At 38.6% G+C, this 57,671-nt stretch carries 51 protein-coding genes, 1 tRNA gene and 5 pseudogenes (2 of these 57 cut by a window edge); 49 read left to right on the forward strand and 8 right to left on the reverse strand.

Features of this window, described 5'->3' with window-relative positions; genetic code table 11:
* Positions 1-215, forward strand: the 3' portion of a protein-coding gene (eis, locus tag FJU10_RS06425; RefSeq protein ID WP_140965410.1) for an enhanced intracellular survival protein Eis. Its footprint begins 949 nt before the window's first position; only the last 215 of its 1,164 coding nucleotides appear in the window; its start codon lies off the left edge, out of view; it ends in the stop codon at positions 213-215.
* 76 nt (positions 216-291) lie between these two features.
* Here the strand turns inward: eis and FJU10_RS06430 are convergent.
* Positions 292-363, reverse strand: a tRNA-Arg gene (locus FJU10_RS06430).
* Between the two features lie 69 nt (positions 364-432).
* Between FJU10_RS06430 and FJU10_RS06435 the strand changes: the two genes are divergently transcribed.
* From FJU10_RS06435 to FJU10_RS06455, 5 genes are all read left to right on the forward strand, one after another.
* On the forward strand, positions 433-1,365 hold the full coding sequence (locus FJU10_RS06435) for a haloacid dehalogenase-like hydrolase (protein WP_140965411.1): 933 nt from the start codon (positions 433-435) through the stop codon (positions 1,363-1,365).
* Between the two features lie 96 nt (positions 1,366-1,461).
* Positions 1,462-2,157 (forward strand): ThuA domain-containing protein, encoded by a 696-nt coding sequence (locus tag FJU10_RS06440; RefSeq protein ID WP_140965412.1) that lies wholly within the window; start codon positions 1,462-1,464, stop codon positions 2,155-2,157.
* Positions 2,158-2,264: 107 nt separating this feature from the next.
* Positions 2,265-3,389 (forward strand): hypothetical protein, encoded by a 1,125-nt coding sequence (locus FJU10_RS06445; RefSeq protein WP_140965413.1) that lies wholly within the window; start codon positions 2,265-2,267, stop codon positions 3,387-3,389.
* A gap of 278 nt (positions 3,390-3,667) precedes the next feature.
* On the forward strand, positions 3,668-3,868 hold the full coding sequence (locus FJU10_RS06450) for a cold-shock protein (protein WP_003126918.1): 201 nt from the start codon (positions 3,668-3,670) through the stop codon (positions 3,866-3,868).
* A gap of 106 nt (positions 3,869-3,974) precedes the next feature.
* Positions 3,975-4,607, forward strand: a complete 633-nt coding sequence (locus FJU10_RS06455) for an HD domain-containing protein (protein WP_140965414.1) — start codon at positions 3,975-3,977, stop codon at positions 4,605-4,607.
* A gap of 98 nt (positions 4,608-4,705) precedes the next feature.
* On the opposite strand, the gene FJU10_RS06460 is transcribed toward FJU10_RS06455, so the two are convergent.
* Positions 4,706-5,476 carry an SDR family oxidoreductase gene (locus FJU10_RS06460; RefSeq protein WP_081118747.1) on the reverse strand — a complete coding sequence of 257 codons (771 nt, stop codon included), beginning with the start codon at positions 5,474-5,476 and terminating at the stop codon, positions 4,706-4,708.
* A gap of 213 nt (positions 5,477-5,689) precedes the next feature.
* Here FJU10_RS06460 and FJU10_RS06465 point away from each other — a divergent pair, with 213 nt between their 5' ends.
* The 5 genes from FJU10_RS06465 (at position 5,690) to FJU10_RS06485 (ending at position 13,376) form a co-directional block, all read left to right on the forward strand.
* Positions 5,690-8,446, forward strand: coding sequence for a helicase C-terminal domain-containing protein (locus FJU10_RS06465; RefSeq protein ID WP_140965415.1), 2,757 nt, complete (start codon positions 5,690-5,692; stop codon positions 8,444-8,446).
* 48 nt (positions 8,447-8,494) lie between these two features.
* On the forward strand, positions 8,495-8,995 hold the full coding sequence (locus FJU10_RS06470) for a DUF5590 domain-containing protein (RefSeq protein ID WP_140965416.1): 501 nt from the start codon (positions 8,495-8,497) through the stop codon (positions 8,993-8,995).
* A 50-nt stretch (positions 8,996-9,045) separates the two neighbouring features.
* On the forward strand, positions 9,046-10,239 hold the full coding sequence (locus FJU10_RS06475) for a pyridoxal phosphate-dependent aminotransferase (protein WP_140965417.1): 1,194 nt from the start codon (positions 9,046-9,048) through the stop codon (positions 10,237-10,239).
* Between the two features lie 43 nt (positions 10,240-10,282).
* Positions 10,283-11,581, forward strand: a complete 1,299-nt coding sequence (gene asnS / locus FJU10_RS06480) for an asparagine--tRNA ligase (RefSeq protein ID WP_140965418.1) — start codon at positions 10,283-10,285, stop codon at positions 11,579-11,581.
* A 559-nt stretch (positions 11,582-12,140) separates the two neighbouring features.
* Positions 12,141-13,376, forward strand: coding sequence for a hypothetical protein (locus FJU10_RS06485; RefSeq protein WP_189372248.1), 1,236 nt, complete (start codon positions 12,141-12,143; stop codon positions 13,374-13,376).
* 227 nt (positions 13,377-13,603) lie between these two features.
* Here the strand turns inward: FJU10_RS06485 and FJU10_RS06490 are convergent.
* Positions 13,604-14,984, reverse strand: a pseudogene (locus FJU10_RS06490) (IS3 family transposase).
* Between the two features lie 76 nt (positions 14,985-15,060).
* Positions 15,061-16,788, reverse strand: a complete 1,728-nt coding sequence (locus FJU10_RS06495; protein ID WP_140965420.1) for a hypothetical protein — start codon at positions 16,786-16,788, stop codon at positions 15,061-15,063.
* Between the two features lie 292 nt (positions 16,789-17,080).
* Here FJU10_RS06495 and FJU10_RS06500 point away from each other — a divergent pair, with 292 nt between their 5' ends.
* The 16 genes and pseudogenes from FJU10_RS06500 (at position 17,081) to FJU10_RS06570 (ending at position 32,575) form a co-directional block, all read left to right on the forward strand.
* Entirely contained in the window at positions 17,081-17,641 is a 561-nt protein-coding gene (locus FJU10_RS06500; RefSeq protein ID WP_140965421.1) for a CDP-glycerol glycerophosphotransferase family protein, read from the forward strand.
* 19 nt (positions 17,642-17,660) lie between these two features.
* Positions 17,661-18,161 carry a CDP-glycerol glycerophosphotransferase family protein gene (locus tag FJU10_RS06505; RefSeq protein ID WP_189372250.1) on the forward strand — a complete coding sequence of 167 codons (501 nt, stop codon included), beginning with the start codon at positions 17,661-17,663 and terminating at the stop codon, positions 18,159-18,161.
* Positions 18,151-18,903, forward strand: coding sequence for a WecB/TagA/CpsF family glycosyltransferase (locus FJU10_RS06510; protein WP_140965423.1), 753 nt, complete (start codon positions 18,151-18,153; stop codon positions 18,901-18,903). Before FJU10_RS06505 ends, FJU10_RS06510 begins: the two co-directional genes overlap by 11 nt.
* The gene (locus FJU10_RS06515; protein ID WP_140965424.1) at positions 18,887-19,954 is read left to right on the forward strand and encodes an acyltransferase; all 1,068 of its coding nucleotides are present in this window, start codon (positions 18,887-18,889) and stop codon (positions 19,952-19,954) included. The genes FJU10_RS06510 and FJU10_RS06515 overlap by 17 nt, the downstream gene beginning before the upstream one ends.
* 34 nt (positions 19,955-19,988) lie before the next feature.
* Complete coding sequence (locus FJU10_RS06520; RefSeq protein ID WP_189372252.1) at positions 19,989-21,893, forward strand: glycosyltransferase family 2 protein; 1,905 nt, start codon at positions 19,989-19,991, stop codon at positions 21,891-21,893.
* Entirely contained in the window at positions 21,893-24,673 is a 2,781-nt protein-coding gene (locus tag FJU10_RS06525; RefSeq protein WP_140965426.1) for a CDP-glycerol glycerophosphotransferase family protein, read from the forward strand. Before FJU10_RS06520 ends, FJU10_RS06525 begins: the two co-directional genes overlap by 1 nt.
* A gap of 73 nt (positions 24,674-24,746) precedes the next feature.
* Positions 24,747-25,601, forward strand: a pseudogene (locus FJU10_RS06530) (CDP-glycerol glycerophosphotransferase family protein); the annotation flags it as partial.
* A 122-nt stretch (positions 25,602-25,723) separates the two neighbouring features.
* A complete protein-coding gene (locus FJU10_RS19670; protein ID WP_262984555.1) occupies positions 25,724-25,864 on the forward strand; it encodes a hypothetical protein in 141 nt (46 codons plus the stop codon).
* 125 nt (positions 25,865-25,989) lie between these two features.
* Positions 25,990-27,333: an endolytic transglycosylase MltG gene (gene mltG / locus FJU10_RS06535; protein ID WP_140965427.1), complete on the forward strand. Its 1,344-nt coding sequence runs from the start codon at positions 25,990-25,992 to the stop codon at positions 27,331-27,333.
* 115 nt (positions 27,334-27,448) lie between these two features.
* A complete protein-coding gene (gene greA, locus FJU10_RS06540) occupies positions 27,449-27,928 on the forward strand; it encodes a transcription elongation factor GreA (RefSeq protein ID WP_005229556.1) in 480 nt (159 codons plus the stop codon).
* A 152-nt stretch (positions 27,929-28,080) separates the two neighbouring features.
* Positions 28,081-28,812, forward strand: coding sequence for a cell wall-active antibiotics response protein LiaF (gene liaF / locus FJU10_RS06545; protein WP_010749367.1), 732 nt, complete (start codon positions 28,081-28,083; stop codon positions 28,810-28,812).
* A complete protein-coding gene (locus FJU10_RS06550; RefSeq protein WP_077452577.1) occupies positions 28,809-29,876 on the forward strand; it encodes a sensor histidine kinase in 1,068 nt (355 codons plus the stop codon). The genes liaF and FJU10_RS06550 overlap by 4 nt, the downstream gene beginning before the upstream one ends.
* Before the next feature lie 3 nt (positions 29,877-29,879).
* The gene (locus tag FJU10_RS06555; protein ID WP_077452576.1) at positions 29,880-30,509 is read left to right on the forward strand and encodes a response regulator transcription factor; all 630 of its coding nucleotides are present in this window, start codon (positions 29,880-29,882) and stop codon (positions 30,507-30,509) included.
* Positions 30,510-30,595: 86 nt separating this feature from the next.
* On the forward strand, positions 30,596-31,261 hold the full coding sequence (locus tag FJU10_RS06560) for a potassium channel family protein (protein WP_005229566.1): 666 nt from the start codon (positions 30,596-30,598) through the stop codon (positions 31,259-31,261).
* An 11-nt stretch (positions 31,262-31,272) separates the two neighbouring features.
* A complete protein-coding gene (locus FJU10_RS06565) occupies positions 31,273-31,572 on the forward strand; it encodes a HesB/YadR/YfhF family protein (RefSeq protein ID WP_081119174.1) in 300 nt (99 codons plus the stop codon).
* Between the two features lie 58 nt (positions 31,573-31,630).
* A complete protein-coding gene (locus FJU10_RS06570; protein ID WP_170924078.1) occupies positions 31,631-32,575 on the forward strand; it encodes a glycosyltransferase family 2 protein in 945 nt (314 codons plus the stop codon).
* Between the two features lie 64 nt (positions 32,576-32,639).
* Here the strand turns inward: FJU10_RS06570 and FJU10_RS06575 are convergent, their stop codons facing one another.
* Together FJU10_RS06575 and FJU10_RS06580 are read right to left on the reverse strand one after the other, a co-directional pair.
* Positions 32,640-33,635 (reverse strand): phosphoglycerate dehydrogenase, encoded by a 996-nt coding sequence (locus tag FJU10_RS06575; RefSeq protein WP_140965550.1) that lies wholly within the window; start codon positions 33,633-33,635, stop codon positions 32,640-32,642.
* Positions 33,636-33,661: 26 nt separating this feature from the next.
* Positions 33,662-34,471, reverse strand: coding sequence for a DUF1189 domain-containing protein (locus tag FJU10_RS06580; protein ID WP_140965428.1), 810 nt, complete (start codon positions 34,469-34,471; stop codon positions 33,662-33,664).
* 132 nt (positions 34,472-34,603) lie between these two features.
* Between FJU10_RS06580 and FJU10_RS06585 the strand changes: the two genes are divergently transcribed.
* The 14 genes and pseudogenes from FJU10_RS06585 to FJU10_RS06650 all read left to right on the forward strand — a co-directional run bounded on the left by FJU10_RS06585 (position 34,604) and on the right by FJU10_RS06650 (position 49,167).
* The gene (locus FJU10_RS06585; protein ID WP_034878673.1) at positions 34,604-35,047 is read left to right on the forward strand and encodes a GtrA family protein; all 444 of its coding nucleotides are present in this window, start codon (positions 34,604-34,606) and stop codon (positions 35,045-35,047) included.
* Between the two features lie 76 nt (positions 35,048-35,123).
* Positions 35,124-35,729 (forward strand): superoxide dismutase, encoded by a 606-nt coding sequence (locus FJU10_RS06590; RefSeq protein ID WP_140965429.1) that lies wholly within the window; start codon positions 35,124-35,126, stop codon positions 35,727-35,729.
* Positions 35,730-35,873: 144 nt separating this feature from the next.
* Positions 35,874-36,074, forward strand: coding sequence for a cold-shock protein (locus FJU10_RS06595; RefSeq protein WP_005229578.1), 201 nt, complete (start codon positions 35,874-35,876; stop codon positions 36,072-36,074).
* Positions 36,075-36,183: 109 nt separating this feature from the next.
* Positions 36,184-36,585 carry a glycerol-3-phosphate cytidylyltransferase gene (gene tagD, locus FJU10_RS06600; protein ID WP_086292789.1) on the forward strand — a complete coding sequence of 134 codons (402 nt, stop codon included), beginning with the start codon at positions 36,184-36,186 and terminating at the stop codon, positions 36,583-36,585.
* Positions 36,586-36,753: 168 nt separating this feature from the next.
* Positions 36,754-37,809 (forward strand): ABC transporter ATP-binding protein, encoded by a 1,056-nt coding sequence (locus FJU10_RS06605; protein WP_140965430.1) that lies wholly within the window; start codon positions 36,754-36,756, stop codon positions 37,807-37,809.
* A gap of 45 nt (positions 37,810-37,854) precedes the next feature.
* Positions 37,855-38,663, forward strand: a pseudogene (locus FJU10_RS06610) (ABC transporter permease).
* A 173-nt stretch (positions 38,664-38,836) separates the two neighbouring features.
* A pseudogene (locus FJU10_RS06615) lies at positions 38,837-39,864 on the forward strand (LCP family protein).
* A gap of 312 nt (positions 39,865-40,176) precedes the next feature.
* A complete protein-coding gene (locus FJU10_RS06620) occupies positions 40,177-42,297 on the forward strand; it encodes a peptidoglycan D,D-transpeptidase FtsI family protein (RefSeq protein WP_140965431.1) in 2,121 nt (706 codons plus the stop codon).
* A gap of 190 nt (positions 42,298-42,487) precedes the next feature.
* The gene (locus tag FJU10_RS06625; RefSeq protein ID WP_015510017.1) at positions 42,488-42,769 is read left to right on the forward strand and encodes a hypothetical protein; all 282 of its coding nucleotides are present in this window, start codon (positions 42,488-42,490) and stop codon (positions 42,767-42,769) included.
* 3 nt (positions 42,770-42,772) lie between these two features.
* Positions 42,773-44,808, forward strand: a pseudogene (locus FJU10_RS06630) (cation:proton antiporter).
* 202 nt (positions 44,809-45,010) lie between these two features.
* The gene (locus FJU10_RS06635; protein ID WP_140965433.1) at positions 45,011-46,918 is read left to right on the forward strand and encodes an ABC-F family ATP-binding cassette domain-containing protein; all 1,908 of its coding nucleotides are present in this window, start codon (positions 45,011-45,013) and stop codon (positions 46,916-46,918) included.
* A gap of 17 nt (positions 46,919-46,935) precedes the next feature.
* Positions 46,936-47,883 (forward strand): thymidylate synthase, encoded by a 948-nt coding sequence (locus tag FJU10_RS06640; RefSeq protein WP_140965434.1) that lies wholly within the window; start codon positions 46,936-46,938, stop codon positions 47,881-47,883.
* A gap of 43 nt (positions 47,884-47,926) precedes the next feature.
* A complete protein-coding gene (locus FJU10_RS06645; RefSeq protein ID WP_140965436.1) occupies positions 47,927-48,673 on the forward strand; it encodes a hypothetical protein in 747 nt (248 codons plus the stop codon).
* A 5-nt stretch (positions 48,674-48,678) separates the two neighbouring features.
* Positions 48,679-49,167 carry a dihydrofolate reductase gene (locus FJU10_RS06650; protein WP_140965437.1) on the forward strand — a complete coding sequence of 163 codons (489 nt, stop codon included), beginning with the start codon at positions 48,679-48,681 and terminating at the stop codon, positions 49,165-49,167.
* A 61-nt stretch (positions 49,168-49,228) separates the two neighbouring features.
* On the opposite strand, the gene trhA is transcribed toward FJU10_RS06650, so the two are convergent.
* Positions 49,229-49,882, reverse strand: a complete 654-nt coding sequence (gene trhA / locus FJU10_RS06655; RefSeq protein ID WP_077452562.1) for a PAQR family membrane homeostasis protein TrhA — start codon at positions 49,880-49,882, stop codon at positions 49,229-49,231.
* 127 nt (positions 49,883-50,009) lie between these two features.
* On the opposite strand from trhA, the gene FJU10_RS06660 reads away from it, so the two are divergent.
* The 7 genes from FJU10_RS06660 to lepB all read left to right on the forward strand — a co-directional run bounded on the left by FJU10_RS06660 (position 50,010) and on the right by lepB (position 55,518).
* Positions 50,010-50,852 carry a DegV family protein gene (locus tag FJU10_RS06660; RefSeq protein ID WP_185932336.1) on the forward strand — a complete coding sequence of 281 codons (843 nt, stop codon included), beginning with the start codon at positions 50,010-50,012 and terminating at the stop codon, positions 50,850-50,852.
* Between the two features lie 210 nt (positions 50,853-51,062).
* Positions 51,063-52,049: an SGNH/GDSL hydrolase family protein gene (locus FJU10_RS06665; RefSeq protein ID WP_077452561.1), complete on the forward strand. Its 987-nt coding sequence runs from the start codon at positions 51,063-51,065 to the stop codon at positions 52,047-52,049.
* On the forward strand, positions 52,046-52,696 hold the full coding sequence (locus tag FJU10_RS06670; protein ID WP_077452560.1) for a YpmS family protein: 651 nt from the start codon (positions 52,046-52,048) through the stop codon (positions 52,694-52,696). Before FJU10_RS06665 ends, FJU10_RS06670 begins: the two co-directional genes overlap by 4 nt.
* Complete coding sequence (msrA, locus tag FJU10_RS06675; protein WP_081119157.1) at positions 52,696-53,217, forward strand: peptide-methionine (S)-S-oxide reductase MsrA; 522 nt, start codon at positions 52,696-52,698, stop codon at positions 53,215-53,217. Before FJU10_RS06670 ends, msrA begins: the two co-directional genes overlap by 1 nt.
* Positions 53,210-53,431, forward strand: coding sequence for a YozE family protein (locus FJU10_RS06680; RefSeq protein ID WP_081119156.1), 222 nt, complete (start codon positions 53,210-53,212; stop codon positions 53,429-53,431). The genes msrA and FJU10_RS06680 overlap by 8 nt, the downstream gene beginning before the upstream one ends.
* Before the next feature lie 75 nt (positions 53,432-53,506).
* A complete protein-coding gene (locus FJU10_RS06685) occupies positions 53,507-54,937 on the forward strand; it encodes a S41 family peptidase (RefSeq protein ID WP_140965440.1) in 1,431 nt (476 codons plus the stop codon).
* Between the two features lie 32 nt (positions 54,938-54,969).
* A complete protein-coding gene (lepB, locus tag FJU10_RS06690) occupies positions 54,970-55,518 on the forward strand; it encodes a signal peptidase I (protein WP_086292763.1) in 549 nt (182 codons plus the stop codon).
* Positions 55,519-55,652: 134 nt separating this feature from the next.
* Here the strand turns inward: lepB and FJU10_RS06695 are convergent, their stop codons facing one another.
* Positions 55,653-57,137 (reverse strand): helix-turn-helix domain-containing protein, encoded by a 1,485-nt coding sequence (locus FJU10_RS06695; RefSeq protein WP_140965442.1) that lies wholly within the window; start codon positions 57,135-57,137, stop codon positions 55,653-55,655.
* 333 nt (positions 57,138-57,470) lie between these two features.
* On the opposite strand from FJU10_RS06695, the gene FJU10_RS06700 reads away from it, so the two are divergent.
* A protein-coding gene (locus FJU10_RS06700) for a SpaA isopeptide-forming pilin-related protein (protein ID WP_140965444.1) crosses the window boundary here: on the forward strand, positions 57,471-57,671 show its 5' portion. The gene runs 3,375 nt beyond the window's last position; the window shows 201 of its 3,576 coding nt (coding positions 1-201); the start codon lies at positions 57,471-57,473; the stop codon falls past the right edge of the window.

The following is a 57,671-nucleotide window of genomic DNA, read 5'->3' on the forward strand; positions in this document are numbered from 1 at the left end:
CAATCGAAAACGCTCAGCATCAGGTCACGAAAACGACGGCTACCAAGCTGCCAAAAGCAACCTTGTCGATTCAGCGTTTTGTGCAGCTGTTCATGCAGGCACAATCCCTCGATTCTCTGGTCTTTTTCCAGCAAATGGAAACGGAGAAGGAAGCTGCAGTGATGATTCAGGAAAACTTACCAGACGGAAAGCCGATTCTGGAAGATTATTTCTAAGCCAATCGACACAGACGCATTTACTTTCCAACAAAAAAAGATTCCTTAAAAATAAGGAATCTTTTTCTTCAAAAAACGTTCCCTGCCGGAATCGAACCAGCAACTAATCCTTAGGAGGGACTTGTTATATCCATTTAACTAAGGGAACACAATAGCTATATTTTACCTGTTATTCGTGTTTCTCGCAAGATGAGAAGGAAAAGAAAGGAAGAAAAACATGGTCAAACGATTGATAAGTGCAAACTATAGTGAAATCAAAGAAATGTCGGCGCAAGAATTAAAGCAATCCATTAAAGCGAGCGAAGGACGAGTGATCGTCTGTGAAACGGTGGTTCAAACCATGCCGCAAGCTGGCGATATCACCAACGCAGAAGTCGTGGCAGCTTTTGGGGCTGACTTGATTTTGTTGAATGGCTTTGATTGTTATCGTCCAGCTATTTTTGGGATGCCTGGTATCACATTGGAGCAGCTGCTTGATCCTACACAACCGATTGAAAACCCGATTCCTCAACTAAAACAACTGATTGGACGACCTGTCGGCATCAATCTTGAGCCGATCCCAGCTACGACGGAGATGATGAGTGAAAAGATCAGCATCAGTCAAGGCCGAACAAGTTCGGTTGACACCATCAAAAAAGCCCAAGAACTCGGGGTGGACTTTCTCTGCTTTACAGGCAATCCTGGAACAGGTGTGACCAACCGAGAAATCGCTAAAGCAGTAAAAATGGCAAAAAAACATTTCTCTGGGTTGATCATCGCTGGAAAAATGCACAGTGCCGGCTCAGATGAACCTGTGGTTGATCGAGAAGCCATCATTTCTTACGCTGAAGCTGGGGCAGATATTTTGTTACTGCCTTCCGTTGGCTCGATTCAAGGCTTTCTAGAAAAGGATCTGATTGAAGCTGTTCAAATTGCCAAACAATATGACTTATTGACGATGTCAGCGATCGGAACGAGTCAAGAGAGTGCGCGTCCGGAAACGTTGCGACAATTAGCCATTATCAACAAAACTTGTGGGGTCGACCTGCAGCATATCGGTGATGCCGGTTATGGCGGCATGGCACCGACTGAAAATATTTTTGAAACATCGGTTGCAATTAGAGGTATGCGCCATACGATCAATCGTGTCGGGCGTTCAATCAACCGTTAAATCAGAAAAAATTACTAGCGAAGGAAAACGGAGAATCGTTCTGCTTCGCTTTTTGCGTTTTTTTCGCTAAGTTAGAAAGAAAGGAGGGAACACAAAATGAAACAAGCATTGATCATTTACGGAGGTTGGGAAGGACACGCCCCAAAAGAGACCAGTCAGTTTTACCAAACGTTGCTGGAGTCAGAAGGATATCAGGTGACACTCGCCTCAGATTTTGAACCTCTCTATCATAAAGAAGAATTAAAAAGGCTGGATCTGTTGATCATGAATTGGACGCGAGGAGAATTGCCTGATGAGCCGCTGCAAAATGTCACTCAGGCTGTAGCAGAAGGATTGGGATTAGCAGGGGTTCATGGCGGTTTTGCCTCGGCTTTTCAAGCCAGTAAAGGCTGGTTGTTTATGACTGGTGGCTGTTTTTTGGCACATCCTGGCGGCTTGAAAACGACCTATAGCATCGATCTTACGACAGATCACTATATTACGGCAAATACGCAATCGATCCCTCAGTTGACGACGGAGCAATACTATTGCCTGGTTGATCCAGCCGTCACTGTGTTAGCTACCTCAACATTTGCCGCTAAAGATCATCCGAATGCAGCTAACCAAGAAGTCATACTGCCAATGATGTGGATCAAAAAGTGGGGCAAGGGCAGAGTCTTTTTCCAATCCGTTGGACACAGTCTAAAAGAGCTGAAAGAGCCGACCATTCAGACTTGGACCAAACGAGGCTTTCTATGGGCCACCAGAAATACATTGACAGATCCGCTGAAAAATAGCCAGTATAGTGAGTAATCAGAAAAACGAATGAGGAAATAAACGCATGCAATCGTTTTACTTTATGGAAGAAAATAAGCATGGTACACTTTATTTGTATTTGATTAAGCAGGAGGTAATGTGGAATGGGAAAATTTGGAAAAAATTTTTTATCGCAGGTAATATCTGACAGAATCAAAGGACCATTTGTCACGATCATGCTCAATACGCATGTCGGCCACCAGAATGTCGAAAAGGATCAAATCAAATTTAAGAACTTAGCCAAAGATGCGAAGCGCCGCTTTGAAAAAAAATACCCAGATCATTCTTGGGATCTTTTTCAAACGAAAATTGATGAACTGCTTGCAGATCAATCATTTTGGCGCAACAGTACAACAAGTGTGGCGGTGATTATCACCCCAGAAGAGGTACTGGTCCATCGGTTAAGTATTCGTGTGGATGATCAATATTACGTAGGGGAAACTCCTTATGTATTAGCTGTCATCAAAAACGCACAATTTAATTACCCATTTTATCTCTTAGCGTTGAATCGCGATTCAATGCAAGTCTATCAAGTTGAAAACAATCAAGTGCGTGAAGTCGAGTTGCCAGAAGAGGCACCGACAACGATCGAAAAAGCGCTGGGGGAAGAAATCACTGGCGGCGGCAACTTTAATTACAGTGCCCAAGGTGGCCCTAACTCAGGAGGAGAAGGCGTCGCTTATCATGGCTTTAGTGCCAAAGACGAAGAGGTCGAGATCGATCACGTCAACTACTACCAAGCAGTTGATGCATTTTTCAAAAATGATTTTTCAAACGAAGAGCATTTACCAATGTATCTTTTTGCGTTGCCAGAAAATCAAACGCTGTTTAAAAAAGTGGCAAAAACCAACTTTTTCAAAGCAGATCCAAGTATTTCTTCTTCACCAGCGTCGTTATCTTTGAAAGAGATCCAAACGTGTACGCAAAAGCTGATTGCGGAGTTGACACAAAAAGAAGTTGAGGAATACGGCAAGCTGTTGGATCGAAAATTTATTGACCAATTGGTTGATATCGTGCCTGCAGCCAAAGAAGGCCGGATCGCCAATTTGTTTGTGGCTACCTCAAATCTCGCCGATGGTTTTGGAGAAGATCCTGATACAGAGTATGATCGTCGCCAAGTGTTAAATACGCTGGCAATCGATGTTTTAGAAAACGGCGGTGAGGTATCTATCTTGGAACAAAAAGATGCCCCTGGAGAAAAAAGTTTGACGGCGATTTTGCGTTACTAAACACAGTTGCGTCGTTCATAAATAAATCGTTTCCATAAAAGAGAAGGCTGTTGCAGATCTTTAATGCAGCAGTCTTTTTGCGAATCATAAAAAATTTAAGGCGTTTTCATTTTTTTTGATTTTCTATTAGTCATAATGAAGATAATGTGCTATAATACAAAGTGTAGTTTTTGTTACGGTAAATTATGGTAGCTTGTTTCATCTTAAACATCTTCCACATTTTCACCTTATACAAGTAATTGCAAAATATGTGTATAAACACAAGGAGGATTTTTATTATGGAAACAGGTACAGTGAAATGGTTTAACTCAGACAAAGGTTTTGGATTCATCACTGCAGAAAACGGTAACGATGTATTCGTTCATTTCTCAGCTATCCAAGGCGAAGGCTTCAAAACTTTAGAAGAAGGTCAAGCAGTGACTTTCGATATCGAAGACGGACAACGTGGCCCTCAAGCGACTAACGTTAACAAAGCATAATTAGTGAATGCCTTTTAAGAGCAGCTTAGCTGCTCTTTTTTTGTGCGCGAGATATTTGCTTGCAGACAAAGGAGTTGTTATACTCTTAAAAAAAGGAGGCACATTTATGGGATTGAATGAATTTATTCTCGGATTGGCTAATTTGGAAAAGATCCAACGAGCGCCGGGTTTTTTTAAGTTTACTGAGCACAGTGTAGCTGCTCATTCATTTCGAGTAACGATGATTGCCCAGACCTTAGCCGATATCGAAGAACAAGCGGGAAATCAAGTCGATTGGCAAATTCTTTATGAAAAAGCCTTGAACCATGATTACACGGAACGTTTCATCGGCGACATCAAAACGCCAGTCAAATATGCAAACAAAGAATTGCGGGCGATGTTATCAACCGTTGAAGAAAAAATGACCGATGCCTTCATCGAAGAAGAAATCCCCCAAAGCTTTCAAGCGACGTATCGCAGACGCTTGGCGGATGGCAAAGACAACAGCCTTGAAGGACAGCTTTTGGCAATTGCGGATAAGATCGATCTTTTGTATGAATCTTTTGAAGAGATCTCAAAAAGCAACCCCGACAAAGTGTTCAAAGAAATGTTTCGTGAAGCGGTTTTGACGGTCAAAGCGTTTCTGCATCGTCCGTGTGTCACTTATTTCTTTGAAGCCATTTTTCCAGAGTTACTAAATGCAGATTTTTATGGCAAGACTGCCTTTCTAGAAGAAATCGCGGCTTTGGTGGAAAAATAACCAAAACGAAAAAACGAAAAATCAAGAAATGATCCATCTCAAGGGCTTCAATGAAACAAGTGAGGGTATCAGGTTTGATTTTTCGTTTTTTTGTTGGATTAAAGTAAAGATTCCGCTCCATCAATATAGACTTCCGTTCCAGAAATATTGCCCGCAGCCTCTGAAGAAAGAAAAAGCACAAGGTTGGCGACTTGTTCTGGCACGCCTGTTTCTTGCTTTAATGGTCGAGAACGTTCTGGATATTTGACGGGGATCTCAACGCGAGCAACTTCTTCTTCAATTTCTGTGTTGGCATCGATATTCGTTGCGATCGCCCCAGGACAGATAGCATTGACCCGAATATTATAACCGGAAAGTTCCAGCGCAGCCATTTTTGTAAAGGCAACTTGTCCTGCCTTAGATGTACTATAAGCTGTCGCACCAAAATTGCTGAAGATGCGGTTTCCATTGACTGAACTCGTAATGACAATGCTGCCACCGTTTGTTTTCATAAAGGGAATGGCCGCTTTGACGGTAATAAAGGTACTGCGTAAATTTGTGTTGATCGTCTGATCCCATTCTGCCACCGTCAGCTCTTCGATCGGTGTCCAGGTACCGTTGATGCCGGCATTGACATGGAGTACATCAAGTCCACCTAGTTCTTCCACAAGACCACTCATTGCTTCTTGCAGCTTATCCGCTTCGGTGACGTCAACCGCTCGATAATGGGCTTGTGCGTCATAGTCAGCAAGAAACTCCTGCAGCTCCTCTTCGTTGCGATCAATCAACCCAACAAGAGCACCATGGGCTAGAAATTGTTCTGCCACCGCTTTTCCAATTCCTGAAGCAGCCCCCGTTACAATCACTCGTTTGTTTTTGAAATCATTCATTTTTTTCGCCTCCTTATAGTAAATTATAAAAAAGATCCCTTTTTTTGTCGAAAAAAAGCGATCAGCGACCAGCACCAAACTCTTTCAGATGGGACACGCGAACGGTTAGCTTTCTAGTTTTACCTCCTGAGACCCCTTGTATCTAGTGGGAAAACAGATGTAATCGCCATTGATTTTGTAGTATAATGCAGACAGTGTGCAAGGAGGAATACAATGAAACCCATATACGCTGTGGTGGATCTTGAAACAACAGGAACCGATTCGACGGTTGATCGAATTATTCAATTTGGCTGTGTCCTAGTCCAAGATGGCAAGATCATCAATCGTTTTGCCGCAGATATCAACCCTGACCGCAGAATTTCTAAGCAAATTCAACGATTGACACACATCACAAACCAACAAGTAAGCAAAGCGCCATATTTCGAAGACGTAGCTGATACGATCTATAACTTACTCAGCAACACGATTTTTGTGGCGCATAATATTTATTTTGATTATCATTTTTTAAGCAATGAATTTGTGCGTTGCGGGCTGCCACCTTTATCACTTCCCGGAATCGATACGGTGGAATTGGCACAAGTGTTTTTACCAACAGAAAGCAGCTTTCGTTTAGGTGACCTAGCAGACAGCATTGGCTTTCGTCATGATAACCCGCATCAAGCAGATAGTGATGCAGAAGTGACCGCAGCTTTATTTTTGTATATCGAAGCGATCATGCGAGAACTGCCCCGAACGACCCTTAAACAAATTGCGCTTTTAAGCGGTCAAATGGGCATGCAAACGAGTGACTATATCCATGGGATCTTAAAAGAAAAAGGCCCAGAGTTGGCAGAAGATTTCGAAGTGATCGACGGTATCGTCTTGCGGAAAAAGACCGTTCCGCTTTTTGAAGCTACGCATTTTCAAGAAACGTATCCGAAAGTTAAAACGGAAAAAGAACAGCGCTTTGGGCAGCACTTAGTCTATCGGAAACAACAAGCACGCTTGATGAATGCAGTGTATACGCATTACACCCAGCCAGAGAAAAATCTGATCATTGAAGCCGAAACAGGCATGGGGAAAACCATCGGTTACTTGTTTCCAGCCGCCTATCTAGTGACACCAGAAAATCCATTGATCGTTAGTACCTCATCAATTCTATTGCAAAATCAAATCATCAACAAAGACATTCCTTTGGTAAACCAAGTACTGCAGCAACCTTTGCAAGCGGTCTTGGTCAAAAGCCATCGTCATTACATTGATTTGCAGCGTTTTAAAGCGACCCTTGATCAACCGGTAGAGCAAAAGCAATATGCGCAATACCAAATGGGGATCTTAGTTTGGCTAACTAAAACAGAGACGGGAGATTTCGATGAATTGAACTTGGTTCGACTTGATCATCCCTTATTTACCGACATCCGCCATCGCGGCGTTGCCTTTTTAGCCAAAGATCAACCCTTCTATGAACAAGATTTTGTCCGACATTTATATCAGCGGATAGCGCAAAGCAATGTTTTGATCGTCAACCATGCCTTTTTGATGCAGGAAAACCGGCGAGTGCAGCCGCTTTTGCCAGCGAGTGATTACTTATTGATCGATGAAGCCCAACAGTTGCCGCAGCAAGCAGAAGGCTTTAGTCAACATGTCTTTGACTCTGCTCACTTCAAGCGGCAGTTTTTACAGCTAAATGAAGAAGGACTATTTGAAGAAATTGCCCAAATCATTACCGAGGATGATTTTTTACAACGGATGTTCTCGTTGTACCGAAACGCGTTGTCGATCTTGGTCGAAACACAAGAACAGTATTTTCGCAGTTTGTCGATCGATGCGCCAGAGCTACAAGTCGTGCACCATGACGACCTCTACGATGGCACGTTAGCACAAGACAAGCTGCATCAGAAATTGATCCTTTACTATCAAGAAATCAATGAGATCCAACAACAGCTGCGTCAGCGATTCGAGTTGACCAATGATCGGTGGTATGCAAGACAACGAATCGTGATTGCCCGTTTATTGGATTTCTTTAGTCAAATGGAAACCCAGGAACAAACGGTGACCGCATGGTTGACTTGGTGGCATCCTCGTTACGTTCATTGGTTAAAAAAGCATCCCCAGTCAGGAAATGCTGTGATTGAGTTAGCTGATCTAGAAGGGCATTCGATTGTGGAAAGCACGTGGTATCAACGCTATCAGCACATCATTTATCTAGGGGGGACATTGAAGATCCCGGGAAATAAAGAATATTTTGCCCATCAGATCGGCTTGACCGATGTGCCAGTCAAAACGATTCCCGCTTTTTATGACTACAGCAAACAAACTCGACTCTATGTAGTTAAAAAAGGTCTCTCGATCCAACAAGCATCAGCTGCTGAATACGCGGATTATTTAGTCGAAGCGTTAGTCCCAATTTTGTTTGACAATCCGCAACCAGCGCTTGTGTTGTTTACGGCGCATGAAACTTTGAAAAATGTCTATGATCGATTGAATAAAAAAGCCCTGCATTATGGCAGAGAAATCGTTGCTCAAGGAACTGGCGGAACCCGTGAGAAAATCTTAAAGAAATTTTTATTAGCGGAAAATGGCATCTTATTAGGGACTAGCAGTTTTTGGGAAGGGGTCGACCTACCAGGTCAGGCCTTGAAGATCGCTGTGGTGACTCGCTTGCCTTTTGAGAATCCTAAGCAACCAATGGTCCAAGCACGGCATGCCTTCTTGGAAGCAGAAGGCATCGATTCTTTCAAAGAAGATGCCTTACCTAAAGCGATTCTACGGCTACGCCAAGCGTTGGGGCGCTTGATCCGTTCTGAAGAGGATACAGGCGTGATGGTCGTCCTTGATCGACGCTTGTTATCAACAAAGTATGGCAAACGGATGGTCAAAGGTCTACCCAAAAACTTGCCTCTGATTGAAGCCAGCCCAACCGAAATTGCCGAAGATATTCAACATTTTTTTGCGCAAGAGGAAAAAGCGGCGGTTGATTTTGAAAAATGAGTCAAACATCTGATATAATGAGTTTTATTTAAGATTGGAGTACGAAGTGTGAAAACAAAAGACAAAGAACATCGGCGAGTAATTATTTTGCTGAGTGCGATCACGGTTTTACTGGTCGTTATTCTCTTCGCTTCTATTTTCTATCTCCGTTCTTCTCGTCCAATGCGACAAGCAAGAAACGAAGCGATCGAAATAGCAGAAAGATACACTGATTTAGCAGAGGTCGAACAATTTTATTGGTTCACCCGTGAGGAGACATCTTTTAGCATTGTTGGAAAAGATACGAATAACAATGAGATCGTCGTGATCATTCCTAAAAGCGGCGAAAAGGTTTCCGTTTATGATCAAGGGGATGGATTGACGGAAGCACAGGCCAAGGCCTTCGTTCGCGACAACCATCAAGGGCAGCAAATCCAAAAAGCAGCATTGGGTATTTTTAAAGGCGAGCCCGCTTGGGAAGTCATGACTAAAGACGACCAAGGTCGCTTGAACTATTATTTGATTGGTTTCAAAGATGGAGAAGAAATCAAAGCGGTCACTGAACTATAGAAAGCCGCTTATGATAGACAGAAATTTGGATCGTAGGAAGGATGATAAACATGGTACTTTCAAAAAGAGCAGAAAAATTAGAACCCTCCGCTACGTTAGCGGCATCTGCTAAGGCAAAAGCATTAGCAGACCAAGGTGTAGACGTATTAAGTCTAACCGTCGGTGAGCCCGACTTTATTACCCCGAAGAACATTCGCCAAGCAGCGATTGCAGCGATTGAGAGTGGCAAAGCTAGTTTTTACACAGCAACTGCTGGGATTCCAGAGCTAAAACAGGCGATTCTTGCTTATATGAAAGAGTTTTATGGTGCTGACTATGATTCAAACCAAGTGATCGTGACAGATGGCGCAAAATTTGCCCTTTATACGCTGTTTCAAGCACTCCTTGATGAAGAGGATGAAGTACTCATTCCAGTACCTTACTGGGTCAGCTATGCGGAACAAGTCCGTTTAGCGCAAGGGACACCTGTGTTTGTTGAAGCCAAACAAGCAGCTGATTTTAAAGTTTCTGTTGCTCAATTAGAAGCTGCTTGTACAGAGAAAACGAAAGCCATCATTTTAAACTCGCCTGCCAACCCAACAGGGACGATTTACTCAAAAGAAGAGTTAACGGCAATCGGCAACTGGGCAGTGGAAAATAATATTTGGATCATTGCCGATGATATCTATGGTCGTTTGGTTTATAACGGCAATACCTTTACATCGATCGCTAGCCTATCAGAAGAGATCCGCAAGCAAACCATCGTGATCAACGGCGTTTCTAAAACCTATTCTATGACTGGGTGGCGGATCGGATTTGCTGTCGGCGATGCAAAAATCATCAAAGCGATGGTCGATATCGCTTCCCAAGCTACCAGCAACCCGCCGGCTGCTAGCCAATACGCAGCAGTTGAGGCACTGACTGGTAATCAAGAATCGATCGAAGTGATGCGTCAGGCCTTTGAAGAACGCTTGAATAAACTATATCCGTTAATTGCCGCTATTCCTGGTTTTAAAGTGACGAAACCCCAAGGCGCGTTTTACTTGTTCCCAAATGTCAAAGAAGCCATGACAATGTGCGGTTATCAAACCATTGATGCCTTCGTAGAAGCTTTACTAATGGAAGCCCACGTGGCAGTAGTGACTGGTGCTGGTTTTGGCACACCGGATTATTTACGGATCAGCTATGCAACTGATTGGGACACGTTAGCGGAAGCTACCAAACGAATCCATGATTTTGTTGAAAAGAAACGCCAAAAAGCTTAAAATGCTCTATGGTGCCTTTATTAATTAGATAGGAGAGAATCAAGTGGAATCTATTCAAATTTTAGATGCAAAAAAACACGTTGGCGAAACCGTTCAAATCGGAGCATGGGTTGCTAACAAACGCTCTAGTGGGAAGATCGCCTTCTTACAACTTCGCGACGGAACAGCGTATTTCCAAGGAATCGTTGTAAAAAGTGAAGTAGGGGAAGAAGTATTCCAATTAGCGAAAAATCTAAATCAGGAAACTGCCGTACTGGTCACTGGGGAAATCAGAGAAGACAGCCGCTCAAAATTTGGCTATGAAATTGGCATTTCTGGTTTAGAAGTTGTCGGTGAAAGCCACGATTACCCAATTACACCAAAAGAACACGGAACAGATTTCTTGATGGACCATCGTCACTTATGGTTGCGTTCTTCAAAACAACATGCCATCATGCAAATCCGAAACGAAATCATCCGGGCAACGTATGAATTCTTCAACAAAAATGGCTTCATCAAAATCGATCCACCAATCCTAACCGGATCAGCACCAGAAGGAACGACTGATTTATTCGAAACCAACTATTTCGATCAAAAAGCATATTTGTCTCAGTCTGGTCAATTGTACATGGAAGCTGCTGCTATGGCGTTTGGCAAAGTCTTTTCTTTTGGACCAACCTTCCGTGCTGAAAAATCTAAGACACGTCGTCACTTGATTGAATTTTGGATGATTGAACCAGAAATGGCCTTTATGCATCAAGAAGAAAGTTTGGAAGTCCAAGAGCAGTACGTGGCATTCTTAGTGCAAAATGTGCTCGATAACTGTGACTATGCACTTGACGTCTTAGGCCGTGACCGTGAAGTCTTGAAAAAATACACCAAATTACCATTCCCACGAATCTCTTACGATGATGCAGTGGAATTATTACAAAAGCACGGCTTTGATGATATTCAATGGGGCGATGACTTTGGCTCACCACATGAGACCTTTATTGCCAATTCATTCGATCAGCCCGTCTTTATCTTAAACTATCCAAAAGCCATCAAACCTTTCTATATGAAGCCACATCCAACGAGAGAAGATGTCGTGATCTGTGCCGATATGATTGCACCAGAAGGCTATGGCGAGATCATAGGCGGTTCTGAACGTGCCATCGATCATGAATACCTGCTAGAACAAATCCGCGCCCACGGCTTGGACGAAAACGAGTACTCATGGTATTTAGACCTACGCAAGTACGGTTCAGTCCCTCACACCGGCTTTGGTCTTGGATTAGAACGGACCGTTACCTGGTTATCAGGAATCGAGCACGTAAGAGAATCCATTCCGTTTCCACGGTTGTTGAATCGGATTTATCCGTAGGGAAAATTTGAAATTATAAACTAGTGCTTTATACAATAGCACTAGTTTTCTTTTGGAGGTTTAAGTTAAAAAACATTCTATTGTTATTAAAATAGAATGTTTAGGAGGGATTTATTATATTTATTAATAAAAGAACTTTGACTCAAGTAGCACTAATAATTATAGCAAGTGCATTATTAGTTTTCCCACAGTACTATTTAAAGGGATTTATAATAGGTTCGGACATGCTATTTCATTACAACCGCTTTTATGATGCCAGTGAGCAAATAAAGAATAACAATCTTCAATATTTTATCTCAATATATGGCTTCCAACAGTCTGGACGTATTGTAAATAGCTTATATGGTCCTGCTTTTGCATACCTTCAAGGTTTACTAGTTTTAGTATCTAAGTCTTGGTTCCAGTACCAAATAATTTCGAATTTTGTACTGTACGTAGTCTCGGGAGTATCAATGTTCATTTTGCTGAAAAAATGATTGCAAACACCTGGTTTTGTTTTGGTTTTGGCCTCTTTTTCATGACTACCTATGCTATACAATATTGGACAAATGAGCAAGGAATGTCAGCATGGGCAGCAGCTGTTTTCCCATTGTGTTTAATACCATTAATTAACCAGATAAATAAAAATAAGTATTGTGTTTTTGGAGTTGCTGTTTCAATAGCTGTTATGTTTCAAATTCATATTCTATCAACATTGTTTTTGATTTTTATTTATTTTACGTTTTTCCTATATGTATTTATTAAATCTAAAAATAAAAAGTGTTTATTAATCAGTTTGACTAAATCAGTTTTGTTGTTTCTTATACTAACGACCAACGTATGGTTGAATATGATCTATATTTATTCTTCAAATAAATTAGTACCGCCATTTGTTAATCAGAATATGGAAAACAATACTATAACTGCGGGGAGTTCTTATTGGTTTAGTACACCACTTATTTTGCCTTTATTATTAGCTATTTATATTAGTGGAGTAATAATAAAAAGAAATAAGCTATCACCGTTGCTAATACTGTTTACAATCAATACAATCATATTCGTTCTTTTGTCTACAAATTTTTTACCTTGGAAATTTTTATCTCATCTTAATAATCCTATGCTGGGATTAATACAGTTCCCCTTTAGATTCTTCGTACCTGGCAGTATATTGCTGATCATAAGTTTTGCTCTTTTAATAGAAACTATACCAGATCGAAGGATTGCAAAACCAATTTTTTTAGTTTTATTATTAGGAATGAGCTTTATTCAAACGATTTATGAAAATACTGAACATATGATTAACTGGAGGATAAATGAGGCTCCGATAAGTGGTAGAGCTCATACTTACTTATTAATACAAGATAAAAACGATGTGAAGAAAAGTGTTTTTTATAGAGAGAAAAAGAAATTACTCGACATATATCAGAAATCAACACCAGATTATTTGCCTGTTTATGGCGATGGAACTGGTAGTAAGTATAATGCTTATGGCGATGAGGTAATCTTGCAAAATAGTAAGTACCACAAAGAGGTTAAAAATAAGAAACTTCAAATAACTTGGCAAGGAAAAACAAACAATTGGGTTACTTTGCCAGTAATAAAATATAAGCCCTCAGTATTTATTTTAAATGGTAAACGATTGTCAGATTCGGATATTAATACAAGTATGATAGGTGGAGTCGCTTTAAAAGAAGAAGAAGGGGAGAATAATCTGATTGTTTCTTATAAAGAACCATGGTTCTTCTTACCTTCACTTGTAATTAGTTTTCTGGGATGGACATGGGTTTTCCTTGCATGGATAAAGTCTTTTTACTAAACCAAACAAATAAATAGATCAGTAAAATTACCAAAAAATATATAAAAAATAATCGATCAACTAAGGTCCCTTAAAAAAGAACTTTGGTGATTGGTTATCTTTTTAAATGCATTGGGTTTACAATTTTAATACTAAGAAAAAAGGATTGCCTTATGTAGTGACCCCAAAAAATTAGACTTTTATGGAGTGGAGAAATCCACTCCTTTTTTGTACGATAAAAATAACTGTTAGATAGCTGTTTTTACAGCTTCTCGAAACTGAACCGGACTTCGCCAATTTAATTTCTTTTTGATGCGTTTATGGTTGTAATAATAGATATATTGGTCAATTTTTGTTTTCAATTCATCTAAACTCCAATAGACTTCTCCGTGAAAAATCTCGTGCTTTAATAAACCAAAGAAGTTTTCCATAGGTGAGTTATCTAAACAATTCCCTTTACGAGACATACTCTGGAAGATTTTATGCTGCTTCAATTTATTCTTATAAGCATTCATTTGATAGGCCCATCCTTGATCTGAATGGAAGGTTCTACGAAATGGGCAATCATTTGTTATCTGGATTGCTTCTTCTAATTCTGCCATTATGGCTAGTGCGTTTGGTTTTTCAGAAATCCGATAAGATTGAATTTCACTATTTTAGAGATCCACGAAAGGAGCTAAATACAGCTTTTCTGACGAACGACACCTGTGGTATCAGTTGTAATTTTTTGGTGACAGATATTTGCATAAAACCGACGATGAATACGATTTTTGGCGACAGTGCCAACCTTCCCACGATAAGAATTGTACCGTCGAGATTTTCGAGTGTAAGACTTTCCCTCGACACCTAGTTTTTTTATCAGACGTTGAATCTTCTTTTTATTGATATGAATCCCTTGATTTCCTAATTCTTTTTTTAGTCGCAGACAGCCATAGTCTTTATGCTCTTTGCGAATTTCAAGCATTTTTTCTTCAATTTCTTGGTCTGGGTTTGGTCTGTCAAACCGTTTCTGCCAATATATATAGGTTGCTTTAGGAAATTTCAATGTTTCAAAAAGCTCATCTAGTTTGAATGATCCTCGGAGGCTGGCGATGATTCGTGCGATTGATTCTTGCGTCTTTGCTGGGCTTCCTGTTTTCGCAGCATCCTCAACTCTTTTAAAAAGGCATTCTCAATTTGAAGGGATCGGACTTGCTTTTCTAATGCCTTGATATGATCGCGTTCTTCAGTTGTTGTATTTTCTTTTTTGTTTTCTTTTTTTCTAGTCAAAGTAAGTGGTCGCCCTTTCTCTTTTGAGAGCCCCTCAATACCTGCTTCTCTGAAATTACGCATCCAATTGGCAATAAGAGCAGGGTTGTTCATTTCTAAAGTGCTGGCAACTTCTCGATAGGACATCTCACTTGTTTGATATAACTCTAGCGTATTTAACTTAAATTGAACAGAATATTTCTGATTTTGATGCTTTCTCAATAGACCATCCTCTCCGTATTCACGATAGGTATTCACCCAATTACTTACTTGAGACTTGCTTGAAATATCGTATTTATTGGCAAGATGCCGATAGCCGCCCACGCCACTAAGATATTCTTTAACGATTTTTAGTTTTAATTCAAAAGGATATTTTGCCATACAAATAACGACCCCCAAAAGTTAGATTTTTTGATCTACTTTTGGGGGGTCGCTTCATAATTGAGTGAAAAGAGACTCATTTCTTTCTTATCTTTTTCATTATCATATGAATTAATAAGACCAAAATAGTAAATATTTTGATATACCATGAAACATAGAAAAGTTTGCCTGGACGATAACTTACTTCTACTTTATTTTTTTGTTGAGGATTTTTAATGATAAGACTGCCAATATCTGAGGTTGTATATTCATTTTTACTTAGAATCTTCCCATTTAGTTTAACCTCACTATTTTTATAGATTATCACAGGCAAAGTAAGTTCTTTTTCTTTATAGTCATTCCCATTCCACGCTAACTCGAGGGTAGCATTTTCAGTGATTCTATGAGTTACATCAATAGGAGTATTAAGAATTTCCTTTGAATATGTGGCGTATCCCGATTTGAGATTAGGGCCAACGGGTAAATAGTCGGGCGTCGGCTTTTGACTAACCTTAAAGGCATCAGAAAGGTTATCAGAATTAGTTAGTAGTTTTCTAATTTGATGTGGATCTTGCACTAATTGTTCAGCAACATTTGTGTCAGCAGAGAGTGGATCATTGGAATTCCATAGTTTGGCTTGGTTATCTATCATTTTTGTTCCATTTGTTAAATTCAGAAGTGCGAAGGTTGTCAATAATATCAATATATTTTTTTGTGCAGATTTAGATTTAAATTCTAATAGTATTCTTTTCAAAGAAAGGCCAAATGCAAGAATCAATAACAAACTGGGAACTCCCATAAATCTTCTTAAAAATTGAATTCTAAGTAAGGCTGGGAAAAGCTCGGTTAAATGATTCCAAGGAAAATAACTGGAAGAAAATAGTAAGAACATGCTACCAACAACATTTAAGAATCGTTCAATAATTGAAAGACTCTTCCAGTAACTGAACATATATACTATTTGAAATATAAAAAGAGTTGATAATATTAAACCAAAATTTCTAAAATTCATTGAGTTCGTAGATAGATATGCAGTTGTTGAATAAAGTTCTTTGGGTATAAAAGGGTATGCAAGATTATTTCCCATTAAATCAATGTATGCAAAAAACGTATTTGCACTTAGTCCTATCGCAATTAATACAGCCGAAAAAGCTTGTAAGATAACTCTTTTTTTGTTGACTGAATAATAAAAACAGTAAATAAAAAAAGGAGCTAATAAAATCGTTGCTAATGCTGCGGTGAATAGATGAACAGAAATAAGTAAAGCCATAACTAACCCTAAAAAAACGGGATTAATTGGGTTGGCTCTATTTTTTACCATCCTTACTGCAGGAATAAGTGCGAGAGGAAGTAGACAATAACCTATACCAGAGAAACCTTGATGTGTTATCCAATAAATGACAGACGGTGAACCCATATAAAAGATAGCACAAATAAGGGCTATTTTATTTTTTAATCCTGTGTACTGAGACAATTTGTACATGTTTAATCCAGCAAAAAATAGACATAAAAAGTTCATTACTAACTCAAATCTATACCAATTTTTTGTAAGTAAAAGAATCAATCCACTAAAATAAGCAAAATCAGCTCCATACATTGCATTTATGACTCTGCCAGACTGGTTAAAGGAGTAGATTGATTGAAAATAATTAAAAGTTCCATGTTCTATTTGCATGGCAGTTTCATAAAATCTGTTCATGTGAAATAACCAATCAGCAGAGAAAATCAGAGAGCGTTGGAAAAGTTGAGGTGTTAATAAAAATAGCGAAAGTAAGGCTATTAACCCATAAGGATAAAAAACTTTTATATTTGAACGTGTCAACATTGTTAAAGAACCTACCTTTTTTAATATATTATACAGAAGGTATGGTGTAATTCCCAGCTATTAATATATTTTTGTTGGATAGTTATAATAATCTCGAATTAATGCATATTAAGCATGCTTTGTGCTAAACATATAACATCTATATGACTGTTTTGTTAAAAATATTTTCTTTTTACCACGAATAATGTAAAATGAGTACTAGTTTGAAAAGGAGCTGGGTAGAATCGAATATTTGAAGTTTATTTTAAAGTCTCTTTATTTATTAATTATTTCGTTCCTTTCAAAGATAAAGGTGAATCATGATCTACGTATTTATTACTTATATAGTTTTACTGAAACAAGTGATTATGTATTAGATAAATTGATAGAGGCGTTTCCAAATGAGATCGTCATTATTTATACTAAAGCAACTAAAAAAAAGATTTCTCGCTTTGAAAATAAGAATTGTTCATTGGTGCGCTTAAATTCTCTCTCCTTTTTTAAAAAGAACATCCCAGCGCATATAAAAAATTCTAAACTAATTTTATGTGATAATTATTTTGCGTTTCTGGGAAGTATCTCCTTTTCTGAGCAAACAAAAATCGTACAGTTATGGCATGCCAATGGTGCAATTAAAAAATTTGGATTAGAAGCAGAGTATGCAAAAAAAACATTATCTATTAATAAAACTCGATACCAGTCTGTTTATAATAAGTTTACTCATTTTGTGCTGAGTTCTGAAAAAATGGCAACCATTTTCTCGAAGAGTTTCAATATTGAGTTTACGTCTCTTTTTTTTGGCTACCCAAAAACCGATATTTATTTTGATAAATGTTTAAGAGAAAAAACAAAAAATATTAGGAAAACAGATTAAAAAAAATAAAAGGCTATTATTGTATGTTCCTACCTATCGAGAAGATAAGGCAAGTTTTGAGTTTAATTTGGATGAAATATTAAAAGAACTAGATGATGAGTGGTTAATTTTTGTCCATCTACATCCACACGACACTAAGTTTAACGAAAAATTTGCTAATTATAGTGGACAAATAATGTTTTCTACTTGGAAATTGAGCGAATTATTATTTATAACTGATTGCCTTGTAACTGACTATTCTTCTGTTCCATTTGAGTACACACTAGCCAATCCTAATGGTAAAGTCATTTATTATTGTTATGATTTTGACACATATAACAAAAAAGTAGGAATTCAAGCAGATTTTCTGGAATGGGCAAAAGAGGATGTCGTATATAGTCAAGAAGAATTAATTAACCTGATAAAAACAGCTACATTTAAAAGTTCTTCTACAAAAATAAATTCCCTATGGAATGAACATGCTAAAGGAAATTCCGTAAAACTATTAAAGGATTGGATTGAAGCTCAACATGGAAACTGAAAAAATATTAAATATTCCAGTTGATAATATATCTTGTCAAGATATAGTCACTCAACTACCTGACTATTTAATGAAAAAGCAAAAAATGACTATCACAAGCGTAAATCCTCAAATTATTTTAGGAGCGCAGAAGTATCCAATGATATTGAACTATATTGAGAAAAGCACTCATCGTATTCCGGATGGAATAGGTATAGTTTTGGTTTCGAAATTAACTAAGGGGAAAATACGAAGGCGTGTAGCTGGCTATGATTTAATGATACAACTTCTTCAGTTTGCCAATGATTATTCTAAAAAAATCTTTATTTATGGGGCTGAAAAGACAGTACTTTCAGATGCTGTAAAACGAATAGAGCTTGATTATCCAAATGTTGAGATCTGTGGAGCTGTTGATGGTTTTACTGAATTAACTAACAAGGAACTTATTGAAAAAATCAACAAGCAGAATTGCGATATCTTATTTGTAGGAATGGGTTTTCCAAAGCAAGAACTATGGCTAGCTGAGAATATAGCGTCTTTAAATCCAACTGTATATCAAGATGTTGGTGGAAGCATAGATGTAATTAGTGGACATGTTAAAAGAGCACCAGACTTATTCATAAAATTAAATTTAGAATGGTTGTATAGATCGTTCTATAATCCTAAACGTATCTATAGAATATTACAATTACCATTGTTTCTCTCCAAAAGCTTGTGGTGGGCATGGACAAAAGGAGAGAAAAAAAGTGTCTCAAAAAATTAATAGATTATCAAACTTTGAATTATTACGGCTGGTTTCAATGTTTTTAATAGTGTTACATCACTATGGGGTACACGGGCTAGTTGATGAGACTGGAACTTCCCTTCAGTCAGTTGGTGTAGGGATGCTCACCTCATTTGGAAAGAGCGGTGTATTTCTATTCGTTCTAATTGGCTCTTTTTTTTTGGTAGATAAAAGCTTCGACTGTTCTAGAATAATAAATATTATTAGTTCAACTTTTTTCTATTCCTTCTTAATTTTATTCTTAGGAATTGTTTTTTTTAGAAATCAGATTACAACTATGCAAATTATTAGAAGTATTTTTTTTGTCCCACTCAACTACTGGTTTGTTACTGACTATATTTTTCTGTTGCTTATAATTCCCTTTTTGAATTTACTAGTAAAAAATTTATCTAGAAAAAATTTTGAAACTTTACTTGTGATTGGACTGGTTTTTTTATTTGTTTTTCCGTCCTTTTTTAGCTCAGCTTCAGAATATTCAAACATTGACATATTTGCATTTCTGTATTGTGTGACTATATACTTAAAAAAATATAATATTTGTCCTAATTGGAGTCAGGGTAAACTAGGAATTTGTATGGTTTTTCTTTTTTTGGGCATAATACTATCAGTCTATGTCATTTCACTATACCCTAATGTCACAAAAGACTTAAGTATTAACACATTATTTTTAACGAGAACCAATAGTTTATTGACCTTACTGTTTTCTTTGGTCTGTTTTTTGTTCTTTAAAGGATGGGATTTAGGATATAATTCAACTATAAATGTTGCTTCGAAAGCAACTTTAGGTATTTATTTGATTCATGATAACCCGATTATAAGAAGTTTACTTTGGAAAGCCATTAATAATCAGCAATATCATAGTTTATCAGAAACGATCATTGCGGGATTATTTTTTAGCTTTTTAGTCTATACATGTTGTTTAATAATTGAGCTAATAAGAATTATGTGTCTAAATAAAGTGATTGAAAAAGTGTTTTTGTGGCTAATACCTTTAGATGTAAGAAGTAAGATTGACTCTCGTTTTAAATAAAGAAATTATTACGTTTTAGAAAAGAGGATACATTGTGAGTAAGTATAAAGTTTCAGCAATCGTTGCTGGGTACAACGTTGAAGAATATATAGAAGAATGTTTAGATTCTCTATCGAGTCAAACTTTGAAGGAACTAGAAGTCATTATGATTGATGATGGTTCTCCAGATAAGACTGGAGAAATTATGGACCGTTACAGTAATAAATACGAAAATTTTAAAGTTGTTCATCAAACAAATCAAGGCCTTAGTATGGTTAGAAATAATGGGATGGACATAGCAGAAGGCGAATTTATCGCTTTCGTAGATGGAGATGACATAGTACCAGAAAATGCATATGCTTTGATGTATAGCATGCTTGCTGAAACAGGATCTGATATGGTATCTGGTGGAGTGAACCGAACAAATGGATCGAAGGTGACACGTTCATTTTTACATAAGAAAGCTGTAAAAGATACTGTTCGGAAGACAAATATTTTTAACAATCCGGAATTAATCTACGATACAACATCATGGAATAAATTATACAGAAAAAGCTTGCTCTTAGAGAATCACTTAAGTTTTCCAAAATCAATGTTATATGAAGATATGCCTTTAGAATTATCTTGTCACTTGTTAGCTAAAAGTGTTGATATTATAGAAGATTGTGTATATGTTTGGAGAAGAAGGGAAGGAGAAAATACTTCCATAACTCAGCAAAGATCTGATATGAAGAATTTTTTAGACCGAATTAAATCTATTGAAATGTGCTTTGATGCTATTGATAAGTATGTTACTGACGAAAAAAAGAAACAGAGAATTAAAAGAAATTTAGAATTTAAAGTGCTAGATCTAGATTTGATGCTTTATATTAATGCCATGAACAGTTATGATCAAAATTATAGAAAAGAAGTAAGAACTATTATTCTTAATTTAGTAAACAAATTTGATCCAAACATTATAAACTTACTAGTTAGTTCAAAGAAATTAAAGTATTCTTTACTTATGGACAATGAATTAGAAAGTTTAGCAAAAATATCTAATTATCGAGCCATCACATTTAGAAAAGAAAAACCAAAAAAAGAGAACGGTAAATTATACCAAGAGTACAAATTTGTGACTTCCAATAGTGGGAAACCCTATAAAATAGAGAAAACCGCATTTACATTTAATAATCGGATGGAGTCAATAGAAGTAAATGAGGAAAACCATCTTATTGTTAAAGGCCATATGTATATTTCTCAACTTGATAGCAAAAAAAGTTCAAATATAAAAGCTACCATATCTATCTTAAATATCACCAATCAAAGGGACATAACGATACCACTAGAGTGTAAACTTAAATCAAAACATGTAACAAGAAAGTATGGTGTCAAGAAAAGTTCTATTAATCCTCTGTCGAGAGTATATAATTATGATTACTCTGGCTATTCAATGAAACTGTCTTTATCTGAGGCGCAGCATATACTAGGTGAAGGTCGCTGGAAATTTAAAATCAATTATTTTTACGAAGATATTGCTGTTGAAGGAATTCTAGGTCAACCGCAGAAAGTAAAAATGCCCAATTATATTTTTATCGATGAAACGAATGTTTTGGAATTCAAAGCCAATCATGATTGGGAGCTGTATATAAAGAGTCATGAGCCTAATGTATTAATCACTGATATTATTTCAAATGATCAAAATGAAGTTGCTTTTGCAATGAAAACAAAGGAAACCAATCATAAATATCAAATATACTTTGAAGAAGATGAGACAAAGGATGTATGTGCAAAATTTAGTTTAATGAATAAGCAACTAGTTTTGTCAAAAGATATATTGGAAAAGACGAATGAGAAGATAATAAATCTTTATGCTTTTGATACCGAAACTTACATTAAATATTCCATTTATTCGAGTATTCAGAAAAAGTTTGTAAATACTGAAGAATACGATTTGATTTTGGTAATCAGTTTAATTTGATGCCTAAATTATATGTAACAAAAAATCTTGTTTATATTGAAAATGTTAGTTTAAGTTCAAATCAAGAATTATTACTTACTTTGAAATCAAACAAAAACAATTTAAAAGATGCAGTTTTAGAAATTAGAAGTAACAAGAATGGTAAGGCACATTACTTCAATGGAAATTATCTGAACTCGTATGAGGCTAGTTTTACTATTCCTTTAACAAATCAATATAGCGACTTCATATTTGAACTAGGAAAAAGTAGTTTTCATGTTCTAATTAAAGGTGAAAAAGACTATATAAGTACTATCCCCCTCTTTAAACAGTCAGAGGACGAAGTAACTTTTTTTGAGAAAGATCACCGAATAGGGAGAGATTCCCAGGTTAAGTTCTATCTATCACAACTGAATTTTCCTGTAATGTCAGCAAAATTACTTTGGGCAAAAATAGATGCCACTCCTTTCAGAAGAAAAGTTACTCGTAAAGTTATATATCCTTTCTTGAGATTGCTACCCCTATCTAAAAAAACAATGGTTTTTGATAGTTATTGGTCAACAGCATTTAATTGTAATCCGAAAGCCATCTATAATTATATGAAGGAACATTATCCTTCATATAAACTCGTTTGGGTATTTGATAATCCAAATATCCAAGTAGACGAGACTGCAATAAAAATAAGGAAAAATACTTTTAAGTATTTTTATTACTTAGCAACGGCAAAATATTTTATTGAAAATACCAATATGCCTAATATTTTTGCTAAGAGAAAAAAACAAATCGATGTTCAAACGCTACATGGAACCATGTTGAAAACAATGGGGCTGGATGAGCCACAGTTTAAATATGGCAGTAAGAAAAAGCAAAATGCGTTTCTCGCTCGTGTAGCGAATTGGGATTATTTGATTAGCAGTTCTGATTATCAGTCTGGAATTTCTAAACAGGCTTATCTCTATAAAAATCAAATGTTAGAAACAGGCTTCCCTAGAAATGATGTTCTTTACAAACAAAGAGATAGTAAAGACGAAATCAAAGAAAGATTGGGGATACCTAAGAATAAGAAAGTCCTGTTATATGCACCAACTTTTCGTTCAAGAGATTCTTTCAATATACATTTAGATATTGAAAAAATGAGAGAAAGTTTATCTGAAGAATATGTTTTGATAACGAGGTTTCATTATTTTGTAGCTCGATCTTTGAATGTACCTTACAATGATAAATTTGTTTTTGATATGAGTTTTTATCCTGCTATTGAAGACTTATTCATTGTAACTGATATACTGATCACAGATTATAGTTCTCTTATGTTTGATTTTGGACATTTAAGAAGACCTATATTATTCTATGCTTTCGATCTAGAAGAATACGTTAATGATATAAGAGGCATTTACTTGAACTTTGAAGAAATGGTGCCAGGTCCAATTGTTAAAGACACAGATACTTTGGTCGAAGCTATTGAAAACATTGAAAACTTAAGTAAAGAATACAAGGATAGAGAAATTAATTTCTACAACAAATTCTGCCAATTTGGACGAGGAGGGGAAGCCACAAAAAAAGTAGTAGAGCGCATTCTCACTGAACCTACCCCAGAAGGAAAATCCGTTCCACTCCTGAGAAATGAATTAAAAAGAATACTCAGAGTTAATTCTTGGTATCGTATTATTTTTAATAAAGTGGGGCGTTTAAGCAAAAAAGATATTATTATATTTGAAAGTTTTTTGGCTAGAAGGTATTCGGATAGTCCTAAAGCAATCTATGAATATGTGAAAAAACACTACCCTCAATATAAGTTATATTGGAATGTCAATAAAGAAAATATAGATTATTTTCAAAAACATAAGATTCCTTATATTAAACGATTTTCATATAGTGGTATATTTAAGATGGCTAGAGCAAAACTATGGATTTCGAACACTCGTCTTCCTTTATGGCTAGAAAAGCCAAAAGGTACACTTTTTGTACAAACATGGCATGGAACGCCTTTAAAGACCTTAGGATTGGACATCGAAACGGTGACGATGGGTGGTAAGTCTAGAGAAACTTATCGTAAAGAAGTAATTAAAGATACCTCTAAATGGGATTATCTGGTATCGCCAAACCATTATTCTACAGAAATCTTCAAGTCGGCCTTTGCGATGCAGGAAAATCAAATACTTGAAACGGGATATCCAAGAAATGATTTGCTATATAACTTTACTGCTGAAATGCAGCAATCTATCAAAGAATCATTAAATATACCGAATGATCGTAAGGTTATTTTATATACACCTACTTGGAGAGATAATGAGTATACAAAGTATGATGAGTATTCCATCAAGCTTCAATTAGATCTTGAATTGCTAAGAAAACAGTTTGATCAAGAGATTGTAATCTTGATCAGAGCCCATTATCTCATTTCTGAAAATCTAGACCTAAGTGGATATGAAAACTTTATGATTGATGTCTCTGATTATGAGGATATAAGTGAATTATATATTATTTCTGATTGTTTAATTACTGATTATTCATCAACCTTCTTTGATTACGCAAACTTAAGAAGACCAATGATTTTCTTTGCCTACGATTTAGAAACGTACGCTGATGAAATTCGAGGATTCTATTTCGACTTTCGCTTAAAAGCACCTGGTCCAATTGTTGAAACTACTGACCAACTAGTGAACGAATTGAAAAAGGTTGTTTCGAATAGTTTTTCATATAATTACGATTCTTTTATCGAAGAATTTTGTCATTTAGAAGACGGTCATTCAACGGAACGGCTTGTTAAAGAAATTTTTGAACGAAAAGAAAATAATGAGTAATTGACAAAAAGGAAGTAGTAGAATGAAAAAATTCATCAGTTTTTTTTATCGTCTCTTGTTTTCACTGTTTTCAATGCTACCAGTAAGTAAAAAAACAATTATTTTTGAATCATTTAATGGCAAGCTTCCTTCTGATAATCCATATTACATTTTTAAAGAATTAGAAAGACGCGAATCAGACTATAAGCTGTATTGGGGAATAAAAAAAGAGCTGTACAGCAAAGCGACACAAACATTTCCAGACATTGTGTTTGTCAAAAGGTTCTCAATTACATGGCTTCTAAAAGTTACAAGAGCAAAGTTTTGGGTGTTTAATGCCAGGATGCCGATTTGGTTGCGCAAAAATAAAAAAACGATTTATATTCAAACATGGCATGGGACTCCTTTGAAAAAATTGGGTTTAGATATAGAGGATGTACGTATGCCAGGTACTGAAACAGATTTATATCATGAAAATTTTGTTAAAGAAGCTGATAGGTGGGATTATTTAATTGCTCCTAACTTATATTCTGAGAAGATTTTTCAAAGTGCTTTTAACTTTAAAAATTCTTTTCTGGAAATAGGCTATCCCAGGAATGACAAGTTAGTGCGTCATAAAAATGATATTTCTTTAAAAAGCCAGCTCAAACTTCAAATTCTTGGAAAGGAAGCTGGAAAGGTTTATTTGTATGCACCAACTTGGAGAGATGATTATTTTATCTCTATAGGGAAATACAAGTTTCATATGCCTTTTGATCTTAAAAAAGTTACTGCAAGTATTGGAAAAGATGATGTTCTTGTCATTCGTCCTCACTACTTAGTTGCGGATTCGATCGATATTTCAGGTTATGAAAATAATGTTTTTATTTCTCTTGATGAGGATATCAACGATTTATTTCTAATAAGTGATACATTAATTACCGACTATTCCTCTGTTTTCTTTGATTACTCAATATTGGCAAGACCCATGATTTTTTATCCATACGATTTAGCTTATTATGAAAATTCCTACGGGGTTTTTATCTTGATTATAATAAAGTACCGGGAGATATTGTTTATAAGGAAGAAGAGCTGTATCGTCGTCTTTCAATGGATAATAAAAAGCAATCTATTGCAAAAACAGATGGTTTTTTCAATACTTACAATGAGTGGGAAACAGAAAACGATTCATCAAAAGTTGTTAACTTAATACTTGAAATAGAAGGGAAATAATTCTAATAGTTAGGAATATCTTTTTGGATAGGTAATTCTTAACCAATGATAAATTCTATTCCACTCCTCCTAACTTTCGTGTATAATGGTACAAGCCAGTATTACGAAAGTTAGGAGGAGTTGTTTTGAGTAAACAACATCCAGAGGATAAATCCTTTAAAGACGAAGTATTAGGAGCTTTAAAGCAACCTCAATCAGATCAAACCCAGGAAGACCAAGGTTTGAACGAGCGTCCTATTCAACAGCCTCAAGAAGAGGTGGGTTCGCGAACTGCAAGTGGAAAGACCAAAAATAAAAAAGCAAAGCAAACTGCTGCAAGTCGTAGGGCAGCAGTAGAAGAATTACCCATAGCTGAAGGTGGAGAAACGCAATTGCGCAAGCAGCAACGCAAAAAAGAAGACCGAATTGTCAATCGGATCGTTTTGATCGTAGTTCTTGCTTTGCTCGTTATCGGTGGAGTTTTAGGATTTTCAATGTATCGTTATGTATCATCCGGGCTACAGCCTTTGAATCCTGATGACACGGAAACTGTAGCTGTTGAGATTCCTAGTGGATCGTCCAACAAAGCAATTGGAGAAATATTGGAAGAAGACAATATCATTAAGAGTGGTATGATCTTTAACTATTATACGAAATTCAATAATTTAACTGGATTTCAAGCGGGAAATTATCAGTTTGCGCCAAGTATGACATTGGATCAAATAGCGAAGATGCTACAAAATGGCGAAGGATCGGTCACCTCTGACGCCAAAGTCACCATTCCTGAAGGATTTGATGTAGATCAAATCGGTGATGCTCTAGCGGAAGCAACGAATATCTCGAAAGATGATTTCTTAGCTTTGATGGAAAGTGACGAGTTCTTTGAAAAAATGAAAGCAACCTATCCTGATCTTTTAGCAAGTGCCGGCGATGCACAAGGTGTACGTTACCGACTAGAAGGATACTTGTTCCCAGCGACGTATGACTACTATACAGGGAATACCCTAGAAGAAGTCGTTACTCAAATGGTGGATAAATCAAATGCGGTCATGTCGAAATATTTCGATCAAATCGCTCAAAAAGAAATGACCGTCCAAGAAGTTCTTACTTTAGCATCACTTGTTGAAAAAGAAGGTAGTAAGCTAGAAGATCGTAAAAATATCGCACAGGTATTCTTCAATCGCTTAGCAATTGATATGCCGCTGCAATCGGATATTTCGATTCTATATGCGTTAGGCGAGCACAAAGAGCTAGTTACTTATGAGGACACTCAAGTTGACTCTCCTTATAACCTCTATGTGCATACTGGCTACGGACCTGGACCATTCAACAATCCAAGTGAAGCAGCGATCCAAGCGGTCTTAGATCCAACACCGAACAACTACTATTATTTCGTTGCTGATATTCATACTCAAGAAGTTTACTTTGCAGAAACCTATGAACAGCATATGCAATTAGTGGAACAATACGTAAACAATACCTCAAATTAAATTTTCATAGGTTTATAGTTTACATTTAAAAAAAAGCATGGTAATCTTTTGTGGACTCATCGCAAAAGATTACCTTTTGCGATTTATTAGAAGTTACTAAAAGGAGAAAAGAACTATGGTAGAAAAAGTTTACCCAATGACACTTGAAGGAAAAGAAAAGCTAGAACAAGAATTAGAAGAATTGAAAACGGTAAAACGCGGTGAAATCATTGAACGTATCAAGGTAGCCCGCAGTTTTGGCGATTTATCCGAAAACTCAGAGTATGAGTCTGCCAAAGATGAACAAGCGTTTGTCGAAGGCCGAATCACTACTTTAGAAAATATGATTCGATTTGCAGAAATCATTGATAATGAGGGTGTCGACTCTGATGAAGTTTCCATCGGAAAAACAGTGATTTTTGTGGAGTTGCCTGATGGTGACGAAGAAGAGTACATGATCGTCGGTAGTGCTGAAGCAGATCCCTTTTCTGGTAAAATTTCCAATGATTCACCAATCGCTCGTGCTTTGATCGGGAAAAAAGTCAACGATGAAGTGACGATCTCAACGCCAGGCGGAGATATGCAAGTAAGAATCACAGAAGTAAAGAAAAGCTAATCGTTTGATCGCTAGGTAAATCTAGTTGACCCTGTTGTTCATTCTCCTTTAGGGAAATTGATCATACAGGGTCTTTTTTCGGACCAGCGACGGATGGACAAACCCTTTTTTTCAGGTATGATAGAGTAGAATTACTAGGAGGAGGAGCTTGAATGAAAAGTCCTTGGCGTTTTTTCTTTATTGTTGAAGCGCTCTTACTGCTTTTTGCGGTATGGCAAATTTTATCTAATCCGCCATTATTATTTTTATTAATACTTGGTGTGACGTGCTTGGTTCTGGTGAACCGAAGTGAGCGCAAGAGCAATTTTAAAAATTTCTTGATGGTCTCAAGTTCCATTGCTATTTTGATCAGTTTGTTAAATAGTCCAGCATTGTGGCTGATGCTGATTTTTGCGATTTTATTTATTGGATTAAAAGGAGTCGAGATTACCGGAATCGATTTGACTAAAAATTCCTTCTGGCGCAAAAAACAAATGATCATCGTTGAAACCGAAGAACCAAAAGCGGATCATCCGTTGAAACAAAAACAGCAATGGTTAGGCAATGAACGAATCGGCAGTCAAGTTTATGAATGGGATGACATTAATTTAGATATTTTGACGGGAGACACTTTCATTGATCTAGGCAACACTTTATTGCCTAAGAAAGAAAACGTCGTGATCGTACGAAAAGGCTTTGGCAGAACTCGTATTTTAGTGCCTGCTGGCATAGCAATCAAATTAGAGCACAGTACTTTTATTGGCTCCGTTATCTTTGAAGGCGAAGAAACGAGCTTGAAAAATGAAAAAGTGACGATCTACAGCCCTGATTATGGCGAAAATAGTCGGCGTTTGAAAATTTTAACGAATACCCTTGTTGGTGATGTTGAGGTGATTCGGGTATGATCGGGAAATTTTCAAGAGGCATGATCGCGTTTTATGCAGGCTTAGCAAGTTTTTTTACCATGATTTTGATGTTGTTCTCCTATTTGTATGCCAGTGGGAAAAATAATTGGCTGATAGAAGTCTTTCAAATCAAACTTTTTTTCATTCCTATCGTCTTTCACTTGCTTGTAATATCTGCATTGATTGCTTTAGCTGTCTTCTTACTGATTTCTTTTTTCCGCAATCGTCAATACGGTCCGGTGGAAGAAAAGCTAAGACTGTTAGCCAGCGGCTATATCGATAGCCCTTTATTGGAAACAAAGATCCCCCATGCGTCTGAAAACCATTTGATTGCGAATGTGGATCGTGATATTGCTAGTATCCAATCGAAGATGAAACAGATGTCGATGGAATTGCAGCAATTGAATGCGAAACCGCAGTTTGTCGATGGTCAGACGAAAGAAGAGATTTTAGAAGCAGAAAGGCAGCGTCTGGCTCGTGAATTGCACGACTCTGTTTCTCAACAGCTGTTTGCCGCCATGATGATGATGTCTGCACTGAATGAGCAAGCGATTCGAACAGATGCTCCAGAAAGCCAAAAGAAACAGTTAGCGATGGTCACAGACATTATCAATGCTTCGCAATCTGAAATGCGGGCGCTCTTGCTTCATCTACGACCTGTCACATTGGAGGGCAAGAGTTTGAAGCAAGGGATCGAGCAATTGTTAAAGGAATTAGAGACAAAAATCAAAATTTTGCTTACTTGGGATATTGAAGACTTTACGATGCCTAGTTCGATCGAGGATCAACTCTTTCGTGTGATCCAAGAACTCTTGTCTAATACACTGCGTCACGCGAAAGCTGATGAGTTAGAAGTTTACTTGCATCGCATCGATAATAACGTGTTGTTGCGGGTGATCGATGACGGGGTTGGCTTTGATCCACAGGATCAAAAAGCCGGCAGCTATGGCTTAATGAATATCCGAGAACGGGTGAGTGCCGTTGGTGGTACGTTGAAAATTATTAGTTTTAAAAAGCAAGGAACCAGCATTGAAATCAAAGTTCCATTGTTGAAGGAGGCATAACGGATGATAAACGTGTTGTTAGTTGATGACCATGAAATGGTTCGTCTGGGGGTATCTTCTTACTTATCGATTCAAGACGATATAGAAGTGATTGGGGAAGCGGAAAATGGCCGAGTAGGGTATGAAAAGGCCTTGGAGCTGCGACCAGACGTGATTTTGATGGACTTAGTGATGGATGAAATGGATGGGATCGAATCTACGAAATTGATTTTAAAGGATTGGCCGGATGCAAAAATCATTATTGTCACTAGTTTTATTGATGATGAAAAAGTCTATCCAGCTATTGAAGCGGGTGCGGCCGGTTATCTGTTAAAGACGTCTACTGCTCATGAGATTGCGGAAGCCATTCGTGCCACCCAGCGAGGAGAGCGGGTCTTAGAACCCGAAGTCACCACGAAAATGATGGATCGTTTGACGAATCGGACACCAATCCTACATGAAGATTTGACCAATCGGGAACAAGAAGTGTTACTGTTGATCGCCGAAGGAAAGAGTAACCAAGAGATTGCGGATTCGCTCTTTATTACCTTGAAAACTGTTAAGACACATGTATCGAATATCTTATCAAAATTGGAAGTTGAAGATCGTACACAAGCGACAATATATGCTTTTAAACACGGTTTGATAAAATAAATTCTCGATAATTATGCCTCCTCATGGTCAGTTGAGGAGGTTTTTGTTATACTAAATTATGATCTGGTAAAAAAGGAGCGTTTGTGGTGAAGCAAAATTATGCAATAATCGGTCTGGGCCGTTTTGGTGGCAGTATTTGTCGCACGTTGATTGAATCTGGTCAAGAAGTACTGGCCATCGATAGCAATGAAGATCGGGTGAATGAGTACATGAATATCGCCACCCATGCGGTGGTCGGCAATGCACAAGATGAGATGACCTTGCGTTCACTAGGGATTCGTAACTTTGACCATGTGATCGTTGCGATCGGTGAGGATATTCAAGCTAGTATTTTGGTGACCTTGATGGTCAAAGAAATGGGTGTTCCTAATATCTTAGCGAAAGCCCAAAACGAATACCATGCCCGTGTACTGGAAAAACTCGGCGCAGATCGTGTCGTCCATCCTGAACGTGATATGGGGATTCGCATCGCCCATAATCTAGTTTCCAAAAATATCTTAGATTATATTGAACTATCTGATGAATTTTCTCTAGCAGAAATTCGTGTGTCCAATCCACGCTTTTTCAATAAATCCCTGATTGAGCTGAATTTTCGACAAAAGTATGGTCTGACAGTTGTTGCGATTCGTCGGGGACCAGGACAAGTGATCGTTTCGCCAGATGCAGAGGCGATCGTGCGTGAAAATGACAATTTACTCGTGATCGGCAATACAGATGATGTAGATATACTTGATGAACATATGAATGATTAGGAGTGAAGAAAATGAACTTAACAATAAGTCCTGAAGCAATGCAATGGTTCAAAAAAGAATTGGTGGTAGACCAAGGAAGCGGGATTCGTTTTTTTGGAAAAATTTATGGCAAAACACAAGTGCATGACGGATTTTCCGTGGGGATGTCAGTCGATAAACCAGAACGTCCGATCGTTGAACGAACAATTGACGGCTTGCTTTTTTTTATTGATGAAGCGGATGAGTGGTTTTTCAAAGGCTATGATCTGACAGTTGATTATGATCAAAGGTTAGATGAACCCAAGTATGATTTTAGTGAGGATAAAAAATAATATGAGTTTGGTCAAATGATGACCGATGTAACTCGATTGGCTCTAGGAGATGAAACCGATGTTATCAATTGTTGTACCTTGTTTTAATGAAGAGGCGAGCTTGCCGATATTCTTTGAGGAAACAGAAAAAGTGAAGAGACAATTAAATATGCCCTTTGAATATATTTTTGTCAATGATGGCTCTTCAGATCAAACACTACCTGTTTTAAGAGAGTTATATCGTGACCACCCCGAAAGTGTTCGCTATTTATCTTTTTCGAGAAACTTTGGCAAAGAAGCTGCACTTTATGCAGGCTTACAAGCGGCGAAAGGCGATTTTGTCACTGTGATGGACGCAGATCTACAAGACCCGCCGACATTACTGCCAGAAATGTTTGCGATGCTGGAAGCAAAACCAGAGCTTGATTGTGTGGGGACTAGACGGGCGGATCGCAAAGGAGAACCGAAGATCCGTAGTTTTTTCTCAGATGCTTTTTATAATATTATCAACAAAATTGCCGATACCGAAATGGTAAATGGTGCCCGAGATTTTCGCTTGATGCGCCGTAATATGGTAGATGCCGTTTTACAGCTGTCAGAATACAATCGCTTTTCAAAAGGGATCTTCAGTTGGGTCGGCTTTGATACAGAATACATCGCCTATGAGAACCGGGAACGAGTCGCTGGTGAGACTTCGTGGTCATTTTGGAAACTATTTCAATATTCGATCGACGGGATTGTCAACTTTTCGGATACCCCTCTGAACATTGCTTCGTTTATTGGGGCGCTTTCTTGCTTGGGCTCTCTGATTGCTTTGGTATTTATTGTGATCAGAACCTTTATCTTTGGTGATCCAACAACTGGTTGGCCATCGATGGTTAGCATTTTCTTATTTGTGGGCGGCTTGCAATTGCTTTGTTTGGGAATCATCGGGAAATATATTGGGAAAATTTTCTTAGAAACCAAAAATAGACCCTTATATTTCTTGAAAGAAACTGAAAAAGACCAAGAAAAACAACGATAAATTAAAAGTGTACAATCTGAAGGTTTCGCCTCCAACTGTACACTTTTTTTGCGGAAAGAATTTGTTAGTAGCCTTTATCCAAGTTTATCTCATTTTTTTCAAGTTCTTGTTTCGCCAAAAATTGTTGGAGATTCGCTAAGAAAATGGCCATAAATGCCTTTTGAAAATGGGGCGTATGCCCTGAGATATGGGGGGTTATCAAAAGGTTCTCGATGAGCCATAACGGATCATTCTCGGGCAATGGCTCTTCTTCAAAAACATCCAGTGCGGCAAATGCCAGCTGCTTTTTTTCTAGGGCTTTTGCTAATGCAGTGGTATCCACACTAGGCCCGCGGCCGACATTATAAAAGGAAGCACTAGGTTTCATTTGGGCAAAAAAAGCTGCATCATACAAGTGAGTGGTTTCTTCCGTCAGAGGAAGGATGTTGATGACGCAATCGGCGGTTTTTGCGCAAGCGTGTAAGTCAGATAACGCAAACGTTTTATCAAAACCCGCCACCTCATGCCCGCTAGTATTGATACCAATGGGACTTACACCAAAAAAGGTCAATGCTTGAGCTAACTTTTGACCAATTTGTCCCGTACCAACGATCAAAATTTCTTGGTCCGACAATTTTGTATAGGGAATCGTATTCGGTGACCATTGCTGTTTTCTTTGTTGTTGGATTGCTTGGAAAATCCCGCGGTTTTCCATAAATAGTAGAGCCAATAGATGGTCTGTAATCGATTCAGCATGGATGCCGCTACCATTAGATAAGCGAATGCCGTATTTCGCAAACTCTTTTAAGGGTAAGGTGTCTACGCCAGCTGAAATTGCTTGGACCCATTTCAAATTTGTTTTCTCCGTTAGTAGGTAGTCCTTCCATTCGGGCTTCCAACCGATGGTAATTTCTACTTGTGACCAATCAATTGCTTGGTCCTTTCTGTACACAAGAAATTGATAGTCTTTTTCGATTTGTTTCACGTATGTGTCGCGAAACTCTCGAGTGGCTAAGATTATTTTTTTCATTGCCAAGCCTCCTTTTAACTTAAGTGTAGCAAAGAATGAGAAAAAAACCATGTTCAAGGAATTGAACATGGCCTAGATTAGGTTTTAAACTGAATTTTTGGAGAATGTTTGACCCCTTGTGTGAATAAGAATAAAGAACCAAACAAAATAAAGGTGTTTGCATCGAAGGAAGGCAATAGTAGTTGTACGATTACACTAATAAGCGTAGGCAATGCAGCACTTACGATCAGAATCTTTAAATTTTCAAAGAAAGTATAGGAGAATCGTTTTAATCTTGTATAGATCGTTGCAATAAAGGTCCCCATCACTAAGGTGATCAGCAAGCTGACAAATGATGGATACAATGCAACAAAAAAGACAATGAGTTTGATTAGCCAGGGGATCGCTTGATTTGATAGCGCTTCTCGAATCGCCTGACCGTTAAGATTGCGCAGCGCAGGCTCACTGTAATCAAATTCTAATTGATTAGAATCTAACATTGACGTCGATAAGCCAGAAGAGGGGATACGGATGACCAGCTGATCTTTTAACAAGGCAACAGCGATGACAGAGCCAGTGACATCAGATGCAATATCTGCTGGCGTACGGTTGCCATCTGGATCGAAAGTAAAGATGATCGAATCGGTTTGATAAATGAAACCTTGCGTACCCGGCGCTGTAGCAAGCTTGCCATTTTCGATCGTAAAATCTGGGATCGATTCTCCAATTTTTTGTCCGTCTGCTTGCACATCGCGAAAGACACCTAATACATTGATGGTCATCGGTACCGCGATAAGCACGGAGGCGCTTAATAGAAAAACGATTACTTTGGAAAATTCTGCTTTTTTGACAAATTTTAAATCAGGTATTCGGAAAAAAGCAATTTTAAATAGTTGGACGATAGTCATTTGCTGATGAACTCCTTTGTGGTATAACTAGAGTAATTGTAACGAAGGGTTCTTTGAATTACAAGGAATTCACAAAAAAAGAACCAATAATCGAATGAATGAATAAATAAAGAATTGAAAGTAGGCAAAAGAATGCAAAAGTACAACGAATACAAGCAGTTCTTGCAGCAAAAAAAGTTGTGGGAGCCGATTACGTATTTATTTTTTGGTGGATTAACGACTGTAGTCAACATTGTCGTCTACCTCGTTTTTCGTGAAGGATTTGGTTTTTATTACCAGACAGCGAATGTGATTTCCTGGATTGCTTCTGTTTTGTTCGCCTACTTTACAAATAAGTTATGGGTCTTTGAAGCAAAAACCGAGACAAAGCAAGAGTCATGGGCGGCATTTGGGAAGTTCATTTTCTTTCGCGTCTTATCATTAGGCTTAGATATGCTTTGTATGTATCTATTTATTTCAATTTTGGCAACCGGCGATCTAGTTGCCAAGCTGGTCACCCAAGTTGTTGTTGTTTTGGCAAACTATGTGTTTAGTAAATTTTTGATTTTCAATACGAAAAAAAGTGAGAAAAAGTAAGCATATTTTTTGAACAAAGTCTGATAGTCTGATAATGTTACTTATGTAAACATTATCATTGAGGAGGAATTTTTTTATGACTTACACATTACCAGATTTACCTTACGCATACGATGCATTAGAACCATACATTGATGAAGAAACGATGCATTTGCATCATGATAAACACCATAACACTTATGTAACAAACTTAAACGCAGCGATTGAAAAACATCCTGAATTAGGTGAAAAAACAGTTGAAGAATTATTAGCTGACTTTTCTTCTGTACCAGAAGATATTCAAACAGCAGTTCGTAACAATGGTGGCGGCCATGCCAACCACACGTTCTTCTGGGAAATCTTAGGCCCAAATGCTGGTGGCGAACCTACTGGAGCCATCAAAGAGGCAATTGAAGAAACTTTTGGCAGCTTTGAAGACTTTAAAGAAGAATTTAAAACTGCTGCAACCGGACGTTTTGGTTCAGGTTGGGCATGGTTAGTCGTGAAAGATGGTAAACTAGCGGTTACTTCAACAGCGAATCAAGATTCACCATTGATGGATGGTCAAACACCTGTTTTAGGTTTAGATGTTTGGGAACATGCGTATTACTTGAAATACAAAAATGTTCGTCCAGATTACATCAATGCTTTCTGGAGTGTTGTTAACTGGGACAAAGTAAACGAATATTTCGCAAAAGCTTAAACAATTTACTAGAAAGAAGCCTGCTAAAAGGCTTCTTTTTTTGTGGATAGAAAGAATCGTTTTGATATTGCTAACGCTTACATAATCCGCTATAATAAAGGCGACGGAATCGTCGGATTATAATTATTGGAGGCTTTACACACTATGGAACATGGGAAAGTAAAATGGTTCAACAACGAAAAAGGGTTTGGTTTTATTACAGTTGACGGTGGCGATGATGTATTTGTTCACTTTTCTGCCATTCAAGGAGACGGTTTTAAATCACTTGAAGAAGGTCAAGAAGTTGAATTTACGATCGTTGAAGGTGCCCGCGGACCGCAAGCAGCGGAAGTGACCAAAGTCTAAATAAGAACGGAAAAGCTGAGTAAGCCCTCAGCTTTTTTAATTTGCTATTTCTCGCCATATTTGGTATCTTCAATACATTAGTAAGATTAAGAAGCGAAGAGGGATAAGAATGAAACGAGTAATTACTTACGGAACATTTGATCTATTGCATTATGGACATATCAATCTTTTGCGTCGTGCAAAAGAGCAAGGCGATTATTTGATCGTGGCACTATCAACGGATGAATTTAATTGGAACGAAAAACAAAAAAAATGCTACTTTTCTTATGAGAAAAGAAAGCAATTATTAGAAGCGATTCGATATGTGGATCTAGTGATCCCTGAAGAAGGCTGGACACAAAAAGTTTCCGATGTCAAAGAATATCATGTGGATACCTTTGTTATGGGAGACGATTGGGCTGGCAAATTTGATTTTATTCAAGAAGAAACCGATGCTGAAGTGATCTATCTAGCACGGACTCCGGAAATATCAACTACTCAAATCAAAAAAGATTTGAAACTTACCAATTAAAAGGACTATTATAAAAAAGCATCTTTTATAGATGTTTTTTTTGTTGAACGCAACTTCAAGAAATTAAGATTTTATTACTAGTTTTTCATTGATTATTTGTTCAGAACTCAAAATATGGTATGATGTTTTGTGAGTTGACTCGATCAATTAGAAATTCTATGAGAATGGATGAAGAAAGTGGAAAAAGAAATCAAAGTCCGTGCAACTTTAGTGACGAAAGAATACGACTTATATAAAAAGAAAGCGGATAAAGTAAAAGCATTATTCAAGTTCTATCATCGCAATGTTCCTCGATTTTGGGCCTTAAAAGGGGTCAGCTTTGATGTGAAAGCCGGCGAATCCGTTGGGATCATTGGAATCAATGGTTCTGGAAAATCAACTTTATCCAACGTGATCAGTGGGATTATCCCACCGACATCCGGTACGATGGAAGTAAATGGTGACACCTCGATTATCGCGATCGGTGCGGGATTAAAATATCAGCTGACTGGATTAGAAAACATTCGACTTAAAGCCTTGATGTCTGGAATGACTAATAAAGAAATTGATGAAAAAATGCCTGAAATCGTGGCCTTTGCTGATTTGGGCGACTTTATCAATCAACCAGTTAAAAGCTATTCCAGTGGGATGAAATCACGGTTAGGCTTTGCTATTGCTGTTCATAATGATCCAGATATTTTAGTTATTGATGAAGCTTTGTCTGTCGGTGATGAAACTTTTTATCAAAAATGTGTGGATAAAATTATGGAATTTAAAGCAGCTGGAAAAACCATCTTTTTTGTCAGTCATGCTTTGGGACAGGTAGAAAAACTTTGTGACCGGACGATCTGGATGCACTATGGTGATTTACGGATGTTTGGTCCTACTGAAGAAGTAATGGCTGAATATCGCAAATTCATTGATTGGTTCAAAAAGCAGCCAAAGAAAGAGCAAAAAGCCTATCAAGACAATTATAAAGAAGACCAGAAAGCCTTTAATTTGGAGAAATTAGCAGAAAAAAGCCGTGAAGATCACTTCTTGCAACAACAAAATCTTTCGGACCAAATGATTCAAAAAAACTTAAAACGTACACCTTTAGGGGAAAAAATGAGCTGGCCAACTAAAGGGATCCTAGGTTTGGTAGTAGCCGCTACGATATTTTGTTCGCTGGTTTCTTTTAGTGGGCGTTCGATTACTTACGCAATTAAGAATCCTATTGAAACAATCAGTCAAGTTTTCAAATAAAGAAGATGTTTCTTTGTTTAGTTCATATAGAAAAGGAAGAAGTTTGTGAAAGAGATTGCTGCAGTTATAAAAGAACAATTTAAAAATGCGGGGATTATTTTTCGGATGTCCCGTTATGAAGATAAAGCGACATATCAAAGTCACTATTTAGGGCTAGCTTGGCAGATTTTAAATCCCGCTATTCAAGTAGGTATCTATTACTTGGTATTTGGTCTAGGTGTTAACAAAAATGGAAATGTTGACGGGGTGCCATTTATTATCTGGATGTTGATTGGGATCACAGCATGGTTTTATATTAGTGCATCAATTTTAGGAGCATCAAACAGTATACACCGACAAGTTGGAATGGTAGCGAAAATGAAGTTTCCAGTCAGTATCCTACCATCGATCAATATTATAAGTAATTTGTCATCCTACATCCCTATGGTGGCAATCGTGGTAGGTTCATTATTCATAGCTGGTGTGACACCAAGTATCTATTGGTTACAATTTGTTTATTACTTTCTTGCGATGATTGTTTTCTTATTTGCATTTGGTTTATTGAACGCCACAATAACAGTACTGATACGTGATTATCATATTTTCTTACAATCAGTTCTACGTTTATTATTCTATGTTTCAGGACCTATTTGGAATATCAATAATCGTAATTTGCCAGATTGGCTAATTAAAATACTACACTTGAATCCAATATACTATCTAATCGAAGGATTTCGTGATGCTTTTCTTTCCCGTGCATGGGTTTGGGAAAAACGACCTACACACTTATCTTCTGGTGTTTAACTTTGATGCTTCTTATTCTAGGAAGTCATTTGCATATGAAGTTCCGCGCTCGTTTTGTGGATTATATTTAAAAAAGACTATTTGCGGTGTCCCCTCTAACTTAGAGGGGACACTTTATTTTTGTTTATTTCAAAGAAGTTACGGAAGCATTAAATATGAAGTTGATTCATGATAGCGATTGCTGAAAGATGTGTTTTGTGGGAAAATTTATTTGACGAGTGAATTTTTATTGGTGAGGTGTAAGATGCGGAGATATCAAAAGGGAATTTTAGGTATTTTAGTCGTGTTAGTGGTTGGAATCATTGGAGTAACGATTTACGGGATGCAGGTTTATCGAGAGACAAATGCCACGTTTAATCAAATCTCTCACGCTGTTGATCGGAAAACAGACAAACGAGAGGAAGCGATCAGCATTGAAGATCGAGATCCGTTTTCCATTTTGCTGATGGGAATAGATACTGGAGCATTAGGCCGTACCGAGCAAGGTCGCTCGGATAGTATGATGGTGGTGACGGTCAATCCTGAAAAAAACAGTCAACGATCATTAGCCTTGATCGTGATATTTACATACAAATCGTTGGTTATAATACGATCGATAAGCTGAATCATGCGTATGCTTTCGGTGGGGAGGCTATGGCCATGGACTCTGTTGAAAATCTCTTGGACATTCCTATCGATCACTATGTGACGATCAATATGCAAGGGATGCGGGATCTGATCGATGCAGTTGGAGGTATCGAGGTGACAAATGCTATCGATTTTACTTTAGAAGGTGTTCATGTCCCTGAAGGGCGAATCACCTTAGATGGGAAAACAGGTTTGGCTTATGCAAGGATGCGTAAACAAGATCCGGAAGGAGATATCGGAAGCCAAAGACGGCAAAGAGAAGTGGTTACGAAAATTCTTCAAAAAGTTATGAGTCTGGATGGCATCAGTAATTACCAAAAGATTCTCAAAGCGGTTGAAAAGAATTCGAAGACGGATCTTACGTGGAATGATATGATGGACATCGGTACCAATTATATTCCTGCTTTTACGACCATCAAACAAGAGCAACTCCAAGGAGAAGGGCAACTGATTGGTGGAGTGTATTATCAGTTATTGGGGACGAATCAGTTGTTGCATACGCAAAATTTGTTAAAGGAGCAGTTGCAGCTTCCGACGAACGAGGGTTTGACCCAAGGCGATGAATATACTAACGGATCGCCTAATTATCAGTTATACGACGACAGTTTGACCTTCTCAGAAGAAAATTCAACAACTGGGGAGTAGCTAGTATCTTTAGAAGCCTAAAAAAGCAGGGTGACCGAAAGTCCTCCTGCTTTTAGTTTTCCACAAAAGTACCAGGGGGAATCTTGTTTCACGAGATCATCAAATGAAAAAACATAAGAAAGCATTAAAAAAACAATTTTTTCATGAAAGAATGAAAATGAAACAATTAAACTGTGAAACATTTACTCGGAATCACGCCAATTTTTATAGTTTTTTCTAAGGATTAATGGATATTTTTTGTTTTTTCTGTTTCGAATCGAATTTTTTGGTAAAATAGGACAGTAGTCATTATAGATTGGAAGGATAGATGAGATGAAGAATTTGAAAGATAAAGTTGTCCAAGGGATACGTAAGGGGCCAGAAGAACCAAAGGCTAAATCGTATCGCAAATCTCATGTTCCATTTCGATTAAACTTTTTGTTTTTTATTATTTTTGCTTTGTTTGTATCTTTGATCGTTCAATTAGGCTATCTACAGATCGTCAATGGCGACAATATTGAGCAGCAGTTGAAAGCTTCATCTGTAGTGGAAGTCAAAGGAAGCGCCCCACGGGGAATGATCTATGATGCTTCTGGAAAAGCGCTGGTGGAAAATCAAGCCAATGCGGCAATCACATTTACCCGCGGAAACAAAATGACCGCTCAAGATCTGTTAGAAACGGCCAAAAAATTGAGCGAGTTGATTGAAGTACCTGTGGACAAAAACTTGTCTGACCGTGATCTTAAGGATTTTTGGCTAGCAGATGAAGACAATCTTGAAGCAGCAACTGACCGATTGAGTGATGAAGAGCGTTCTTTAGATGCTTCTGAACAATATGCGGCAACCGTTGAGAAAGTGACAGAAGATGAAATCAATTTTTCTGATGCCGAATTAGAAGCAGCCACGATTTTTAAGCGGATGAATAGCGCCCAATCTTTGAGTACTGTCTTTATTAAGACGTCAGATGTGTCTGACCGTGAATTAGCTATTGTTGCTGAAAACATGGTCGATTTACCGGGAATCTCCACCGGTACCGATTGGACACGAAAGATCGTTGAAGGAAGTTCTCTGGCTAGTTTGATCGGAACGGTGACCAGTGAAGAACAAGGAATTCCTGAAGAAGTCTTGGAGGAATTTTTAGAAAAAGGCTATGCTCGTAATGACCGTGTTGGACGTAGCTATTTAGAGCAGCAGTATGAAGAAGTCTTACAAGGTACAAAATCCATTTCTGAGATCTCTCTTGATAACAATAATAATATTGAAAGTCAAAAAGAAACCTTTGCTGGAGCAAAAGGGGATAACCTTGTTCTAACATTGGATGCTGAGTTTCAAGCGAGAGTTGATAAAATCTTGCAAGACAATTTCCAAAAACTGATTGATTCTGGGGCAGCAGAATATTCTCCAGGGGTTTACGCAGTGGCGTTAAATCCAAAAACCGGTGGCATTTTGTCAATGTCTGGCTATCATCATGACACAGGTTCAAATGAATTGCGGGAAGATGCCATTGGCACCTTTATTAATTCCTTTGTACCAGGGTCCGTTGTCAAAGCAGGGACTTTGGCTGCCGGCTGGGAAAATGGGGTCTTAAACGGCAATGAAGTGTTATTGGATCAACCAATCAGAATTGGCTCCGATGTAAAAGCCTCAATTTTCAACCCAACTGGGGCAAATAATCGTAATCTTTCTGCGGAGCAGGCGTTGGAAGTTTCTTCTAACTCCTATATGATGCAAGTCGCTTTACGTTTGATGGGCATCAATTATCAGTCAGGTATCTCGATTCCAACAGTGGATCGTCAAGGGGATGTCTATGAAAAACTACGTTCGTCTTTTGCCTCTTTTGGTATGGGAACTGAAACTGGGATCGATTTACCGGGAGAAGCGACTGGTATCAGCACATCGATCGATAACATGGACCCGGTCAGTGATGGTGGGAAGATCCTTGACTTGGCATTTGGTCAGTTTGATACCTATACGACGTTGCAACTGGCACAATATGCAGCAACCGTTGCTAATGGTGGCAAAAGATTGCAGCCTCACATCGTTGACGGCATTTACGGCAATGATGAAACTGGCGGTCTTGGCTCACTGATTGAAGAGATCGAACCAACGGTATTGAATGAAGTTGGTTTAACGGATGCTCAAATGCAAATTATTCAAAATGGGTTTTATGATGCAGTTCATGGAACGGATGCGTGGGCAACTGCCAAAGGCTTGGCCTCTGCGAAAATGGAAGTGTCCGCTAAAACAGGGACTGCCGAGACGCCGATCGTGGATAGTAACGGTAACACCGTCAGCTTAGTAAACTTGAATATCGTGGCATACGGACCTAGCAGCGATGCGGATATTGCCATTGCGATCGTAATGCCTCAATTAAAGGGTGACACAGATACCCATCCGAATATTCAAATCGCCAAAGAAATCATGGATGCTTACTACGACTTATATATGAAATAAGCATAAAAAATCGCAGTGAAGACTGCGGTTTTTTTGTTTTATAAGAAAACTGATAGAAAACCAACATTTAGTGAGAAAGACTTGCTATTTTTGAATGATTGGCTTAGAATACTAGCGGTCAAGAGATAATTTTGATTTGTACAATAAATAAAAAGATAAACTGATGATAAAAGGGGCCAAAAACGCAATTATGAACAAGGAATGTTTAAGTAAGCAAGAACTAATGAAGCAGTTGGGACAATTTACACCAGCTGAAAAAAAGGAGATTCGGGAGTATTTGCAACGGAAAAATCCATTGCTTTTCCGAAAATTTGAACGAATGAAACATGATCTTTACCGCTTGGAATCACGACGTGTCCAATGTGAGATTGAAAATAACGAAAAGGAGTTAGGTCTTCTAAACGATAAGATCCTTTTGAAAAAAGAAGATTTTCTTGAGCTGTTATTAGCAATTCGAAAGAAAAGAGGGTAATGGATGGAATTTATTGAACTCGTCATTATCATTGCAATTCTTGTCACATTATCAAATGTGGCGAGCAAAATATTGCCCTCGGTACCGATCTTTTTTATTCAAATTATTTTAGGAATTTTATTAGGTCTTACAGAGATGGGCCAAGAGATCGCCTTTGAGCCAGAAATGTTCTTAGTAATGATCATTGGTCCATTGCTATTTCGTGAAGGTGAGCGGGCAGACGTTCCGGAAATCTTAAAAAACAGCAAGATCGTGCTATTTTTGGCTTTTGGTGGCGTTTTAATGACATTATTTGCCGTCGGGGGAACACTCCATTGGCTAATGCCGACGATTCCTCTGGCTGCTTGCTTCGCTTTTGGTGCTGCTTTAGGTCCAACTGATGCGGTGGCAGTCTCTTCATTAGCAAAACGTTTGAAAATTTCCAAAAATATTATGCATATTCTGGAAGGCGAGGGCTTACTGAATGATGCTTCGGGGGTTACCGCATTACAGTTTGCTATCGTGGCTTTGACCACCGGGAGTTTTTCAGCAGCCAACGCAGGTTTCCAACTCCTTTTCTCTAGTATCGGCGGCGGGCTTATCGGTTACTTGATTGTGTGGCTGAAACGCCGGATTTTACGTTTTATTGAAAAAATCTCGGCACAAGATGTCACAGTATACTTATTGATTGAACTACTCTTGCCATTTGCTGCCTATTTGCTGGCAGAAATGATCGGAGTCTCAGGGATCATCGCAGCAGTTGTGGCTGGGGTTGCCCAAGCCCAAAGAAAACGGCGAATCTCGTTGTTTGATGCAGAGTTGGCGAACATTTCGGAAAGCACATGGTCGACCATAGTCTTTACATTGAACGCATTAGTGTTTCTCTTTCTAGGGATTGAGTTGTCACAAGTCTTCTCACCGATCTGGGAAAGCAAAAACTATGCAAACTGGCATCTAGTCATCACGATTTTAGTCGTCACAGCGGTGATTTTCCTCGTTCGTTTTCTCTTTTTACTATTTTATTATTGGTTCTTACAGTCAAAAAAACAAGTGTCTATGAATCAAGTCGCCTTGTTGACCTTTGGTGGCGTCAAGGGAACAGTCAGTTTGGCAGCCATCTTTATTTTACCGGTGATGGTGCATGAGACACCGTTTCAGGAACGGAGCTTGCTCTTGTTTTTGACTGCCTGTGTGATTTTGCTGACATTGATCATCAGCGTGATGGTCTTGCCTTATTTGGCAGATGGTGAAGCTGCCGAAAGTGTCGACTTCAATCACTTGCTGATCTTAGAAGACGTCATCGAACAATTGGAAGCAGAAGAAAAACAAGAGCTTTCTGATAAAGGTCGCTTAGCGATTGATGCTGTCATCAATTCCTATGAAAATCGCCGTTGGGAATTGTATCGCAATAGTTTGACAGATTCAGAAAAACAAGAAATCCAAGAAATTCAAGGGTTGATCTTGTCGATCGAACAAGATGGCTTGGATGAAGCCTATCGAAATGGGAAAGTCAGTCTAAATGGCTATCGTTTTTATTCACGGTTTATTTCTCAGCAACAGCATTCCCTCGCAAAACAAATTCTCTCATTCTTTAGTTTTTGGCTCTTCTTTATTCAGCGCTTTATTCGTGTATTGATCCATCCTCGTTTGTTTTTACAGCGACGGCAGCAACTGAAAGATGCCTTGAAACAACGAGACATTTCTGAAGTACAAAAAATCTACTTAAAAAACAGCGAATACATTTTTCACAGTTTGAGCAATTTAGAAGATGTCTATGATTCCTCGCTGATCAATTTCTTTATTCGTCAACGAGAAATGAGCATCAAACGGTTTGAACATAGCAATTTCATTGAAACGATCATGATCGAGCAAGATCCGATTTTTGTCAAGAAAGTCCTTTGGGGCTATTATCTCGAGCGCAAGACGATCGATGAATATGAAGTTGCTGAAAAATCTCGACGATTTCTGCGAATGAATATCGACGCAATGTCAATCTGTTAGAATCGTATGCGATGTCTCGAGCGGAAGAACAGCCGAAACAGCGGATGTTCCGCCGATAATATGTCTCAAAAGGTGCATGAATTGATGCATGTTTTATGGAGTGTCTTCGTCAGGTTATTCCCCGTAGGTGATCAACATGGATCATCCATGGAATAAACTGACGAAGGCATTCTTTTTTTACATAAATTGATTTTTTTCTCTCATCGTCTCCGTTGATGAAATGTGGTACAATGAGCGAAGAAAAAACTCAGGAGGGATTCTGTGAAAGAATTAAAAGTAAGTGAATTAACCAAAACTTACGGTGAAAAAACACTGTTTGATCAGCTTTCTTTTCTGATACATGAAAAAGATCGAATCGGTTTGATCGGTGTCAATGGCACGGGAAAATCGAGTTTGTTACGGATCTTAGCCGGTTTGGATCGCGGAGATGGCGATCGCCAAACGGTATTTGCCGCCCAAGATTATCGCATCGGTTTCTTGGCTCAAGACAATCAGTTACAAGAAGAATTATCTGTTGTAGATGCTGTTTTTCAAGGCACAAGTCCGCTGATTCGCGTTGTTCGTGACTATGAAAAAGCGCTGATTGCCTTAGAGAATAATGGCTTGGATCAACAAACGCAACGGAATTATCAGTTGGCAGAAGAAGCGATGAATAAAGCCGATGCTTGGAATACAGATACAACTGCCAAGATTATTTTACAAAAGCTTGGGATCAGTGAGTTAGAGAAAAAGGTCAGTGAGTTATCTGGAGGTCAAAAGAAACGAGTAGCTATGGCTCAAGTGTTGATCGATGAACCAGACCTGTTGTTATTGGATGAACCGACTAACCACTTGGACTATGATGCAATTCAATGGTTGGAAGGCTATTTAAAGAATTATCGGGGTGCGTTACTGATGGTGACCCACGATCGCTACTTTTTGGATCGAGTCGTTAATCGGATTTTTGAATTGTCCTTTGGCAAGTTGCATGAATATCAAGGCAATTACGAGACGTATCTTCATGCTCGAGCAGAACGAGAACGTGTGGAGGAGACGCAAGAAGACAAACGCAAGCAGTTGTACAAACATGAGTTGGCTTGGATTCGTACTGGTGCAAAAGCCCGTACAACGAAACAACAGGCCCGGATCGATCGTTTCGATGATTTAAAAGAAAACCTACATCAAGTAAAACGGAACGGCGAAGTGGCCATTGATGTTGCTACGACACGCTTAGGCAAACAAGTCTTAGAACTAAAAGATGCGAGTTTCCAGATTGAAAACAAAACGATTTTGTCACACTTTGATTTGTTGATTCAATCAAGAGAACGCTTAGGGATCACAGGAGAAAACGGTGCGGGCAAATCAACGTTGCTCAATATTTTAGCTGGACGCCTGCCTTTAGAAGAAGGGGAGCGTACGATGGGCGTGACGGTGAAAATGGCTTATTATACGCAAACGATTGAAGCGATGAACCCTGATCAGCGAATGATTGCTTATTTGCAAGAAGCAGCCGAGGAAGTGCAAAAAGTGGATGGCTCACAAGTCAGTGTCGCAGAAATGCTGGAACAGTTTTTGTTTCCGCGATCCATGCATGGCACCAAGATCGGCAAGCTGTCTGGCGGGGAAAAACGACGACTATTTTTACTCAAGCTATTGATTGGACAGCCAAATGTTCTCTTGTTAGATGAACCAACCAACGATTTGGATATTGATACCTTGACGATTTTGGAAAATTATTTGGAAACATTTCCAGGTGCAGTCATCACTGTTTCCCATGACCGTTACTTTTTAGATAAAGTTGCCCAAAAATTGCTGATCTTCGAAGGAAATGGCAAGATTAAGTCCTACTTTGGTTCCATCAATGAATATCTAGCAGCCAATACCAATAAAGCTAGTTCGAGTGTACTAGAGCCAAAAGAAACAAAAACCGATTCACATTCTGCTGAAAGTGAGGCGACTGCTGCAGCGCCTGTCAAAAAGAAACTGAGTTATATGGAACAAAAAGAGTGGGCGACGATTGAGGATGATATTGCGGCATTAGAAGAAAAAGCAGCCGCTTTAACTGAAGAAATGAATCATCAAGGTGCGGACTTTACGAAGCTCCAAAAATTACAGCAAGAAATCAGCGAGGTTGAAACGCAACTGGCAGAAAAAATAGATCGTTGGGAATATTTGAGCGAATTTGTCTAGAGTAAAGGAGAAAAACGATGGAACAAGCATATTTAGAGCTAGGAAAAAAGATTTTAACAGAAGGCAATGATAAAAGCGACCGTACAGGAACGGGAACGCGCAGTGTCTTTGGTCACCAAATGCGTTTTGACCTGTCCCAAGGCTTTCCATTGTTGACAACCAAGAGAGTTCCTTTTGGTTTGATCAAAAGTGAATTATTATGGTTTCTAAAAGGAGATACCAACATTCGTTATCTGCTAGAGCATAATAACCACATTTGGGATGAATGGGCGTTTGAACGCTATATTAAAAGTGATGCTTATACAGGTCCTGATATGACAGACTTTGGTCGCCGTTCATTGGTGGATGAAGCTTTCAATGAACAGTACCAACATGAGTTGAAACAGTTTTGTGAAAAAATCTTAGCCGATGATGCTTTCGCTGAAACTTTCGGCGATTTGGGTCATGTTTACGGGTACCAATGGCGGCATTGGGAAAAAAGTACGGGTGGGTTTATCGATCAAATCAAAGAAGTGATCGACATGATCAAAACAACGCCAGACTCTCGTCGCTTGATCGTCTCTGCTTGGAATCCAGAAGATGTACCGACGATGGCGTTGCCGCCTTGTCACACAATGTTTCAATTTTATGTTCATGAGGGTCGCTTAAGCTGTCAGTTGTATCAACGCAGTGCCGATGTCTTTTTAGGTGTTCCCTTCAATATTGCTAGTTATGCGCTATTGACGCACCTGATTGCTCATGAAACTGGACTAGAAGTCGGAGATTTTGTCCATACATTAGGCGATGCTCATCTTTATAGCAATCATATGGAACAAATGAAAGAACAATTGACTCGTACAGTGCGTCCTGCGCCAACCTTACAGTTAAATCCTGAAAAACAATCGATCTTCGATTTTGAAATGGAAGATATTACGCTGGTTGGGTATGATCCGCATCCAACGATCAAAGCGCCGATTGCAGTTTAAGTGGTTGTTTGGTTTCATTTCATAAAGAAAGGAATGAGGCGTAATGGAAAATACCCACAAACGAGGCTTTGCGGCGACCTTTCATCAGAGACATGCTGGATCGATTCATGCAGTGCTCATTGAGCAAGTCATTGATTTCTTGGATCAGCACTATGATGCAGTTTGGCTATCCGTATCCGAAGAAACGGTGCCGGAGCTAAAAGAAGCCATTCGTTCAAATCAGCAGTGCACTGCCATTTTTATACCAGCAAAAGGAGCGGCAGATGCCCGCAGAAGGCTTGTTTTTGCTGCACAGCACAACCTACCAATGCTGGATTCATTGCATATTTGTGATTTTGATCGCGTAGTGACGTGGATAGAGACGTACCCAGAAGAACTTGTGGCAATAAGCAAACAGCCATTACCAGAGAATACGTATTGTATCCTAGGACGAACTGCAAGGGCATTTGCGAGTCATCCGCAAACGTGGCAAAGAACGGAGTGCTTGATCAACGAGATCGCCACCGACTTTTTTCAAATAGAAGAAATTGATGTCGCAGCTGGCAGTGCTCTCTTTCCGATCTCCCTGATACCGACCTTGCTGAAAAACAACAACGCGCGTTTAAACGATGGAGAATGGCCAAGAAATGTCCAAAGAAGTGGCGGCACAATTGTTTACCAAGCCTGTGATGGCTTGCGCTTTGATGAACGCAACAAAGATCCATTTGAGCATGAATCGGCTTTTCAGCTGATGCAGCGACTGCAAGTCGCTGCGGATATTTCTGAATCATTTTATACAGAAGGGATGTAATATTTATGTTGATCGCACTTTGGGCACAAGATCAAAAGGGGTTGATCGGAGCGGATGGCACACTGCCGTGGCATTTGCCGAATGATTTGAAATTTTTTAAAGAGCAAACCATCAATAATACGATCATTATGGGGCGCAAAACCTTTGAAGGCATGGGAAAAAGATTGTTGCCACAACGGACGACGATCGTTTTGACAAGTGATCGAGATTATCAAGCCGACGGTGCCTTGGTGATGCATGACCGTGAGGAAATTTTGACGTATGTGAAGCAGCAAGAGCATCCAGTTTTTTTAACTGGTGGAGCGGGTGTTTTTGAAGCGATGATTGACGATTGCGATCAATTGTACCGTACAGTGATCGGTGCGGAATTTAATGGAGATGTGTATTTCCCAGAGATTAATTGGACGCAATGGAAACTTGATCATGTGGTCGATGGGATCATCGATGAAAAAAACCATTATCCTCATCGATTCGAGTTTTATCATAAAAAATAAAAGATCAGGGATCTTTCTCTAATGAAGGTTCCCTGATCTTTTATTTAATCGCGCTTACTGTTTAAGTATAAAACAAGACGGAGAAGTACATTAGTCCAGCACCTAACATAACGAATAAGTGCCAAACCACATGCATGAATCGAACGGATTTTAAACTATAGAATAGCGCACCTACAGTATAAGAAACACCACCGCTTGCTAGTAAAAATGTTCCCCAATAGCCTAAATGCTCGATCAGAGGTTTAAAGGCAATTACACATAGCCAGCCCATGATGATGTAGATCAGGGTGGAGATTTTAGAGACGGTCTCTTTTTTATGAAGAGTCAGTGACTTATAAACGATGCCGCTAATTGCGAGTAGCCAAATCAAGACGAAGAGTGACCAGCCAAGCCAGCCTTGGATACTAAGCAAACAAAAAGGAGTATAGCTTCCAGCGATCAGCAAGAAAATGGAGGCATGATCAAAGACTTGGAAGACCTTTTTTGCTTTGGTAAAAATCAAACTGTGAAATAAGGTAGAAAAGAGGAAGAGCAAAATCATCATTGACCCATATATGGCATAGGAAACGATGTGGATAGGTGACCCTAGATTTGCCCCCTTGATTAAGAGAATGACCAGTCCTGCGATACTCAGTCCTAATCCGATCCCGTGGGTTACTGCATTTAATACTTCATTGACGATCAAATATCTGCGACTAAACTTCATGTGCTGCATTCGGCACCGTCCTTTCGAATCGAAATTAGATGAAAAAAAAATTTTCTCTCTGTTATACTTAGTATAAATGGTCTGTGGTTATTTTACCATGAAAAAAGACTTGATTTAAAGAGAGAGTGAATATATGATGGCAAATCTTAAAATTGTGACAGATTCTTCCAGTACGATGGAACCAAGTGTCCGTGATGCTTTGGCTATCCATGTTGTGCCTTTATCTGTAATGATTGATGGTGTCGTTTATCCAGATGATGAAACGCTACCGGGAGAAAAATTTATGCAAATGATGGCGCAAGCCAAAGAATTACCTAAAACTAGCCAGCCGCCGATCGGTCATTTTGTAGAATTATATGATGAATTAGGCAAAGATGGCAGTGAAATTTTATCGATCCATATGACCAAAGGCCTGAGCGGAACCGTGGAAGCGGCTCGTCAAGCCAGTCATTTATCAAAAGCCAAAGTCACGGTGATCGATAGCGACACAACAGATCAAGCGCTGGCTTTTCAAGTGATTCGGGCAGCTGAATTGGCTAAAGCCGGTAAGACACTAGAAGAAGTGTTACCTGAAGTGGATTTGGTGCGTGAACATACGAAATTATTTATCGGCGTTTCAACGTTAGAAAACTTAGTAAAAGGCGGTCGTATCAGTCGTGCCAAAGGTCTTTTATCGAGTTTGCTGAACATGAAAGTGATCATGGATTTTGATCATTCAGAACTGATTCCAGTCGTCAAAGGACGCGGTGTCAAGACGTTTAATAAATGGTTTGAGGAATTAAAAGCAGAATTGAAGAATATGCCTAGAGTGACGAAAATTGGTATTTCTCATGCTGAAGGATTAGAAATCACGGAACGTTTCCAAAAAGAACTAGCAGAACTGTTTCCTGACTTGGAGATCCCATTGCTTCACACAACACCGATCATCGCCACTCACACTGGCAAAGGTGCTTTTGCGATTACTTACAGTACGGAATAAAAAGGATGTTTCTTTCAGCGATTCGTTTGATGACGAATCGCTTTTTGGTGTATGAAAAGCTGAAAAGAAGAAAAAGCAGAATGAAGCTGCGATTTTTGTCTACTCAGAGAGTAGGGAGCTGTTTTCTTTCTTAAGTTTGAAGGATTGCGACTAGGAATTTTATGAGAATTTTGTTAAAATAGCAAAGATTACAAAGGAGTTTGAATACCTGTGAAATGGAAAAAAATAGTAACTTATTTACTTGTTGTGGGACTGATAGCCATTGGAACTGGCTTCTTGTTTCATTTTGCTGTTCCCAAAGCGCAACCACTGTTGACCCCTGTTAATAAGCTGGCGGCCAATGACTCAAAAAAATCCGCCATCGAGTATCTCGCACTTGGGGATTCATTAACGGAAGGGGTTGGTGATGAAACAGCTCGTGGCGGCTTTGTGCCAATTTTAGCGGGGGATTTAGAGGACCGCTATGATTTGAACAATTTGGTAACCAAAAATTATGGGGTCGCTGGTGAAAGAAGTGATCAGATTTTAAAGCGAGTCAAAAATGATGAAGACTTGCGGCAAGACCTCAGTCAAGCGGATTTGATTACCTTGACTGTCGGCGGTAACGATGTACTAAAAGTGATTCAGAGCAATTTCTTCGGCTTGAGCATTGAGACGTTTACGGAACCGATGGAAGATTACAAAGAACGTTTAAAAGACTTGTTTGCTCAAATTCGCGATTTGAATAGTGATGCACCAATCTATGTCTTGGGCATCTACAATCCATTTTATCTGAATTTCCCAGAAATCACGGATATGCAGACGATCATTGATAACTGGAACCAACAGACGGAGTCCTTCGTCAATCAGCAAGAAAAGGCCTTTTTCATACCTATTAACGATCTGCTTTATAAAGGATTGAGTGATGAAGTCGGGATTGCTGATACCGAAGGAGGGGAATCAGAGGGAACTGCCGAATCATCGGACACAGAACGCTTATCTGATTCATCAACGACAGCTTCGGATGAAACGCAAAGTAGTCCTTCAACGACCACTGATTCATCGCAAGCCGTTGGAAATAACATTACAAACAATGTTTTGTATGAAGGCGATCGCTTCCATCCCAATAATCTTGGGTATCAACTGATGGCGAATGCCGTTCGCGATGAAGTGATCAAAACGCAAAACTATTGGTTGCTAGAGGAGGATACAAAATGAAACCAAGCGAATCAACGAAGCAGCCGGAAAAAACAGCTACAACGAATAAAAAAGCGATCAACTACTGGAAAATTGCCTTCCTAGTGTTGGTCGGTATCCTTTTAGGGACAACGGTTTTCTTTGCTTCAAGAATTTTTCAGCAGCGGGAAACCGGCTTAAATGAAAGTGCCGAACTTGTTCAACGGGAGGGCAGTCCTGTTCTGACCGTTAACAGTAACAAAAGCCAAGTCAATCAATTGATTGATTTTTACCTATCTGATTTTCAAAAGGATCAAGAGGTCAAATATAATTTTGAGCTAAGAAATGAAGCACTCTTAACAGGAGAGTTTCAAGTATTAGGATTTCCTATCACCTTCTATCTCTATTTTGATCCTTACGTGACGGAAGAAGGCAATGTCCAATTAAAGGCCAAAAGCTTATCAATCGGCACCTTGGATCTGCCCACCAGTGAAGTGATGAAAATGATCAAACGTAGTTTTAAATTTCCTGAATGGATCGATGTCAATGCCGATGAACAAATTATTTTGATTCGATTGGATCAATTCCGCATGCAAAACGGCTTGTTTATCAAAGCCAACAAAATCAATCTTGTGGATGATGAAATTCAAATGAGTTTATATTTACCAGCTGAAACGGAGGATGAATAATGGAACGAGCAATTTTTGCCGGTGGGTGCTTCTGGTGTATGATCCAACCCTTTGATGAACTAGAGGGCGTGCATTCGATTTTTTCTGGCTATACCGCAGGACATACCGAAAATCCAACCTATGAAGAAGTCAAAAGCCATCAAACCGGGCATACCGAAGCAGTGGAAATCATCTTTGATCCTGAAAAAATCAGTTATGAAGATCTTTTGACGATTTATTGGCAGCAAACAGATCCAACGGATGCTTTTGGGCAATTTGAAGATCGTGGCGACAATTATCGTCCGGCTATCTTCTATTTGAATGAAGAGCAACGACAAAAAGCCGAAGCCAGCAAGGAGGCACTTCAAGCTTCCGGTCGCTTTACCGATCCGATCGTGACCACGATCGAACCAGCCCAACCCTTTTATTTAGCGGAAGAAGAACATCAAGAGTATTACAAAAAGAATCCTGAGAATTTTGCTCGCAATCACGCTCGTAGAGCAGCCTTTTTAGAAAATCATTGGGAGCAAGATCATGCGTAAAAGTTTTTATAGCTATTTAATGGCAGTCAAAGGTCCGAGTCATACAGATGAGGCTCAGATCTTTGCCACTCATGCAAGTCATGATATTCAGTTTCCAAAACACAGTGATGATTATGATGAAGTTTCTTCTTATCTGGAACTAAGCGTTGATTATTTGCCGTCCATGGATATTTTTGATCGTATCTGGGCAGAGTATCTCGAAAATAACAAATAAAAAACTGTCCTTCGTTTTGTATGGTTGCATAAAATCCACAGAACGAAGCTGTTTTTTCTCAGAGAGGTGTTGTGAATGAAAGGTTTAACGACGAGCCGATATATCGTTTCTCTCGTTTGTGTCGCAATTTTGTCAGGAGGCGGTGTCTATTTATGGCAAACGGCTCAGCAAAATCAGCAGACGACGCAACCGGTGACAGAAACGAGCACAGAAGCCAGCGGGATGGAGAAAATCCAGTCGCTATATGACCAGATCCTCGCGAATTATTACCAAGAAGTCGATGAGGATGCCTTGATAGAAGGCGCCCTACAGGGAATGACTGATGCGCTAGATGATCCTTATACAACGTATTTGAATCAATCGGATGCGGATAACTTAGAACAATCACTTTCTGGCAGTTTTGAAGGGATTGGTGCTACCTTGTCGATCGTGGAAGACTATCCAGAAGTCGCACAAGCCCCGATAAAAAATACGCCTGCTGAAAAAAGCGGCCTGCGAATGAATGACCGAATCGTCAAGGTAGATGGTGAAGATACGCAGGGTCAAGAATTATCTGAAGTCGTGGGTAAGATTCGTGGTGAGAAAGGGACGAAAGTCACCTTAACGATTCAACGTGGAGAGGACACATTTGATGTGGAGATTACTCGGGATGTGATCCCCATCGAAACGGTTCATGGAGAAATCGCTGAAAGTGATGAAACGATCGGTCGTATCGACATTACTTCCTTTGGTGAAAACACGGCAGCTGAGTTGAAAGAAACCATCACCGAACTTAGGGAAGCCGGTGCAAAGTCGTTTGTACTAGATTTAAGACAAAATCCTGGTGGACTGCTAGACCAAGTCCAGATCATGGCGAGTATGTTTTTGGAAAACGGTCAAACGATCGTGAAATTTGCCAATAACCAAGGGGTAATCAGTGAAACCAAAGCGAGTGAAACCTTGGACGAAGGATTCAAAGTCACAGAGCCGGTCGTTGTTATAGTCGATGGAGGCAGTGCCTCCGCATCGGAAATTTTTGCTGCAGCCTTGCAAGAATCAGCGGATATTCCAGTCGTTGGTACGGAAACCTTTGGTAAGGGGACTGTCCAGAATGTGAAGGATCTGGGGGATAACAGTGAATTAAAAATGACGGTCATGAAATGGTTGACCCCGAATGAAAATTGGGTCAATGATCAAGGTGTGATGCCGGATTATGAAGAGGACTATCCAGAATATGCGTATTTCCCGCCATTACCACGGGACCATGCTTTAAAAGCTGGCCAATCGTCAACGGCAGTCAACAATCTAAATCAATTTCTTAAAGCGTTGGGGTATTCAACCAGTGGTGATACCTTCAATGATGAGACGACCGCAGCTGTGCAGTCCTTCCAAGAAGCCCATGATTTAAAGGAAACTGGGGAAGTCGATGTAGACACGGCCCAAGCAATTGAAAAAGAAGTAACGGCGAAACTCAAAGCAGAGGACCCAGCATACTTAAAAGCACTGTCCTTGCTTTCTGAACAATAAACTAAGTGAAAAATTGGAGAGGAGGCAGACGTGTGGAGTCAAAAAAACTTTGGGTTGATCGTTTTTGGCTAGTAGTGAAATATGCGTTGATCGCTTTTGCAACAGCCTTCTTGATTCGGGCATTCTTGTTGATTCCAGTTCCTGTTGAAGGAAATTCGATGGAAGGAACTTTAAAACAAGGAGACATGGTGGTCATTGAGAAGATTTCGCCGATCCAACGTTTTGATGTCGTTGTTTTCCAGCTGCCGGATGGTTCGACCTATATCAAGCGGGTGATTGGCTTACCAGGTGAGTCAGTGAAATATGTCAATGATCAGCTTTACATTGATGATGAACCAGTAGATGAAGATTTTCTAGTGAAAAACCGTAGCAATGACCACGAGTCTGCTTCTTATACCAATGATTTTGATTTAGAATCTTTATTAGGCGTTGAGAAATTAGGGAAAGATAGTTACTTTGTCATTGGTGACAATCGACGTGCCTCCAAAGATAGTCGTTCCTTTGGACCAATATCAGGAGAGGCTATTTTAGGCAATGCTCGTTTTGTTTATTATCCATTGACCCATATTCGGTTGATTTAAACTATGTAATTATACACACAGACAAATAATGCATAACCCCTTGGATTCATCGATTGAATCCAAGGGGTTATTTGTATAGTTTTCAATCTTTTTCAAAAGACCTCCTTGCGTTTGCCGAAGTGCGCCAGTTGATTTTAACCCGTCAACTTTTTGATTTTTTCATTAAAAGCAGCCAGTAATTTCTGACAGAGATCTGTTTCAAAGTCATAATAGCGACAAAAATCAATGATTGCCGAATTCTTTTCGGTTGTATAGGGAGGGAAAAGCTGAGGCGCACTCAGGATATAAAAATCAAATGGTTCTTCTGTTGGCAGTGTGATCCGCTCTATCGCAACGAATGGTAGTCGCTCACATATATTAAAAACTTCCATTGAAACCAAATAATTGGATACATAGACGAAAGCAACTTTAAGCTTATATTTCTGTTCCTTTTCGATGTAAACGGGGTAAAGCAAACAGGCTTGATAAAAGGCAAGATCGGCATAACAGGTTTTCAACCATTCATAACCTTTACGATTTGCTATTTTACGCCAAAAACTTTGAATGGTATTTGTCAAAATCGTATGCAATGGGTATTTATCTTTGATCACGTTTGCTTCGAAAAAATTGGAAAGAGGGACTTTTTGCTTGAATATGCAAAATTTCAGCAAGGTAAGATATGTATTCATATAAAGAAACGATTGGTGATCAAAGTCAAAATCGCAGAGAAATTTTTGGCAATGGTCTTCAAATTCAGTCATCAGTTCTTTTAGTTCTTGTTTTTCATGCTTGTAACAATTTGCAACGATCGGCAGACGCACATCGTTTGCGGAAGTCAGCATCGGCCAGTAATAAAAAAGAAAAAACAATGAATTGATCTCAAGAATGTCTATTGCTGAATCAATGAGCTTAAAGAAAGCAGAAAAGAAATCAAGACTTTCGCAACTGGGAATAAAGGACTTATTCGTTAATTCATAAAGATTCGTTGAGTGACCATCCTTGATCCGGAAAAGACAAATTTTGCAATGGAGTAATGCTTCTTTTTTACCAATTTCATATTTACTTTGGTATTTTGTTCCTTCATAGGTAACAAATAACTCTTCGATCTCTTGATTAAATGCCTGTGCCAAACTATCTCCTAAAGAAATATGCCAGATAAAATTAAACAACAAGATGCGAATCACCATCTCTGAACCGGTAAGCGTCATGGCCGATTGATTTAAGGTTATGTTGAATTCCTTTAAATGATCCTGCAGCTTTTTAGTTTGTCGGAAACAAGTCGAACGGCTGATATAGTTTCTTTGGCAAAATGCCAGCAAGCTTTCATCTTGGTTGGTCAAGATACTTAACAACATTTTATAAGAAATACTTACTTGGGCTAAAAACTGCTGATATTGATTGTATTCAATCAAATTTTTAGGGAGACTGAGGGTGTTTTTATGTAATGAAAGATTTACTGGGGAAAGGTTTTGCAGGTCCTCTTGGATCGAGGAAAGTAAACTTTTCAATCTCGTTGTACTTAAATGGGTCAGATTTTTCACGAACTCTATGTTGTATTCACCCGGAGCAATTGATAATAATTTTCCGTAGAGTCCGATTTTGTCTAATGCTCGGGAATCTAAGAGTATTTTTTCAATCAAATGATCACCTTCTTATTTTAGTAATAACTTATTTATATAACTGTGTAAAGACACGTCTCAAAACTTTTGCTTTTTTTTATAAAAACTGAGACAAATCTTTCCAAAAAGTGTCTCATAAAGAAGAAAAATACAATGAGGATTTGAAAATTGTTGATTTTCTTCAGTTTTTAAATAACATAAACTGATTGGTTTTCATCATAAAACCTGCGCATAAATTCTGTTTAAATAACGCACGAAAATAAGAGTTTTCCCATTTTTCTGAAAATGAAAAAAAGCGGTGTATTGTTCTTCTTTTTTGTATGATCAGCTTGTAATTTGAAAGGAGGTCTTTTTATGTTTTTTGCAAAGAGACACCACTGGTTCTCTTTCATTTTCTGTATGTTAGGGGGGATATTATTCATCATCTATTCAGGTTTGCAAACAAATGGGACAGCAAGTGCACAAGAAGAAAATACGATCGCTATTACCGAAACGGAGCAGATCAAGCTGACAGGTCAACGGGAGGGCAATCAATTTACTTTACGTTATCAGCTA

Source organism: Enterococcus sp. OL5 (assembly GCF_006491895.1).
Lineage (GTDB): Bacteria > Bacillota > Bacilli > Lactobacillales > Enterococcaceae > Enterococcus_D > Enterococcus_D innesii.

Bases quoted from the DNA above. Each gene is read 5' to 3' on its own strand.
- FJU10_RS06435 (WP_140965411.1), top strand. From the start codon at position 433: ATGGTCAAACGATTGATAAGTGCAAACTATAGTGAAATCAAAGAAATG.
- FJU10_RS06440 (WP_140965412.1), top strand. From the start codon at position 1,462: ATGAAACAAGCATTGATCATTTACGGAGGTTGGGAAGGACACGCCCCA.
- FJU10_RS06445 (WP_140965413.1), top strand. From the start codon at position 2,265: ATGGGAAAATTTGGAAAAAATTTTTTATCGCAGGTAATATCTGACAGA.
- FJU10_RS06450 (WP_003126918.1), top strand. From the start codon at position 3,668: ATGGAAACAGGTACAGTGAAATGGTTTAACTCAGACAAAGGTTTTGGA.
- FJU10_RS06455 (WP_140965414.1), top strand. From the start codon at position 3,975: ATGGGATTGAATGAATTTATTCTCGGATTGGCTAATTTGGAAAAGATC.
- FJU10_RS06460 (WP_081118747.1), bottom strand. From the start codon at position 5,476: ATGAATGATTTCAAAAACAAACGAGTGATTGTAACGGGGGCTGCTTCA.
- FJU10_RS06465 (WP_140965415.1), top strand. From the start codon at position 5,690: ATGAAACCCATATACGCTGTGGTGGATCTTGAAACAACAGGAACCGAT.
- FJU10_RS06475 (WP_140965417.1), top strand. From the start codon at position 9,046: ATGGTACTTTCAAAAAGAGCAGAAAAATTAGAACCCTCCGCTACGTTA.
- FJU10_RS06485 (WP_189372248.1), top strand. From the start codon at position 12,141: ATGTCAGCATGGGCAGCAGCTGTTTTCCCATTGTGTTTAATACCATTA.
- FJU10_RS06495 (WP_140965420.1), bottom strand. From the start codon at position 16,788: ATGTTGACACGTTCAAATATAAAAGTTTTTTATCCTTATGGGTTAATA.
- FJU10_RS06510 (WP_140965423.1), top strand. From the start codon at position 18,151: ATGGAAACTGAAAAAATATTAAATATTCCAGTTGATAATATATCTTGT.
- FJU10_RS06525 (WP_140965426.1), top strand. From the start codon at position 21,893: ATGCCTAAATTATATGTAACAAAAAATCTTGTTTATATTGAAAATGTT.
- greA (WP_005229556.1), top strand. From the start codon at position 27,449: ATGGTAGAAAAAGTTTACCCAATGACACTTGAAGGAAAAGAAAAGCTA.
- liaF (WP_010749367.1), top strand. From the start codon at position 28,081: ATGAAAAGTCCTTGGCGTTTTTTCTTTATTGTTGAAGCGCTCTTACTG.
- FJU10_RS06550 (WP_077452577.1), top strand. From the start codon at position 28,809: ATGATCGGGAAATTTTCAAGAGGCATGATCGCGTTTTATGCAGGCTTA.
- FJU10_RS06555 (WP_077452576.1), top strand. From the start codon at position 29,880: ATGATAAACGTGTTGTTAGTTGATGACCATGAAATGGTTCGTCTGGGG.
- FJU10_RS06565 (WP_081119174.1), top strand. From the start codon at position 31,273: ATGAACTTAACAATAAGTCCTGAAGCAATGCAATGGTTCAAAAAAGAA.
- FJU10_RS06570 (WP_170924078.1), top strand. From the start codon at position 31,631: ATGTTATCAATTGTTGTACCTTGTTTTAATGAAGAGGCGAGCTTGCCG.
- FJU10_RS06575 (WP_140965550.1), bottom strand. From the start codon at position 33,635: ATGGTTTTTTTCTCATTCTTTGCTACACTTAAGTTAAAAGGAGGCTTG.
- FJU10_RS06580 (WP_140965428.1), bottom strand. From the start codon at position 34,471: ATGACTATCGTCCAACTATTTAAAATTGCTTTTTTCCGAATACCTGAT.
- FJU10_RS06585 (WP_034878673.1), top strand. From the start codon at position 34,604: ATGCAAAAGTACAACGAATACAAGCAGTTCTTGCAGCAAAAAAAGTTG.
- FJU10_RS06590 (WP_140965429.1), top strand. From the start codon at position 35,124: ATGACTTACACATTACCAGATTTACCTTACGCATACGATGCATTAGAA.
- FJU10_RS06595 (WP_005229578.1), top strand. From the start codon at position 35,874: ATGGAACATGGGAAAGTAAAATGGTTCAACAACGAAAAAGGGTTTGGT.
- tagD (WP_086292789.1), top strand. From the start codon at position 36,184: ATGAAACGAGTAATTACTTACGGAACATTTGATCTATTGCATTATGGA.
- FJU10_RS06605 (WP_140965430.1), top strand. From the start codon at position 36,754: ATGAAGAAAGTGGAAAAAGAAATCAAAGTCCGTGCAACTTTAGTGACG.
- FJU10_RS06620 (WP_140965431.1), top strand. From the start codon at position 40,177: ATGAAGAATTTGAAAGATAAAGTTGTCCAAGGGATACGTAAGGGGCCA.
- FJU10_RS06625 (WP_015510017.1), top strand. From the start codon at position 42,488: ATGAACAAGGAATGTTTAAGTAAGCAAGAACTAATGAAGCAGTTGGGA.
- FJU10_RS06640 (WP_140965434.1), top strand. From the start codon at position 46,936: ATGGAACAAGCATATTTAGAGCTAGGAAAAAAGATTTTAACAGAAGGC.
- FJU10_RS06645 (WP_140965436.1), top strand. From the start codon at position 47,927: ATGGAAAATACCCACAAACGAGGCTTTGCGGCGACCTTTCATCAGAGA.
- FJU10_RS06650 (WP_140965437.1), top strand. From the start codon at position 48,679: ATGTTGATCGCACTTTGGGCACAAGATCAAAAGGGGTTGATCGGAGCG.
- trhA (WP_077452562.1), bottom strand. From the start codon at position 49,882: ATGCAGCACATGAAGTTTAGTCGCAGATATTTGATCGTCAATGAAGTA.
- FJU10_RS06660 (WP_185932336.1), top strand. From the start codon at position 50,010: ATGGCAAATCTTAAAATTGTGACAGATTCTTCCAGTACGATGGAACCA.
- FJU10_RS06670 (WP_077452560.1), top strand. From the start codon at position 52,046: ATGAAACCAAGCGAATCAACGAAGCAGCCGGAAAAAACAGCTACAACG.
- msrA (WP_081119157.1), top strand. From the start codon at position 52,696: ATGGAACGAGCAATTTTTGCCGGTGGGTGCTTCTGGTGTATGATCCAA.
- FJU10_RS06680 (WP_081119156.1), top strand. From the start codon at position 53,210: ATGCGTAAAAGTTTTTATAGCTATTTAATGGCAGTCAAAGGTCCGAGT.
- FJU10_RS06685 (WP_140965440.1), top strand. From the start codon at position 53,507: ATGAAAGGTTTAACGACGAGCCGATATATCGTTTCTCTCGTTTGTGTC.